This is a genomic window from Parvibaculum sp. (assembly GCF_045863935.1).
Classification (GTDB): Bacteria; Pseudomonadota; Alphaproteobacteria; order Parvibaculales; family Parvibaculaceae; genus Parvibaculum.
The window spans coordinates 188307-230335 of sequence record NZ_BTVP01000001.1; the positions used below are offsets into that span (position 1 = coordinate 188307).

General features: G+C 64.1%; 43 protein-coding genes and 1 pseudogene (1 of these 44 only partly in view). 33 read left to right on the forward strand and 11 right to left on the reverse strand.

Features of this window, described 5'->3' with window-relative positions; translation table 11 throughout:
- A protein-coding gene (locus ACKUUH_RS01005) for an ABC transporter permease (RefSeq protein ID WP_407947975.1) crosses the window boundary here: on the forward strand, window positions 1–1649 show its 3' portion. 937 nt of this gene lie to the left of the window's left edge; only the last 1649 of its 2586 coding nucleotides appear in the window; its start codon lies beyond the left edge, outside the window; the stop codon is at window positions 1647–1649.
- 167 nt (window positions 1650–1816) lie between these two features.
- Window positions 1817–2575 carry a Bax inhibitor-1/YccA family protein gene (locus ACKUUH_RS01010; protein ID WP_407947976.1) on the forward strand — a complete coding sequence of 253 codons (759 nt, stop codon included), beginning with the start codon at window positions 1817–1819 and terminating at the stop codon, window positions 2573–2575.
- A 70-nt stretch (window positions 2576–2645) separates the two neighbouring features.
- On the opposite strand, the gene ACKUUH_RS01015 is transcribed toward ACKUUH_RS01010, so the two are convergent.
- Window positions 2646–3056, reverse strand: coding sequence for a DUF2794 domain-containing protein (locus ACKUUH_RS01015; protein ID WP_407947977.1), 411 nt, complete (start codon window positions 3054–3056; stop codon window positions 2646–2648).
- A 573-nt stretch (window positions 3057–3629) separates the two neighbouring features.
- Here ACKUUH_RS01015 and ACKUUH_RS01020 point away from each other — a divergent pair.
- Genes ACKUUH_RS01020 through ACKUUH_RS01035 form a run of 4 tightly spaced genes read left to right on the forward strand, consistent with a single transcriptional unit; the run spans window position 3630 to window position 8457 of the window.
- The gene (locus ACKUUH_RS01020) at window positions 3630–4637 is read left to right on the forward strand and encodes an ABC transporter ATP-binding protein (protein ID WP_407947978.1); all 1008 of its coding nucleotides are present in this window, start codon (window positions 3630–3632) and stop codon (window positions 4635–4637) included.
- Window positions 4634–5368 (forward strand): ABC transporter permease subunit, encoded by a 735-nt coding sequence (locus tag ACKUUH_RS01025; RefSeq protein WP_407947979.1) that lies wholly within the window; start codon window positions 4634–4636, stop codon window positions 5366–5368. The genes ACKUUH_RS01020 and ACKUUH_RS01025 overlap by 4 nt, the downstream gene beginning before the upstream one ends.
- 3 nt (window positions 5369–5371) lie before the next feature.
- On the forward strand, window positions 5372–7321 hold the full coding sequence (locus ACKUUH_RS01030; RefSeq protein WP_407947980.1) for a GldG family protein: 1950 nt from the start codon (window positions 5372–5374) through the stop codon (window positions 7319–7321).
- A gap of 5 nt (window positions 7322–7326) precedes the next feature.
- Window positions 7327–8457: a DUF4340 domain-containing protein gene (locus tag ACKUUH_RS01035; RefSeq protein WP_407948020.1), complete on the forward strand. Its 1131-nt coding sequence runs from the start codon at window positions 7327–7329 to the stop codon at window positions 8455–8457.
- A 4-nt stretch (window positions 8458–8461) separates the two neighbouring features.
- On the opposite strand, the gene ACKUUH_RS01040 is transcribed toward ACKUUH_RS01035, so the two are convergent.
- Together ACKUUH_RS01040 and acnA are read right to left on the reverse strand one after the other, a co-directional pair.
- Entirely contained in the window at window positions 8462–9193 is a 732-nt protein-coding gene (locus ACKUUH_RS01040) for a DUF1223 domain-containing protein (RefSeq protein ID WP_407947981.1), read from the reverse strand.
- A 139-nt stretch (window positions 9194–9332) separates the two neighbouring features.
- The gene (gene acnA / locus ACKUUH_RS01045; RefSeq protein ID WP_407947982.1) at window positions 9333–12623 is read right to left on the reverse strand and encodes an aconitate hydratase AcnA; all 3291 of its coding nucleotides are present in this window, start codon (window positions 12621–12623) and stop codon (window positions 9333–9335) included.
- Between the two features lie 242 nt (window positions 12624–12865).
- On the opposite strand from acnA, the gene ACKUUH_RS01050 reads away from it, so the two are divergent.
- The 6 genes from ACKUUH_RS01050 to ACKUUH_RS01075 all read left to right on the forward strand — a co-directional run bounded on the left by ACKUUH_RS01050 (window position 12866) and on the right by ACKUUH_RS01075 (window position 16590).
- Window positions 12866–13669 carry a crotonase/enoyl-CoA hydratase family protein gene (locus ACKUUH_RS01050; RefSeq protein ID WP_407947983.1) on the forward strand — a complete coding sequence of 268 codons (804 nt, stop codon included), beginning with the start codon at window positions 12866–12868 and terminating at the stop codon, window positions 13667–13669.
- Window positions 13656–14282, forward strand: coding sequence for a heme ABC exporter ATP-binding protein CcmA (gene ccmA / locus ACKUUH_RS01055; RefSeq protein ID WP_407947984.1), 627 nt, complete (start codon window positions 13656–13658; stop codon window positions 14280–14282). Before ACKUUH_RS01050 ends, ccmA begins: the two co-directional genes overlap by 14 nt.
- Window positions 14279–14956, forward strand: coding sequence for a heme exporter protein CcmB (ccmB, locus tag ACKUUH_RS01060; protein WP_322312794.1), 678 nt, complete (start codon window positions 14279–14281; stop codon window positions 14954–14956). Before ccmA ends, ccmB begins: the two co-directional genes overlap by 4 nt.
- A gap of 100 nt (window positions 14957–15056) precedes the next feature.
- Window positions 15057–15827 (forward strand): heme ABC transporter permease, encoded by a 771-nt coding sequence (locus ACKUUH_RS01065; RefSeq protein ID WP_407947985.1) that lies wholly within the window; start codon window positions 15057–15059, stop codon window positions 15825–15827.
- A gap of 2 nt (window positions 15828–15829) precedes the next feature.
- Complete coding sequence (ccmD, locus tag ACKUUH_RS01070) at window positions 15830–16033, forward strand: heme exporter protein CcmD (RefSeq protein ID WP_407947986.1); 204 nt, start codon at window positions 15830–15832, stop codon at window positions 16031–16033.
- Entirely contained in the window at window positions 16030–16590 is a 561-nt protein-coding gene (locus ACKUUH_RS01075; protein WP_407947987.1) for a DsbE family thiol:disulfide interchange protein, read from the forward strand. The genes ccmD and ACKUUH_RS01075 overlap by 4 nt, the downstream gene beginning before the upstream one ends.
- 21 nt (window positions 16591–16611) lie before the next feature.
- Here the strand turns inward: ACKUUH_RS01075 and ACKUUH_RS01080 are convergent, their stop codons facing one another.
- Window positions 16612–17169: a MarR family transcriptional regulator gene (locus tag ACKUUH_RS01080; protein ID WP_407947988.1), complete on the reverse strand. Its 558-nt coding sequence runs from the start codon at window positions 17167–17169 to the stop codon at window positions 16612–16614.
- Between the two features lie 353 nt (window positions 17170–17522).
- On the opposite strand from ACKUUH_RS01080, the gene ACKUUH_RS01085 reads away from it, so the two are divergent.
- The gene (locus tag ACKUUH_RS01085) at window positions 17523–18131 is read left to right on the forward strand and encodes an NUDIX domain-containing protein (RefSeq protein WP_407947989.1); all 609 of its coding nucleotides are present in this window, start codon (window positions 17523–17525) and stop codon (window positions 18129–18131) included.
- Between the two features lie 73 nt (window positions 18132–18204).
- Window positions 18205–19860 (forward strand): MFS transporter, encoded by a 1656-nt coding sequence (locus ACKUUH_RS01090; RefSeq protein WP_407947990.1) that lies wholly within the window; start codon window positions 18205–18207, stop codon window positions 19858–19860.
- Window position 19861: 1 nt separating this feature from the next.
- Here ACKUUH_RS01090 and ACKUUH_RS01095 read toward each other — a convergent pair whose 3' ends face one another.
- From ACKUUH_RS01095 to dapF, 4 genes and pseudogenes are all read right to left on the reverse strand, one after another.
- Window positions 19862–20491 (reverse strand): septation protein A, encoded by a 630-nt coding sequence (locus ACKUUH_RS01095; protein ID WP_407947991.1) that lies wholly within the window; start codon window positions 20489–20491, stop codon window positions 19862–19864.
- Window positions 20492–20555: 64 nt separating this feature from the next.
- Window positions 20556–21485: pseudogene (gene ftsY / locus ACKUUH_RS01100) on the reverse strand (signal recognition particle-docking protein FtsY); the annotation flags it as partial.
- Between the two features lie 20 nt (window positions 21486–21505).
- Window positions 21506–22768 (reverse strand): tRNA (N(6)-L-threonylcarbamoyladenosine(37)-C(2))-methylthiotransferase MtaB, encoded by a 1263-nt coding sequence (gene mtaB / locus ACKUUH_RS01105; RefSeq protein WP_407947992.1) that lies wholly within the window; start codon window positions 22766–22768, stop codon window positions 21506–21508.
- Window positions 22765–23634 (reverse strand): diaminopimelate epimerase, encoded by an 870-nt coding sequence (gene dapF / locus ACKUUH_RS01110; protein WP_407947993.1) that lies wholly within the window; start codon window positions 23632–23634, stop codon window positions 22765–22767. The genes mtaB and dapF overlap by 4 nt, the downstream gene beginning before the upstream one ends.
- Window positions 23635–23719: 85 nt before the next feature.
- Between dapF and ACKUUH_RS01115 the strand changes: the two genes are divergently transcribed.
- Window positions 23720–24541: a PIG-L deacetylase family protein gene (locus tag ACKUUH_RS01115; protein ID WP_407947994.1), complete on the forward strand. Its 822-nt coding sequence runs from the start codon at window positions 23720–23722 to the stop codon at window positions 24539–24541.
- The gene (locus tag ACKUUH_RS01120) at window positions 24541–25029 is read left to right on the forward strand and encodes a CinA family protein (RefSeq protein ID WP_407947995.1); all 489 of its coding nucleotides are present in this window, start codon (window positions 24541–24543) and stop codon (window positions 25027–25029) included. Before ACKUUH_RS01115 ends, ACKUUH_RS01120 begins: the two co-directional genes overlap by 1 nt.
- Here ACKUUH_RS01120 and ACKUUH_RS01125 read toward each other — a convergent pair.
- Window positions 25013–25399, reverse strand: coding sequence for a type II toxin-antitoxin system VapC family toxin (locus ACKUUH_RS01125; RefSeq protein ID WP_407947996.1), 387 nt, complete (start codon window positions 25397–25399; stop codon window positions 25013–25015). The two genes, ACKUUH_RS01120 and ACKUUH_RS01125, sit on opposite strands and share 17 nt — an antisense overlap.
- Window positions 25400–25642, reverse strand: coding sequence for a type II toxin-antitoxin system Phd/YefM family antitoxin (locus ACKUUH_RS01130; RefSeq protein ID WP_407947997.1), 243 nt, complete (start codon window positions 25640–25642; stop codon window positions 25400–25402).
- A gap of 237 nt (window positions 25643–25879) precedes the next feature.
- On the opposite strand from ACKUUH_RS01130, the gene ffh reads away from it, so the two are divergent.
- The 6 genes from ffh to leuC all read left to right on the forward strand — a co-directional run bounded on the left by ffh (window position 25880) and on the right by leuC (window position 31271).
- Window positions 25880–27415 carry a signal recognition particle protein gene (ffh, locus tag ACKUUH_RS01135; RefSeq protein WP_407947998.1) on the forward strand — a complete coding sequence of 512 codons (1536 nt, stop codon included), beginning with the start codon at window positions 25880–25882 and terminating at the stop codon, window positions 27413–27415.
- A gap of 77 nt (window positions 27416–27492) precedes the next feature.
- Entirely contained in the window at window positions 27493–27918 is a 426-nt protein-coding gene (gene rpsP / locus ACKUUH_RS01140; RefSeq protein WP_322312808.1) for a 30S ribosomal protein S16, read from the forward strand.
- Between the two features lie 6 nt (window positions 27919–27924).
- Window positions 27925–28494, forward strand: a complete 570-nt coding sequence (gene rimM, locus ACKUUH_RS01145; protein ID WP_407947999.1) for a ribosome maturation factor RimM — start codon at window positions 27925–27927, stop codon at window positions 28492–28494.
- Window positions 28487–29194 carry a tRNA (guanosine(37)-N1)-methyltransferase TrmD gene (trmD, locus tag ACKUUH_RS01150; protein ID WP_407948000.1) on the forward strand — a complete coding sequence of 236 codons (708 nt, stop codon included), beginning with the start codon at window positions 28487–28489 and terminating at the stop codon, window positions 29192–29194. Before rimM ends, trmD begins: the two co-directional genes overlap by 8 nt.
- Window positions 29195–29292: 98 nt before the next feature.
- The gene (gene rplS, locus ACKUUH_RS01155; protein WP_322312811.1) at window positions 29293–29685 is read left to right on the forward strand and encodes a 50S ribosomal protein L19; all 393 of its coding nucleotides are present in this window, start codon (window positions 29293–29295) and stop codon (window positions 29683–29685) included.
- A gap of 167 nt (window positions 29686–29852) precedes the next feature.
- Window positions 29853–31271 (forward strand): 3-isopropylmalate dehydratase large subunit, encoded by a 1419-nt coding sequence (gene leuC / locus ACKUUH_RS01160; RefSeq protein WP_407948001.1) that lies wholly within the window; start codon window positions 29853–29855, stop codon window positions 31269–31271.
- Window positions 31272–31307: 36 nt separating this feature from the next.
- Here leuC and ACKUUH_RS01165 read toward each other — a convergent pair whose 3' ends face one another.
- Window positions 31308–31811, reverse strand: coding sequence for a hypothetical protein (locus ACKUUH_RS01165; protein WP_297772060.1), 504 nt, complete (start codon window positions 31809–31811; stop codon window positions 31308–31310).
- A 74-nt stretch (window positions 31812–31885) separates the two neighbouring features.
- On the opposite strand from ACKUUH_RS01165, the gene leuD reads away from it, so the two are divergent.
- The 11 genes from leuD to ACKUUH_RS01220 form a co-directional block, all read left to right on the forward strand.
- Complete coding sequence (gene leuD / locus ACKUUH_RS01170) at window positions 31886–32491, forward strand: 3-isopropylmalate dehydratase small subunit (RefSeq protein WP_407948002.1); 606 nt, start codon at window positions 31886–31888, stop codon at window positions 32489–32491.
- Between the two features lie 119 nt (window positions 32492–32610).
- Window positions 32611–33717, forward strand: a complete 1107-nt coding sequence (leuB, locus tag ACKUUH_RS01175; protein ID WP_407948003.1) for a 3-isopropylmalate dehydrogenase — start codon at window positions 32611–32613, stop codon at window positions 33715–33717.
- Between the two features lie 65 nt (window positions 33718–33782).
- Window positions 33783–34805, forward strand: coding sequence for an aspartate-semialdehyde dehydrogenase (locus ACKUUH_RS01180; RefSeq protein ID WP_407948004.1), 1023 nt, complete (start codon window positions 33783–33785; stop codon window positions 34803–34805).
- Between the two features lie 171 nt (window positions 34806–34976).
- A complete protein-coding gene (gene amt / locus ACKUUH_RS01185; protein ID WP_407948005.1) occupies window positions 34977–37127 on the forward strand; it encodes an ammonium transporter in 2151 nt (716 codons plus the stop codon).
- Between the two features lie 87 nt (window positions 37128–37214).
- A complete protein-coding gene (locus ACKUUH_RS01190) occupies window positions 37215–38108 on the forward strand; it encodes an HpcH/HpaI aldolase/citrate lyase family protein (RefSeq protein ID WP_407948006.1) in 894 nt (297 codons plus the stop codon).
- 13 nt (window positions 38109–38121) lie between these two features.
- The gene (locus ACKUUH_RS01195) at window positions 38122–38412 is read left to right on the forward strand and encodes a hypothetical protein (RefSeq protein WP_407948007.1); all 291 of its coding nucleotides are present in this window, start codon (window positions 38122–38124) and stop codon (window positions 38410–38412) included.
- Between the two features lie 36 nt (window positions 38413–38448).
- Window positions 38449–39498 (forward strand): MaoC family dehydratase, encoded by a 1050-nt coding sequence (locus tag ACKUUH_RS01200; RefSeq protein ID WP_407948008.1) that lies wholly within the window; start codon window positions 38449–38451, stop codon window positions 39496–39498.
- A 29-nt stretch (window positions 39499–39527) separates the two neighbouring features.
- On the forward strand, window positions 39528–40118 hold the full coding sequence (locus ACKUUH_RS01205; RefSeq protein WP_407948009.1) for a PAS domain-containing protein: 591 nt from the start codon (window positions 39528–39530) through the stop codon (window positions 40116–40118).
- Window positions 40119–40435: 317 nt separating this feature from the next.
- A complete protein-coding gene (gene sdhC, locus ACKUUH_RS01210; protein ID WP_407948010.1) occupies window positions 40436–40843 on the forward strand; it encodes a succinate dehydrogenase, cytochrome b556 subunit in 408 nt (135 codons plus the stop codon).
- Entirely contained in the window at window positions 40843–41238 is a 396-nt protein-coding gene (gene sdhD, locus ACKUUH_RS01215; protein ID WP_407948011.1) for a succinate dehydrogenase, hydrophobic membrane anchor protein, read from the forward strand. The genes sdhC and sdhD overlap by 1 nt, the downstream gene beginning before the upstream one ends.
- Window positions 41239–41271: 33 nt before the next feature.
- Window positions 41272–42029, forward strand: a 758-nt coding sequence (locus ACKUUH_RS01220; RefSeq protein ID WP_407948012.1) for an FAD-binding protein, incomplete at its 3' end; no start/stop codon positions are given.

Here is a 42029-nt window from a genome sequence, read left to right on the forward strand (position 1 = left end):
CCTTCAAATGCCTCGGAGCGCCGGGCACGCTCATCTTCCGTATCTACATGATCCAGGTGCTCGCGCTTGCCGTTGTCGGCATCGCGATCGGCCTTGCCGCCGGCATGGTGGCGCCTTTCATCGTCGATGCGGTCGCGGGCGACATGATCCCCATTCCCGCCGAGATGGGGCTTTATGGCGGGCCGCTGCTGCTAGCCGCTGCCTATGGCCTGCTGACGGCGCTTGCCTTCGCGATCTGGCCGCTGGCGCGTGCCCGCGAGGTGCCGGCGGCGGGGCTCTTCCGCGACATCGTGGCGCCGGTACGCCGCCTGCCGCGCCCGGTCTATGTCGCGGCGACGGCGGGTGCGCTCGCCGTGCTTGCCGCGCTTGCCGTTGCGGTCGCGGAGGAGCGCCTCTTCGCACTCTGGTTCGTGGCGGCGGCGGCCGGCGTCTTCGTCGTGCTCACGCTGGCGGCGCAGGGCATCATGGCGCTTTCGGCGCGCGCGCCGCGCGTCAACTCGCCGGAGCTTCGCCTTGCGCTTGCCAATATCCACCGGCCCGGCGCACCGACCCCGGCCGTCGTGCTTTCGCTCGGTCTCGGCCTTACGCTCCTCGTCACCGTGTCGCTCATCAACGGCAATCTGACCGGCGAGATCACGAGCGAGCTGCCGGAGCGGGCGCCCGCCTTTTTCTTCGTCGACATACAGCCGGACCAGACGGATGCACTCGAAAACCTGGTGACGGGGACACCGGGCGTCACCGCGTTCAACCGCGTGCCGATGCTGCGCGGCAAGATCGCGGCGGTGAACGGCGTGCCCTCGGACCAGGTGGAGGTAACGCCGGAGGCGCAATGGGCGCTCAGGGGCGACCGCGGCATTACCTATTCGCGAAGCCTGCCGGAAGGTTCGACGCTCGTCCGGGGCACCTGGTGGGCAGAGGATTACGAGGGGCCGCCGCTCGTCTCCTTCGGCGAGGATCTCGCCCAAGGCTTCGGCATCGATGTCGGCGACACGATCACCGTCAATGTGCTCGGCCGCGAAATCACGGCGGAGGTCGCCAATACGCGCGCCATCGACTGGACGAGCCTCGGCATCAATTTCGTGCTCGTGTTTTCACCGGGCATGTTGTCGGCCGCGCCGCATACGGTGCTGGCCACGGTCGAGATGGAGGGAAGTCCGCAAGCGGAGGAAGCGCTGGAGCGCGAGGTGACCTCGCGGTTTCCGAACATCACTTCCGTTCGCGTGCGCGAGGCGCTGCAGGCAGTGAACGGGCTCCTCGAGAATTTCGCCATGGCGGTCCGGGCGACGGGCGGGGTGACGCTTGCGGCCGGCGTGCTCGTGCTCGCGGGGGCGATGGCGGCGGGGTTCCGCTCACGCGTGCGCGATGCAGTCGTGCTCAAGGTGCTGGGCGCGACCCGGGGGCGGATTCTCGGCATCTATGTGCGGGAATATGCGGCGCTCGGCCTCGCGACGGCGCTTGTCGCGGCGCTGGCCGGAACCGCGGCGGCCTATGTCGTCATCACCATGGTCATGGAAATGCCGTGGCGCTTCCTGCCGGGCACGCTTGCGCTAACCATCGCAGCGGCCACGCTGGTCACGGTTGCGCTCGGGCTTCTCGGGACCTGGCGGGCGCTTTCCGTTCCCTCCGCTTCCGTGCTCCGGGCCGACTGAACGGCGAAGATTAAATTTCCGCCATCCCCCGGACGAGCGAAAGCCGTATTTTATGACATTTCAAAGACTTAACCGCCGGGTCCGCGGCGCAAACCTTCCGGTTTTTCTTGAATTCGTCTCTTCATCCGCCAATATACTGCTCAGCACACTCAGGAGGGTGCAGATACATGGCGAATTACGATCAGGAACGGCTCCATCAGACCCGTGTCGGCGCGCGCGCCGACATGTCGATCGATCAGGGCCTCCGGAGCTATATGCTCAGCGTCTACAATTACATGGCGGGCGCGCTCGCGCTGACCGGGCTCGTTGCCTATTTCGCTTTCGGTGCGGCGACGGTCGAAACGGCGCAGGGCCTCGGCCTCACGAGCTTTGGCGAGACGCTCTATACGAGCCCGTTGCGCTGGGTCGTCATGCTGGCGCCGCTCGGCTTCATCATGGTGCTCAGCTTCGGCATCCAGAAGCTCAGCCTCTCGGCGACGCAGCTGCTCTTCTGGGCCTTTGCCGGCGTGATGGGCCTGTCGCTGTCGTCGATCTTCCTCGTCTATACGGGGCAGAGCATCACGACGACCTTCTTCGTGACGGCGGCGGCCTTCGGCTCGCTCAGCCTTTACGGCTATACGACCAAGCGCGACCTGACCGGCATGGGCTCGTTCCTCATCATGGGCCTGTTCGGCATCATCATCGCGATGGTCGTGAACATCTTCCTGCAGAGCTCTGCGTTGCAGTTCGCGATCTCGGTGCTCGGCGTGCTGATCTTCGCCGGCCTCACCGCTTACGACACGCAGCGCATCAAGGGCATGTATTACGAAGCCGACAGCGCTGTCGTCGCCGGCAAGAAGGCCGTGATGGGCGCGCTCTCGCTCTATCTCGACTTCATCAACATGTTCCTGTTCCTGCTGCGCTTCATGGGCAACCAGCGCGGCTAAGCGCCCCGCATAACGGAACGACAAAGCCCCGGCAGCGATGCCGGGGCTTTTTGTTCGAGGAATGCTTCCCTCAGGCGTCGATGAGCCGGAGCGAGCGCTTTTCGAAGACCTTGAGCACCTGGGCGAGGTCGTGGCCGCGCTTGAGCACGAGGCCCGTCGCCGCGATGACGCTGTAGGCACCCTGCTTGCGGGCGAGCTTCGGACGCTTCTCGATGCGGTAGAGCGGTATTTCGCTGGCGCGACGGAAGACCGAGAAGATGGCCACATCGCGAAAGCCGCCCATCGCGTAGTCGCACCATTCGCCCTCGGCGACCTTCCGCCCATAGACGGAGAGGATCGCGTCGAGTTCCGCTCGGTTGAAGAAGACTTCCGCTTCCCGCGGCCGCGCGCCCGGCGTTTCCGGCGGCCTCGCGGTTCCGACAAGGCTGAGGCGGGTTTGCGCCGCTCCGCCGCGGGCGTCGTAGTCGGCACTATCGGACATGCGGCGCCTTTCGCTGGTTCGGGCCGGGACTGTGCACAAGCATGGCACGAGGAGCGCGCCGCCGTCACCCGATTGTTACAAAACCCGCGGAGAACAGCCCTTTTTCGGTGAAACGACAATAAGGGCGAAACCACAATATTGCCTTGTTTCAGCCCTTGGGCAGCCACACTGACCCTCCATCTTTGCATCGTTGCCTCACTGGCCCGGTTCCTTGCGACGTTCCGGTTTCATCAGCCCCCCAGCCCCACCGGGATAGATTGGGGGAGCCGGGCCACCCCTTCCCCCGGGGAGAGGCAGCATCTTCAAGAAAAGAGCGACAGCTCCGCCGCCCGGGATCCCCCCTCCCGGGCGGCTTCTTTTTGTGCGTCTTGCCGTGGGCTTCCGGGCGTGGTGGCGCGCTGCCGCCAGATGAAGCATCTTTCACTTGAAGGGCTCTGCGCCCTGTCCTACACAAGCCCGTCTTGCCGAGCTTTTCGGGGGAAGAGCGGGAGACGGCGCGCGATGCGGAACGGCCGGAAAGGCCGCTCCGGCGACGCTCGAGGGAGAGACGCGATCAACCGGTCTGACAGGGATATGGCGAGCGGAAACGCGGCGGGCGCAGCAGGTGGCGAGCCGATGATTGTCATCGACGGGCTCACCAAGCAGTTCGGTCCATTCACCGCCGTCGACGGGATCAGCTTTTCCGTCGGCAAGGGCGAAGTGCTCGGTTTCCTGGGACCGAACGGCGCCGGCAAATCCACGACAATGAAGATGGTGACGGGCTTTCTTGCGCCGAGCGCGGGAACGGCGCGCGTCTGCGGCCACGACATCGTCACCTCGACGCTCGATGCGCAGCGCATGATCGGCTATCTGCCGGAAGGCGCGCCGGCCTATGGCGACATGACGACGCGCGGTTTTCTCAAATTTATCGCACGGGTGCGCCGCCTTTCGGGCGCGGAGGCGGACAAGGCGATCGACAGCGCGGTGGAGGCGACGGAACTTGCCGGCGTTCTCGAGCAGCCGATCGACACGCTTTCCAAAGGCTTTCGCCGCCGCGTCGGCCTTGCGCAGGCGATCCTTCACAATCCGCCCGTGCTCATCATGGACGAGCCGACCGACGGTCTCGATCCGAACCAGAAATTCGAAGTGCGCAAGCTCATCGGGCGCATGGCCGCGGAAAAGGCCATCGTCATCTCGACGCATATCCTGGAAGAGGTGGATGCGATCTGCACGCGCGCGCTCATCATCGACCGTGGCCGCATCGTTGCCGACGGTACGCCCGCTGAACTCATGTCGCGCTCGCGCTACCACAATGCTGTGTCGCTGACGCTTGGCGGCCGCACGACGGTGGAGACGGCGGAGAAGCTGCGTTCGCTCGCGGGCATCGAGAGCATCGAGGTTTCCCCGCGCGGCGACGAGACGACCTTCACGCTCTTTCCCGCACGCTCGGGCGAAGGCGACACGATGCTTGTCGATGCCGTGGCGCGGATTGCACGCGAGGAGAACTGGCAGGTGCGCGCGCTTTACGGCGAGGCGGGCCGCCTCGACGAAGTGTTCCGCCGCCTGACGCGGCCCGATGCGGGCGGAAAGGAAGCGGCATGAACGAGCTTCTCGCCGTTTTCCGCCGCGAGCTCGGCGGCTATTTCGCGACACCGCTCGCCTTCATCTTCATTGTGATCTTCCTGTTCACGATGGGCGCCTTCACCTTCTATCTCGGCGCCTATTACGAGAGCGACCAGGCGGACCTCACGATCTTCTTCAACTTCCATCCCTGGCTCTACCTGTTCCTCATTCCCGCCATTTCCATGCGGCTATGGGCGGAAGAGCGGCGTTCGGGGTCGATCGAACTTCTCTTGTCGCTGCCCGTGCCGCTCTGGGCGGCGGTGCTCGGCAAGTTTCTCGCGGCATGGGCCTTTTCGGGCATCGCGCTCGCGCTCACCTTTCCGATGTGGCTCACCGTCAATTATCTCGGCGATCCGGACAATGGCGTGGTGCTTGCGGGCTATCTCGGCAGTTTCTTCATGGCGGGCGGTTATCTCGCCATCGGTTCGTGCCTGTCGGCCGTCACACGCAACCAGGTGATCGCCTTCGTCGTGAGCGTCGCCGTGTCGTTTCTCTTCACGGTGTCGGGTCTTCCCATCGTGATCGACTTCTTCGCGAGCTGGGCGCCGCAGCAGGTGCTGTCCACCATCGCGTCGTTCTCCTTCCTCACGCATTTCGAGGCGATCACGCGCGGCGTCATCGATCTTCGCGACATCGTCTACTTCACCACGCTGATCGGCGCCTGGCTCATCGCCTGCGGCATCGTGGTCGACATGAAGAAGGCGGGGTAGGCGATGTTCAACGGGCAGATCAGCCGTTCGGCCTATCGCATCATCATGCTGGTGCTGCTTGCCGTGCTCTTTCTTTCGGTGAACATGTTCTCGAACGTCGTGTTTCGCTCGGCGCGGATCGACCTCACCGAGAGCAGCCTCTACACGCTCTCGGACGGCACGCGGGAAGTCGCCGCGGCGATCGAGGAGCCGATCACGCTGCGCTTCTTCTACTCAGAAAAACTTGCGACAGACTACGGGCGCATCCGCACCTATGCGGGCCATGTGCGCGACCTGCTGGAGGAAATCCGCGCGGCATCGGGCGGCAAGGTGCGCCTCGAAGTGATCGAGCCCGCGCCCTTCTCCGAGGAAGAAGACCTTGCCATGTCGCTCGGCCTCAAGGGCGCGCCGACGCAATCGGGCGACATCATCTATTTCGGTCTCGTGGGCACCAATTCGGTGGACGGGCTCGAAGCCATTCCCTTCTTCAGCGACGAGCGCGAGCAGTATCTCGAATACGACATCGCGCGGATGATCCAGAACCTGAGCCGGCCCGAGCGCCCGGTGCTCGGCATCGTCACCAATCTCCCGCTCGACACGGGAACGGGTGGCCTGATGTCGGCGATGCGCGGCGATTCGCTGCCCTTCATGATCTATGAGGAATTGCGGAACCGCTTCGAGATCGAGTTCCTGGAACAGCAGTTCCAGAAGGTGCCGGACCGCGTCGACGTACTGATGATCGCGCATCCAAGGCCGCTCGACACGCCGACGCTCTATGCACTCGACCAGTTCGTGATGCGGGGCGGGCATGTGCTTGCCTTCGTCGATCCGCATTCGGAGGTGAGCCTCACGGCCGGGCCGAACGGCGATCCGATACGCGGCTACACCGAGCAGTCCGATCTCGGGCCGCTTCTGGAAAGCTGGGGGGTCCATTACGACCCCTCGAAGATCGCCGGCGACCGGAAGCTCGCGCAGCGCGTGCAGACGGGGCTCGATGCGCGCAGGCAGGAGAGCGACTATGTGCTCTGGCTCGCCGTGCCGCGCGAGAATGTGGATGCGAACGATCTCGTAACGGCGAATGTCTCGCGTCTCAATCTCGGCACGGTGGGCTATTTCACGCCGGTCGGGAACGCGACGACGGTGTTCTCGCCGCTCGTCACCACGTCGGAAGAATCGCAGCTCTACGACGTCGAAGAGGTGAAGAAGGGGCCGCGCCCGGACGATCTCATTCGCGCCTTCAAGCCGTCGGAGCAGCGCTACGCCATCGCGGCGCGGCTGTCTGGTCCGGTGAAGAGCGCCTTCTCCGGTCCGCCGGAGGAAGAGCTTGTGGCGCCGGAAGGCGCCGCCGCGCCCCGCCGCTCTCAGGAGAAGGCGGGACCCCATATCGCGCAATCGCAGCAGGACGCGAACATCATCGTCTTCGCGGACAGCGACATCTTCGACGACCGCTTCTGGGTCAGGACGGAATCCTATCTCGGCGAGCGCGTGGCGCAGCCGATTGCCGACAACGCCGTCTTCGTCCTGTCCGCCATCGACAATCTGATGGGTTCGAACGAACTCATCTCGCTTCGGGCGCGCAGCAAATCCGACCGGCCCTTCGCCGTGGTGGAAGAGCTTCGCCGCTCCGCCGAACGGCGCTTCCTCGCCGAGCAGGAAACGCTCGAGAAGAAGATCGAAACGGCCGAACGCAACCTCACCGCATTGCAGACGGGCGGCTCGGGCGCCGATGCCGCGAGCGGCGGCCCTGACGACGGGGAGGAGGCGGCGATCAAGCAATTCCGCAGCGAGCTTCTCGAAAGCCGCAAGGCGTTGCGCGACGTGCAGGGCGATCTTCGCCGCGATGTCGAGCGGCTGGGCGCGCAGCTTCGTTTCTTCAACATCGCCCTCGTGCCGCTGCTGCTCGCGGTCGTCGCGGGCGTGGCGGCCATCCTGCGATATCGCCGCCGCAAGGCGCGCGTGGAAAAGAGGGCGTGACAGTCATGTGGCAGACCCTCTGGAACAACAAGCCGCAGCGGAACCTTGCGGTCCTCGCCGCCGCCACATTCATCGCGGTGATCGCCGCGACCATTGCCGTCGTGAACGACCGGAGCAGCGTGCGCACGAGCTTCGTGCCCTATCCGCTCTTCGAGGAGCTCGATGCGAAACTCGATCGCGTCGACCGGATCGTCTATACGGCGAGCCGGGGCATGAACGGCGTTTCGCAGATCGAACTCAAGCGCAATGCGGATGGCGGCTGGGTCGCGCCCTCGCGCGGCGGCTATCCGGTGAGCGAAAGCCTCATCAAGAAGACATTGCTCGGCGTCGGCCAGATGGAAGCCTATGAGCCGCGCACGGCCAATCCCGAATGGCACCGCAATCTCGGCCTGCTGAAACCCGAGGATATCGGGTCGGCGGTGCGCGTCGAATTCTTCAAGGGCGAGGAGCGGCTTGCCGGTCTTCTCGTCGGCAAGGTGCCCGAGCGGGCGGTGGACGTGAAAGGCGAAGGCCTGATCTATGTGCGCCGCGACGGCGAGGACGAAACCTTTCTCGCGCGCGGGCGGCTGCCGCTTTACAAGAGCGTGAACGATTGGCTCGATACCGCCTTTATCGATATTCCGCGCGAGAAGCTCGCCCGCGTCACGCTCTGGGCGGGAACCGAAACTCCGGTCCTGCTTTCGCGCGGGCCGGGCGATGAAAACTTCGCTATCGAGAATGCGCCCGAAGGCCGCGTGTCGCGGGGAGCGGCCGTCGCGAACAAGGCGGCGACTGCAATCCTCGGATCGCCCTTCGACGATGTGGCGCCTGCCGAGACGCTCGAGTTTCCGGACGATGCGCCGCGCGCCGTGTTCGAGACATTCGACGGGCTGCGCCTCACCATGCTGATGGCGGGTGAGGGCGGCGCGCTCTGGGCGAAGTTCGCGGCCGAAGCCGATCCGGCGCTGGTGCCGGAGGGCGAGGATATCGCGCCTGCGGAAAAACGCGCCGAAGAACTCAATGCACGGCTTTCGGCCTGGACCTACAAGCTGCCGCAGGATCTCGGCAACCAGCTCACCCAGACGATGGACCTGCTGACGCGCGAGGCGGGGCCCGCCGATGCGATGAGCCCCATGCCGGAGCAAATGACGCCCTGAACCGTTAGTTCGCTGCCGTCTGTGCGGCGCCGAGGATCGGCCCGCCCTTGCCCGCCTGAAGAAGCGCCACGCACCCATCGATGCCACCCGCGAGGAGATCGCCTTTCGGCAGCGTCAGGCTGATCGCCTCGCCGCTCCAAATGCCGACGGGCATTAGTTCGCGCACGGCATGGGTATAGACCATGGTGCGGCCGCGGTTCTCGCCCTTGCCGATCTCGACCGTTTCCTCTTTCGTGAAGCGGATGAGCCAGAGCGTCACGGGTTGTCCCGGCGTCTTTCCAGCGCCGACATCGAGCGTCAGCGTGTCGCCCTTGTCGGTGAAAGAGACTTCGACCGGGAGCGGCCTTGTGCGCGCGGCGTCAATCTGCTCGTTGATCTTGCCGCGCTTGCTGCCGACGCCTTCGGTGGCGCCGTTCACCACGATCTGCGGCGTGTAGACGCCCGATAGCCCGAGGCGCCGCGCATAGGCACGCTGGCGCTCGGTGTGAGCCGGGCTCGCAAGCGTGTCCTCCCAGCCGAGGTAATTCCAGTAGTCCACATTGAAGGACAGCGCGATCACGCCGTCGCGGGTCGCGAGTTCGCGCATATAGGCGTCCGCCGGCGGGCAGGAGGAGCAGCCCTGGCTGGTGAAGAGTTCGACCACGACCGGGCTCTCCCCGGCGCGCGCGGGAAGGCATGCGAGCGCGAAGGTGGCGAGAAGTCCGCAGAGCCGGAGCGTCATGCGAATGGCGGGCATGATTGTCCTTTCCTTTCGCAGACAAGAATAGGAAGGGCGCCGCGCGGGGGCGAGTCACGTTGGAGTGATCCGGAGTGATCCCGACAAAGAAAAAGGGCGCCCCGAAGGGCGCCCTTTGTATCGGTCCGGCGTTTCCGCCTTATGCCGTGAGGTTCCGAAGCACGTAAGGCAGGATGCCGCCGTTCTCGTAGTAATCGACTTCATCCTGCGTATCGATGCGGCAGAGAAGTTCGATCGACTGTTTGCTGCCGTCGGCGAAGGTGATGACGGCGTTCACCTTGCTGCGCGGCTTCACAGTGGCGAGACCTTCGATCGTCACCGTTTCCGAACCGTCGAGGCCGAGCGACCGCCAACTCATGTCGTTCAGGAACTGGAGCGGCGCGATGCCCATGCCGACCAGGTTCGAGCGGTGAATGCGCTCGAAGCTCTGCGCGACCACGGCTTTCACACCGAGCAGCATGGTGCCCTTCGCCGCCCAGTCGCGGCTGGAGCCCGTGCCGTATTCCTTGCCCGCGAAGATGACGAGCGGGGTGCCGCGGCGCTTGTACTCCATCGCAGCGTCGTAGATCGGCATCTGCGTGCCTTCCGGCTGCAGCTTCGTCAGCCCGCCTTCGATCCCCTTCAGCATCTGGTTCTTGATGCGGATGTTGGCGAAGGTGCCGCGCATCATCACTTCGTGATTGCCGCGCCGTGCGCCATAGGAGTTGAAGTCCTGGGCGCCGACCTGCTTGGAGTTCAGGTAGGCACCGGCCGGGCTCTGCACCTTGATGTTGCCGGCGGGCGAGATGTGGTCGGTCGTGATCGAGTCCGCGAAGAGGCCGAGGATGCGCGCATCCCTGACGTCGCTGAGCGGCGCGGGCTCGGGCTTCATGCCCACGAAATAGGGCGGGTTCTGAACATAGGTCGAATCCCCGTCCCAGTCATAGGTGAGGCCGCCCGACACGGCGATGCTCTTCCAGGCGGCATCGCCATCGAAGACGTTCGCGTAGCGCTCGCGGAACATCTGCGGCGTCACGCAGGTGCGCACCGTTTCGGCGACGTCGCGCGAGCTCGGCCAGATGTCCTTCAGATAGACGGGCTGGCCGTTGCTGCCGGTGCCGAGGGGCTCGCTCGTGAGGTCGATCTGCGTCGAACCCGCCAGCGCATAGGCGACGACGAGCGGCGGCGAGGCGAGATAGTTCGCCCGCACGTCCGGCGAAACGCGGCCTTCGAAGTTGCGGTTGCCCGAGAGCACGGCGGAGGCCACGAGATCGTTCTTGTTGATCGCCTGGCTGATTTCCGCCGGGAGCGGACCCGAATTGCCGATGCAGGTCGTGCAGCCATAGCCGACGAGGTTGAAGCCGAGAGCGTCGAGATCGTCCTGGAGGCCCGCCTTTGCGAGATAGTCGGTCACCACCTGGGAGCCCGGCGCGAGCGAGGTCTTCACCCAGGGCTTCACCTTGAGGCCGAGCTTGCGGGCATTGCGCGCAACAAGACCGGCGGCCACCAGCACGTTCGGGTTCGAGGTGTTGGTGCAGGAGGTGATGGCGGCGATGACGACGTCGCCATGGCCGAGATCGTAATCCTTGCCTTCGACGGGCACGCGGGCCGCGGCCTGACCGGGCTTGCCGAACTCGCCTTCCAGCGACTTCAGGAAGCTCGCCTTCACGTCGGTCAGCGCGACGCGGTCCTGAGGACGCTTCGGGCCGGCGAGCGAGGGAACGACGGTGCCGAGGTCGAGTTCCAGCGTGTCGGTGAAGACGGGATCGGCCATGCCCTTCTCGCGGAACATGCCCTGCGCCTTCGCATAGGCCTCGACGAGCGCGACGCGTTCTTCCGAGCGGCCGGTCGCCTTGAGGTATTTCAGCGTCTCGTTGTCGACCGGGAAGAAGCCGCAGGTCGCGCCATATTCGGGCGCCATGTTGGCGATGGTCGCACGGTCCTCGAGCGCGAGATGGTCGAGGCCCGAGCCGTAATATTCGACGAACTTGCCGACCACGCCCTTCTTGCGGAGCATCTCGGTGACAGTGAGCACCATGTCGGTGGCGGTCACGCCGTCATTGAGCTTGCCGGTCAGCTTGAAGCCGATCACTTCCGGGATGAGCATGGAGACCGGCTGGCCGAGCATGGCCGCTTCCGCCTCGATGCCGCCCACGCCCCAGCCGAGCACGGCGAGGCCGTTCACCATCGTGGTGTGGCTGTCCGTGCCGACACAGGTGTCGGGATAGGCGATCTCTTCCTTGCCTTCCGTCTTCGTCCAGACGGTCTGGGCGAGATATTCGAGGTTCACCTGGTGGCAGATGCCGGTTCCCGGCGGCACCACGCGGAAATTGTTGAAAGCCTTGGAACCCCAGCGCAGGAACTCGTAGCGTTCGCGGTTGCGCTGATATTCGATTTCCGTGTTTTCCTTGAAGGCCGTCGGCGTGCCGAACTTGTCGACCATCACCGAGTGGTCGATGACGAGATCGACGGGCACCAGCGGATTGATCTTCTTCGGGTCGCTGCCGAGGTTCTTCACCGCGTCGCGCATCGCCGCGAGATCGACGACGGCGGGAACGCCCGTGAAGTCCTGCATCAGCACGCGCGCCGGACGATAGGCGATCTCGCGGTCGGAAGTGCGGGTCTTGAGCCAGGTCTTCACCGCTTCAATGTCTTCCTTCGTGACGGTGCGGCCGTCTTCGAAGCGCAGCAGGTTTTCAAGCAGCACCTTCAGCGAGAAGGGAAGGCGCGACACGCCGTCGAGGCCCTTCTTCTCGGCATCGGGAAGGCTGAAATAGGTGTAGCTGCGCTTGCCGACCTTGAGCGTCTTGCGGGCGCCGAAGCTGTTGCCGGGCTCTTTCCGCGCGGCAGGCTTTTTCGGTGCTGCCTTTTTCGCCGGGGCCTTCTTCGGCGCGGCAGAGGCTTTCTTCGGTGCAGCGGCCTTCTTCGCGGCAGGCTTCTTCGCCGCGGGCTTCCGGGTCACGGCAGCTTTTTTCGGTAAGGCTTTTTTCGCAGCAGGCTTCTTCGCGGCGACCGTCTTTTTCGGCGCGGCTTTCTTTGCAGCAGCCTTCTTCGGTGCGGCCTTCTTCGGAGCAGCCTTCTTCACCGCTGCCTTTTTCGGCGCAGCTTTTTTGGCGACGGCCTTCTTCGCGGCGGGCTTCTTCGTTGCCGTTTTCTTCGGCGCGGTTTTCTTTACTGCGGCCTTCTTCACTGCAGCCTTTTTCGGTCCGGATTTCTTCGGCGCGGTCTTTTTGGCGACTGCCTTCTTCGCGGCGGGCTTCTTCGCCGCCGTCTTCTTCGGCGCAGCCTTCTTCACTGCCTTCTTCGCAGCGGCGGCCTTCTTCGGAGCTGCCTTCTTTGCGGTAGCCTTCTTCGCCACCTTCTTCACGGCTTTCGCCGGGGCAGCCTTCTTTGCCTTCGCCGCTGGTTTCTTCTTCGCCTTGGTTGATTTGGCCGTCGCCTTCTTCGCCATCTCTCTATGATCCTCGATGATGCGCGGTCCGGAGCGGTGAGGGGGGAAGGCGGGAGCCTTGCGGGGAGCCGCCCGCGCCGAAAACAGCGCGTGCGTCAAAGCAGGATTTCGCCGCCGCTTCTCAGCCTGGGACCTATATGCTTGTCGCGCGGGACTATAATGTCTTTCGCATGGAATGACCATGCTTCGCCCGGAAAAGCGGGCGTGATAATCAGCGTCGCAAACGATGCGGGGAGATGCGGATGCCGGAAGTGCTCGTCGAGAAAAACGGACCAGTGACAAGCGTCATTCTGAACCGGCCGCACGCAAAGAATGCCGTCGACCGGAAGGCGGCCGAAGCGCTTGTCGAGGCGTTTCTCGCCTTCGAGCGCGACGAGGAAGCGCTCGTCGCGGTCTTCTGCGGCAGTGAAGGCGCGTTCTGCGCGGGCGCGGACCTCAAGGCGGTTGCGAAGGGCGAGGGCAATCGATCCGTGCCCCCCGCAACCGGCGCCGATTTCAACCGGCTCGCACAGGACGGTCCCATGGGTCCGTCGCGAATGATTCTCAACAAGCCGGTGATCGGCGCGATTTCCGGCCATGCTGTCGCGGGCGGTCTCGAACTTGCGCTCTGGTGCGACATGCGCGTGGTGGAAGAGGACGCGATCATGGGCGTCTTCTGCCGCCGCTGGGGCGTGCCGCTGATCGATGGCGGCACGGTGCGCCTGCCGCGCCTCATCGGGCACGCGCGCGCGATGGACCTCATTCTCACGGGCCGTCCCGTCAACGCGGAAGAGGCGCTGATGATGGGGCTTGCGAACCGCATCGCGCCGAAGGGCAAGGGACGCGAGGAGGCGGAGCGGCTCGCGCTCGAAATTTCGCGCTTTCCGCAACTCTGCCTGCGCCACGATCGCATGTCGGCCTATGAGCAATGGGATCTGCCTTACGACCGCGCGCTCGCCAATGAATTCGAGCATGGACGCAAGGTTCTCGCCTCGGGTGAAACGCTGAAAGGCGCGGCGCGCTTCGCGTCGGGCAAGGGCAGGGGCGGACGTTTTGACGATATCTGAGCTTTCGCTTTCGGTTCGCGATCTCGCCTGCGAGCGCGGCGGACGCCTCGTCTTCGAGGGTCTCTCCTTCTCGCTCAAGACCGGCGAGGCGCTGGTGCTGACGGGGCCGAACGGCGCGGGCAAATCGAGCTTGCTCAGGCAGCTCGCCGGTCTTCTCGACGTGGCGCAGGGCGAGATCGCCTTCACGGGCGGCGACCCGGAGCTCAGCCTCGGCGAGCAGGCGCATTATGTGGGCCATCTCGATGCGCTGAAGCCCTCCATGACGGTCATGGAGACGGTCTCCTTCTGGCGGACTTATCTCGGCAGCATTCCGGAGGGAGCCGATACGGCGCTTGAGGCGCTCGGCCTTGCCCATCTTGCCGATCTTCCCGCCGCCTATCTCTCCGCCGGTCAGCGAAGGCGGCTGTCTCTCGCCCGCCTCATCGCGGTGCCACGCCCCGTCTGGCTGCTCGACGAGCCGACCGTCGCGCTCGATGCCGCAAGCGTTGCGCGGCTTCTTGCGCTGATGACCTCGCATCTCGGCCAGGGCGGCATGATCGTGGCGGCGACGCATCTCGATCTCGGTCTCGGCGAGACAAAGCAGCTCCGGCTCGGCGTGGAGGCCATGATATGACGCGCGCCTTTTTCGCCCTTCTCGCCCGCGATCTTCGCCTTGCCGTGCGGCTTGGCGGCGGCGGCGGCATGGCCGTCTTCTTCTTCCTCGTCGTCATAACGCTGCTGCCGTTCGGCATCGGGCCGGATCGGGAATTGCTCGCGAAAGTCGCGCCGGGGATGCTGTGGGTGGCGCTGCTGCTCGCGGCACTGCTCACGCTCGACCGGCTTTTCCAGGCCGATTACGAGGACGGCTCGCTCGATCTCCTCACCATGGGCCTCCTGCCGCTCGAACTCATCGTGGTCGCCAAGGCGCTCGGTCACTGGCTCACGACCGGCCTGCCGCTCGTCGTTGCGGCGCCGCTGCTCGGCCTCATGCTCAACCTGCCGGGAGAGGCCTATCCGCCGCTCATCCTCGCCATGCTGGCCGGCACACCGGCTTTGAGCTTTCTCGGCGCGATCGGTGCGGCGCTGACGGTGGGCGTGCGGCGCGGCGGACTTCTCGCCTCGCTCCTCGTGATGCCCTTCTATGTGCCGGTACTGATTTTCGGCGTCGGCGCGGCCGATGCGGCGACGGGCGGATTTGCGGGCGAGGCGGGGCGGCAGAGCCTTCTTCTCCTCGGCGCGGTGGCGCTGGCAAGCCTCGTTCTCGGGCCGCTCGGCGGCGCGGCGGCGCTTCGCGCCAATCTCAGATGAGGGGCCGGGACGAGGCGCCATGTGTGAGCCGGTTTGCATCTCAAAGCCGTGGCAAAATGCCCTTGGGCGCGGCTTGCCCTCTTTGCGGGGCTTACGCTAAATGGCGGGCATGAACATGATTTCCGCCGCGCAGCGGTTCCATGCCTATGCCAATCCGGCGCGCTTCATGGCGCTGTCGGCGCGGCTTCTCATGCCGCTGGCGGCGCTGGCGGCGCTTGTCATCGGCGCGGGGCTCTGGTTCGCGCTTGCCGCCTCGCCGCCCGACTATCAGCAGGGCGAGACGGTGCGCATCATGTATGTGCATGTGCCGTCGGCCTGGCTTGCCATGATGGGTTATGGGGTGATGGCGGTCGCCTCCGCCGTCGCGCTCATCTTCCGGCACCCGCTGGCCGATGTCTGCGCGAAGTCGGCCGCGCCCATCGGCGCCGCCTTCACCTTCCTCGCGCTCCTCACGGGCTCGCTCTGGGGCGCGCCGATGTGGGGCACGTGGTGGGAATGGGGCGATGCGCGCCTCGTCTCGATGCTGGTGCTCTTCTTTCTCTATCTCGGTTACATGGCGCTCTGGGCGACCATCGAGGAGCCCGTTCGCGCCGCGCGGGCGGCGGCGGTTCTCGCGCTTGTCGGTTCGATCAACCTGCCGGTCATCCGCTACTCGGTGGTCTGGTGGAACACGCTGCACCAGCCGGCTTCCGTTTTCCGCATGGACGGGCCGGCCATCGCGCCGTCCATGCTGCTGCCGCTGGGGCTGATGGGTGCGGGTTTCACGATGCTGTTCGTGACGCTGCTGCTGGTGCGCATGCGGGCCGAGATCCTGCGCCGCCGTGTGCGCAATCTGCGTCTTGCCCAGGCGGGCGCGGCGCAGGAGGTGTGAACATGGACGAATTTTTCCATATGGGCGGATATGCCTTCTTCGTCTGGTCTGCCTATGGCGCGGCGGTTCTCGTCACGGTGGCGCTCATCTGGCAAAGCATTGCGGATTACCGGGCGCAGGCGCGGCTCGTCGAAACGCTTGAAAAGGCGGCTGGGGGACGTGTGCGCCGCGCGGCGCACCGCCAAAGCGGAGAGGATCCCTCGTGACTTTCAACGTCCGGCTCGCGGCGCTCATTCCCGTTGCGATCTTCCTGATCCTTGCGGGGCTCTTCTTCGCGGCGATCTATCGCGGCGATCCGTCGCGCGTGCCGTCCGCCTTGATCGGGCGCTATGTGCCCGATTTCGAGCTGCCGCCGGTCGAGGGGCTGGACAGGCCGGGGCTTGCGTCCGCCGATTTCGGCAAGGGCGAGCCCGTTATCGTCAATGTGTGGGCGTCCTGGTGCGTGCCCTGCCGGGACGAGATGCCGCTTCTGGTCGAGTTGGGCCGTGTTTCGCGAGCGCCGCTCTTCGGCCTCAACTACAAGGACGATCCGGCGGCGGCGCGGCGCTTCCTCGCGGAACTCGGCAATCCCTTCGCGCGCATCGGCAAGGATGCGACGGGGCGCGCCGCCATAGACTGGGGCGTCTATGGCGTGCCTGAAACCTATATTGTGGATGGAAAGGGGCGCATCGCCCTCAAGCATGTCGGGCCGCTGACGCCCGAGGCGATCGCAGACGAAATCCTGCCCGCGCTCAAGGAGGCGCGCCTTTCCACAAGGGGATAGGCGCGGCCTCCGGCTTGGGCGTCAGGCCTTCTTGCGGCTTGCAGCAGGCTTCTTCGCGGGTGCCTTGCGCGTCGGCTTCTTCCTGGCGGGCGCACGCTTTGCGGTCTTCGGCGCTTCTTCCTCGACCTTCATGCTTTCGATCGCGGAGTTGAGCTGACCGAGGCCCTTCAGAAGATCACCCTGCAGCGTCTTCGGCAGCACGTCGAGCAGCGCCTTTTCGGCGGTGATGGCCTTGGGCATCGCACTCTTGAGCGCGCGGCGGCCGGCAGCGGTGAGGCGAACCGAGTTCGCGCGCGCATCCTCGGCGGTCCGCTTGCGGGCGAGAAGGCCGTTCTTGATCATGCGGCTGATCATGTCGGCGAGCGTCGAGCGGTCGATGCCCGTCCGGTTCACGAGGTCGGTCTGGCTCAGGCCTTCTTCCTCGTCCACGGCGAAGAGCACGATGAACTGGCGCGGCGTGATCGAACTCGCACCCATCTGCTGCACGAACTGGTCGTAGGCGAATTGCTGAGCGCGGCGCAACAGATGGCTCAGCGAATTCTCAAGATCGAAACTTCCGGTTGGCTTCCTGGCTGCCATTCGTTCGGTCCTCTGGATTATCAGACACCATAAAGTGTCCGGCGCTGGGGGCGGTGTCCTTCTCGGACATGTCTCCCGGTTTGAAGGGAGGATGATCGTCGCGCACAGTCGCGGCGTTTGTGTGGCCGTTTTCTGTCTGGCGCTCTATCATCATCATATGCACCCGCATGCCCCACCTATGCAAGAGGCGGAATGCGGGAAAAGCAGAGTTAAAATTATGTGGATAGGTCTGTGCGCGGACATTCCGTTGCCAATGCACCGGGCGCGGTCATCCGGTTTCAGCTTCCACACACAGTGTTATTTCCGCACCGCAACGTAACTCCGTGGGCGGACCAACAGGTTGAAGCAAGACAATGCAGGACGACAGGAAGGAAGTTCCGGCCGAGCCGAAGCCGCAGGAAACTGGTGCGGCGGACGATGTGACATTTTCGCGCCGCGTGCCAACGGGAGACAGCCTTCCGCGCGATATCTGCGATCGCTGCGGCTTCATTCATTATGTAAACCCCAAAATCGTTGTGGGTTCCGTCGTTACCCATGAGGGAAAGTTCCTTCTATGCCGCCGCTCCATCGAGCCGCGCCGGGGCTACTGGACGCTGCCCGCGGGCTTCATGGAACAGGGAGAAACGACGGAAGAGGGCGCACGCCGGGAAGCGCGGGAAGAGGCCAATGCCGACATCGTGCTGCGCGATGTTCTGGCGATCTACAACATTCCCCGCATCGCCCAGGTCCAGATCATGTATCGGGCTTCGCTCCGGACACCGCATTTTTCACCGGGCGAGGAAAGCCTCGAAGTCGATCTTTTCGGCTGGGACGACATCCCGTGGAACGAACTTGCCTTTCCGAGTGTTTATTGGGCACTGACGCAATTCCGTTCGGTGATGGACAGGGACGCCATCGCGCCTTTCACGAATCCGGAAGGCGAAAACGGAAATCTTTTCCCGCGTCCACCTTCCGCAGGCTGAGCGCAATCCTTCACTGGAAAAACGAAGAGTTTCCCTCCATTGTTTCCCGATTGTCGATTCCGGGGAGGGGCAGATGGCAAATGCGGCGGGTGCGACGCACCGCATGACGGCGGAGGAGCGGCGGGTCATTTTTGCCTCGTCGCTTGGCACTGTTTTCGAGTGGTACGATTTCTACCTCTATGGATCGCTCGCTGCGATCATCTCGGTGCAGTTCTTCTCCGGTGTGAACCCGACCGCCGCCTTCATCTTCGCACTGCTTGCTTTTGCCGCCGGCTTTGCCGTGCGTCCCTTCGGCGCCATCGTCTTTGGACGGCTCGGCGATCTCGTCGGCCGCAAATACACCTTCCTCATCACCATCCTGATTATGGGTCTTTCGACCTTCATCGTCGGATTGCTGCCGAACTATGCCGCCATCGGCTTTGCGGCGCCTGCGATCCTCATCGTGCTGCGCCTCGCGCAAGGCCTTGCGCTTGGCGGCGAATATGGTGGCGCGGCGATCTATGTCGCCGAACATGCGCCGCATACGAAGCGCGGCGCCTATACGGCGTGGATCCAGACCACGGCGACGCTCGGGCTCTTTCTCTCGCTCCTCGTCATCCTTGGCTGCCGGCTGTCGATGGACAAGGAGAGCTTCGATGCCTGGGGCTGGCGCATCCCGTTTCTGCTTTCGATCTTCCTGCTCGGCATTTCCGTCTGGATCAGGCTGAAGCTCAACGAGTCGCCGCTGTTCCAGAAAATGAAAGAAGAGGGAACGCTGTCGAAGGCGCCGCTGACCGAGAGCTTCGCGCGGTGGGGCAACCTCAAGATCGTCATCATCGCGCTGATCGGTCTGACGGCGGGTCAGGCGGTCGTCTGGTACACGGGCCAATTCTACGCGCTCTTCTTCCTGACGCAGGTGCTGAAAGTGGAAGGGCAGACGGCGAACATCCTGATCGGCGCGGCGCTGCTTCTCGGCGTGCCCTTCTTCGTGATCTTCGGCGCGCTTTCGGACCGGATTGGCCGCAAGCCGATCATTCTCGCGGGCTGCCTGCTCGCGGTGCTCACCTATTTTCCGCTCTTCTCCGCGCTCACGCATTTCGCCAATCCGGCGCTTGAGCAGGCGCGCGAGCGTTCGCCCGTCATCGTCATTGCCGACAATGACAGCTGCTCCTTCCAGTTCAATCCGGTGGGCACCGCCGCCTTCACCACGCCCTGCGACGTTGCGAAAAGCGCGCTCGCAAAACGCGGCATTCCTTACGGCAATGCCGCGCTTCCAGACGGTGAAGAGGCGCGCGTCGCGGTCGGCGAAACGGCCATTCCCTCTTTCGATGCGGGCATGGATGCGGACGGGTCGCGGCGCGCGGCTTTCGAGGCGGCGCTGACGCAGGCACTCGCGGATGCGGGTTATCCCGCCGCCGCCGCTCCCGACGCCATCAATTATCCGATGGTCGTCGCGATCCTCTTCATCCTCGTGCTCTATGTGACGATGGTCTATGGGCCGATCGCGGCGATGCTTGTCGAACTCTTCCCGACGCGCATCCGCTACACCTCGATGTCGCTTCCCTATCACATCGGCAATGGCTGGTTCGGCGGCTTCCTGCCGACCGTCTCATTCGCCATTGTCGCGGCGACGGGCGACATCTATTCCGGGCTCTGGTACCCGGTCATCATCGCGGCCATGACCTTCGTCGTCGGGCTCATCTTCGTGCCCGAGACGAAAGACCGCGAGCTTCACCCGGAAGGAAGCTGACTTATTCGGCGGCTTCCGTTTCGTTCTTCGGTGCGTGTTTCGTGAGCACGGGGATCTGCGCGATGCCGAAGATCATGGTCAGCGGCATGATGCCGAAGAGCTTGAAGCTCACCCAGAAGTCGGTGGAGAAATTGCGCCATACGACTTCGTTGACGACGCCGAGAAAAACGAAGAACAGGCCCCAGCGCACCGTCAGCACCATCCAGCCCTTGTCGGTCAGGTTGAAGGCGCCGTCGAAGAGCTGCTTCATGACCGGCTTGCCCATCGCGGCCGCGCCGAGCAAGGCGGCGGCGAAAAGCGCGTTCACGATGGTCGGCTTCACCTTGATGAACTGGTCGTCCTGGAGCCAGATGGTGAGGGCGCCGAAGACCATCACGAAAATGCCGGTGACGAGCGGCATGGTCGGGATCTTCCGGAACTTCGCATAGGAGTAGGCGAGCGAGATCGCGGTCGCGGCCATGAAGCCGCCGGTTGCGTAGAAGATGTTCTGCGCCGGCTCGTTGCCGAAGAGGCTGTTGGCCTTCGAATTCAACAGGAAAAAGACGACGAGAGGCCCGAGTTCGATCGCCATGCGGACCCATTGCGAGTTCGTCATGCCGCCATGCGTCGTGTCGGCCTTGCTGTCGCTCATGATCTCTCCGGTTCCAAGTCTATTCAGTTACGCATGGGGCGGTGGCGTGGATCAACCCCCGGGTTTACTTCGCACCCGTGATCGCGCGCGCATAGGCGTCGGCGTTGAAAGTCTGCAAATCGTCGATCCCCTCGCCCACGCCGATCAGATGCACAGGCAGGCCGAATTTCTTCGCGATCGCGACCAGAATGCCCCCACGCGCCGTGCCGTCGAGCTTCGTCATCACGAGGCCGGTGATGCCCGCGACCTGCCCGAAAATCTCGACCTGGTTCACCGCGTTCTGGCCCGTCGTCGCATCGAGCACGAGCAGCGTCGCATGCGGCGTTTCGGGGTCGAGCTTGCGGATCACGCGGATCACCTTTTCGAGCTCGGCCATGAGGTCGGCCTTGTTCTGCAGGCGGCCAGCCGTGTCGATCATCAGCACGTCGGTGCCTTCTTCCCTCGCGCGGGCGAGCGCCTCATAGGCAAGACCCGCCGCGTCGCCGCCGATCTTCGTCGCGCAGACAGGCGCGCCGATCCGCTCGCCCCAGACTTTCAGCTGTTCGACGGCGGCAGCGCGGAACGTGTCGCCGGCGGCGAGCATGACGCTCTTTCCTTCCGCCTTCAGCTTCGCGCCGATCTTGCCGATGGTCGTCGTCTTGCCGGCGCCGTTGACGCCGGTCATCAGGATCACGAAGGGCTTCTTCGTCGCGTCGATGACGAGCGGCTTTTCGACGGGTTTCAGAACGGCCGCGATTTCCCCGGCGAGAATTTCGCGGATCTCTTCGGGGCTCACTTCCTTGTTGTAGCGATCCTTGCCCACAGCTTCGGTTACGGAAGCGGCCGCATCGAGCCCGAGGTCCGCTGAGATCAGCAGTTCCTCCAGTTCTTCCAGCGTCGCGGCATCGAGCTTCTTCTTCGTGAAGATGCCGGTGATGCCGTCCGACAGGGTCTTTGTCGAGCGGGTCAGCCCTTCCTTCATGCGGCGGAAGAGCGATTTCTTCTCAACCGTCTCGCCGTTCGTCTCGCTCTCGCTCACGCCGCCCTCAAACCTTCGAAACTCTGACCGTCATGCGCGGCAAGACGCAGCGCGAGGATGTCGCCTGCGCGCGCTTCCTCCGCCACGCGCACCGGCGTGAATTGATGCGTGCGCCCGAGCGTCGCCGTCTCCATGAGCACGGGCCGCGTCGCGCCGAGCCCTTCTTCGAGATGCGCGAGCACGCGCGAGCGGCCTTTCGCGCGTAGCCTTTCGGCGCGCGCCTTGCCCACGTCGCGGGCGACCTGCGGCATCTTCGCGGCGGGGGTGCCGGGGCGGGGCGAGAAGGGGAAGACATGCAGCCAGGTCAGCCCGCATTCGTCGACGAGGCGCATCGTGTTCTCGAACATCTCGTCCGTCTCGGTCGGGAAGCCCGCAATGAAATCCGCACCGAAAACGATGTCGGGGCGCAGTCGCCGCGCTTCCTCGCAGAAGCGGATCGAATCGTCACGCAGATGGCGGCGCTTCATCCGCTTCAGGATCATGTCGTCGCCCGATTGCAGCGAAAGATGGAGATGCGGCATCAGCCGCTCTTCATCGGCGATGAGGCGCATCAGGTCGCCGTCCGCTTCGATGCTGTCGATGGACGAAAGCCGCAGGCGTTCGAGTTCCGGCACGAGCTTCAAAATGCGCCGCGCGAGATTGCCGAGGCTCGGGCTTCCCGGCAGGTCGCTTCCATAGGAGGTCATGTCGACGCCCGTCAGCACCACTTCGCGGTAGCCGTTTTCGACGAGGGTGCGCACCTGCGCCACGACCTCGCCCGCGGGCACGCTGCGCGACGGCCCGCGGCCATAGGGAATGATGCAGAAGGTGCAGCGGTGGTCGCAGCCGTTCTGCACCTGCACGAAGGCGCGCGCGCGGCCCTCAAGTCCCTGCACCAGATGCCCCGCCGTTTCCGTGACCGACATGATGTCGTTCACGCGCACCTTCTCGTTCGCATGGAGGGCGAGGGCGGGCTGCCAGCTTGCGGCCTGCATCTTTTCGTCATTGCCGATCACGAGATCGACTTCGGGCATGGCGGCGAATTCGTCCGGGTTCACCTGCGCCGCGCAGCCCGTCACGATGATGCGCGCCTCTGGGTTCTCGCGGCGCGCCTTGCGGATCGCCTGCCGGGCCTGGCGTTCGGCTTCCGCCGTCACCGCGCAGGTATTGAAGACGATGGCGCCATCGAGGCCCGCCGCATCGGCATGGCCGCGCATGACCTCGGATTCATAGGCGTTGAGGCGGCAACCGAAAGTGACGATTTCGGTGCCCTTGTTCATGCCGCCGCTCCCGAAAGAAGCGCAGGGTCGAGCTCGCCCTCATAGTCGAGCATCACGGGACCGGTCATGTAGATGTGATTGTCCGCCTCGCGCCATTCGACGGTGAGGTCGCCGCCGGGCAGGCTCACCGTGATCTCGCGTTCCGTCTTGCGGCGGCGGATGGCGGCAACGGTCGCCGCGCAGGCCGCCGTGCCGCAGGCGCGCGTCAGCCCGACGCCGCGTTCCCATGTGCGCAGCTTCAGGTGTGTCGGCGAGAGCACTTGCGCGACCGAGATGTTCGCGCGCTCGGGAAAGAGCGGGTGATGTTCGAGCATGGGGCCCGAGCGTTCGAGGTCGATCGCGTCCGCGTCCTCGACGAAGAAGACCGCATGCGGATTGCCGACATTGACGACACCCGGCGAATGCATGATCGGGTTTCCGAGCGGCCCGATTTCGAGTTCGATGCCGCGCGTGTCCTGGAATTCTTCGGAGAGCGGGATCTCGTCCCATCTGAGGCGCGGGGCGCCCATGTCGACCGTGATGTTGCCGCCATCGGCGCGGGTCGCCACCGTGTCGCCGCCCAGCGTCTCGATGACGACGGCGTCCTTGCCCGTTTCGTCCAGGATGAGCTTGCCGATGCAGCGGGCCGCGTTGCCGCAGGCCTCAACCGTGCCGCCATCCTGGTTGCGGATGCCCATGAAGGCATCGCCGCCGTGACGCGGTTCCTCGATGGTGATGAGCTGGTCGCAGCCGATGCCTTTTTCCCGGTCGGCGATCGCGCGCGCGAGCGCATCCGTCAGCGCCAGCGGCTCGCGGCGCAGGTCCAGCACGACAAAATCGTTGCCGAGCCCGTTCATCTTCAGAAAATGGTGCGTCATGCCGGTCATGATGCGCTCCTATATGGCCCTTTTTGGCCGCTTGTGCCAGTAGTGGGCGAGCCAAATGGAAAGCCGGACCGGAAAGGGAGGTTCCATGCTCTGGATCATCGGGGCGCTCGCGCTGGCGGTGCTTGCCGTCCTCGCCGTCTGGTACCGCTTCCACCGCCTCTTCGAGGACAAGGTGGCGCGGCATGTCCGCTCGCTGGCGGGCGAGCTGGGCGCGCAGCGAATTCTAGCCGTTTTCGCCCATCCGGACGACGAGCAGCTCATCAACGGGCTCCTCACCTCGGCCAAGGCGGGTGGGGCCTGGCTCGGCATGGTGACGGCCACGAAGGGCGATGCGGGCAGGCAGTCCCCGGTCGTCTGCCGGCAGAGCGAGCTTGGCGTCATCCGTCATGCGGAAGTGCTGAAAAACGGCTTTGCGCTCGGCATCGACGAGCAGGAGGTCTGGGATTATCCCGATGGCGGCCTGCCCGAACAGCCGCTCGATGAACTCGTCGCCCGCGTAGTCAGCGCCATGACGCGCTACAAGCCCGATCTCGTCGTCGCCTTCTGGCCCGCGAGCGGCGCCACCGGCCACAAGGACCATATGCGCATCGGGCTCGCGGCCGAACAGGCGATCGCGCAGCTTCGTGCCGCGGCGGAGGGCTATCGCGGCCCTCGCTTTGTTGCCTATCCGCTGATCCCCCGGAACTCCCTGCTGACGCTTGGCGGGAAGACCGGGCGCTTCATCGCGGAGAACCAGCCGTTGCCCACCCATTCGACGCCGGGCAACGCGGCCTCCAAAGTGCGAGGCTGGAAAATTCACGCGGCGCAGGCGAATTTCGTCTCCCGCGCCTACAAGATGCCGACGCGCCTCCTCTATCTCATCTGGGACAAGGAGTTCTATGCGGTGCGGGAAATGGGAAAAGCCTGATGGAAAGTCTCCTGCCGCTCGCGGCTGAAGTCGCGGACCTGCTGAAGAAAAGGGGCGAGACGCTGGCCCTGTCGGAAAGCTCCATGGGCGGGCTCGTGTCCGCCGCACTGGTCGCCCAGCCTGGCGCCTCTGCCTTCTATCTCGGCAGCACCGTCATCTATACGCGGGGCGCCGCCAAGGCGCTCTACGATCTCCAGGGTCCGCCCGCGCCGGATGTGAAGCCGCTGACGGAACCTTACGTGGCGGCGATGGCCGAAGTGGTGCGGGAGAAGTTCGGGGCGACATGGGCGCTTGCCGAAATGGGCGCGTCCGGGCCTTCCGGTTCGCCTTACGGGCCGGGGCCCGGCACGGCGGTGGTCGGGCTTGCGGGGCCTCACCCGGCTTCGATCACGGTCAGCACGGGCTCGGCGGAACGCGCCGCCAATATGCGGGCCTTCGGGGTGGCGGCGCTCGAATTGCTGAAAGAGCGGCTTACCAGAGCCTTGTGACGCCATAGGTGTCGAACCGCGTTTCGTTCGAGACGAGCGTCAGCTCTTCGCAGAGCGCCTGCGCGATCAGCATGCGGTCGAAAGGATCCTTGTGGTGCCCGTCCAGCGCGCCTGCCATCTGGCCATGGACGACCGATACCGGAAGCTCGACAAATCCCTCGGCCTCCATGGCGCCCGGCACATCGGCGATGAAGCCGGCGACGACGGGAAGCTTGCCGATCTTGTGCTTGATCGCCATTTCCCACGCCGTGGCAGCGCTCAGGAAGACGTCGTTGTCTTCACGGCCGATTATCTCGCGCGCAGATGCGGGCAGCGCACGGTCATTTGTCATCCACCAGATGAAGGTGTGCGTATCGAGCAGAAGCCGCACCTATTTTTCGCCCCAGAGTTCGAGGTCCTCGTCGGACAAGGGCTCGAAAAATTCCGGTCCGATGCTCATCTTGCCGGCCCATCGGCCCGGTTTGCGTTTGGGCTTCGGCGTGGGATCGGCGGCCACGAGCTTCGCCACCGGCTTGTTGCCGCGCGCGATCACGATCTCCTCTCCCGCTTCCACGCGGGCGAGCAGCTTCGAGAGTTCGGTCTTCGCCTTGTGGATGGTGACGGTCTCGGTCATGGGCCTGTTTCCAAGGTTAGCTAAGTTAGCTTAGCTAAGTTAGCTAACTACATGCCCGAGTCAAGTCCATGCCCGCCGATATTGACTTCCCGGCGCCCGGCCCCTAGGTTCCGCCCACGTTTTCGGGACATTACCTGCGCCCGACCCGCCCGAGGCATCGCGCCCGGGTCAACTTCCGCCGGCGATATTCGCTCGCGGAAGCGTTTTTGCTTTGTGTGACAAGGATTTAGCGAACCCGTGTTCGAAAATCTCTCAGGCCGTCTCGGCGACGTTCTTTCCAGGCTCAAGGGGCGCGGCTCCCTGAGCGAGAAGGACGTAGACGAGGCCATGCGCGAAGTGCGGCGGGCCCTTCTCGAGGCCGACGTCGCGCTGCCGGTCGCCAAGTCCTTCATCGACAAGGTGCGCGAACGGGCCATCGGCCATGAAGTGCTGAAGTCCGTCACGCCGGGCCAGCAGGTCATCAAGATCGTTCACGACGAACTGGTCGAAATGCTGGGCGGGGCGGAGGCCGATACCTCGATCTCGCTGCGCGCCGCCGCGCCCGTCGTGCTGATGATGGTGGGCCTCCAGGGCTCGGGCAAGACGACCTCCACCGCCAAGATCGCCAAGCGGCTGACCACGCGCGAGAAGCGCAAGGTCATGATGGCCTCGCTCGACACGCGCCGTCCCGCCGCGCAGGAACAGTTGAAGGTGCTTGGCGAGCAGGTGGGCGTCGCCACGCTGCCGATCGTTGCGGGCCAGCAGCCGGTCCAGATCGCCCGGCGCGCCGTCGAGGCCGCGCGGCTCGGCGGTTTCGACGTGCTGATGCTCGACACGGCGGGCCGCATCCATATCGACGAAGAGCTGATGGCCGAAGTCGCCGAAGTGCGCGACATCGCCAGCCCTCACGAGACATTGCTTGTCGCCGACAGCCTGACCGGTCAGGACGCGGTCAATGTCGCCGAACAGTTCAATGCCCGCATCGGCGTCACCGGCATCGTGCTGACGCGCGCCGATGGCGACGGGCGCGGCGGCGCGGCGCTTTCCATGCGCGCCGTCACCGGTGTGCCGATCAAGCTTCTCGGCACCGGCGAAAAGATGGACGCGCTGGAGGATTTCCGCGCCGACCGCGTCGCTGGCCGCATCCTCGGCATGGGCGACGTCGTCAGCCTTGTCGAAAAGGCCGCCGAGAGCATCGACGCCGAAAAGGCGGAGAAGATGGCCGAGCGGCTCCGCAAGGGCCAGTTCGACCTCGACGATCTCGCCGAACAGCTTCGCCAGATGGGCCGCATGGGCGGCATGAAGGGGCTCCTCGGCATGTTGCCGGGCGTCGGCAAGGCGCAGATGCAGGCCGCGCAGGCGCATATGGGCGACGGCACGATCAAGCGCCAGATCGCCATTGTCTCCTCGATGACGAGGGCCGAACGCGAGAACCCGAAGCTCCTCAACGCGAGCCGCAAGAAGCGCGTCGCGAAAGGCTCGGGGACGGAAGTGCAGGAGATCAACCGGCTCCTCAAGATGCACCGCCAGATGGCGGACATGATGAAGACGATGAGCCGCCAGAAGGGCGGCATGTTGTCGAAACTCTTCGGTGGCGGTGGTGGTGGCAGCGCGATGCCCGACCTTCCGCCGGAACTCGCAAACGATCCGAAGGCGCTCCAGAAGGCGCTTTCCTCGGGCGGTATGGGCGGTATGGGCGGCCTGCCAAAGGGATTGCCCGGCCTCCCCGGTTCCGGCTTTGGCGGCATGCCTGCCGGTCTTCCGGGGCTGCCTTCCGGCAAGAAGAAAAAGTAACGCGCGCAAGATTCGTATACGGATGAATGAAATTCCGGCCCGACAGTTTGGCTGGACTGCATGAAAGGTAAGACAAGATGGCTCTGAAAATCCGGCTCGCCCGTGGCGGCGCAAAGAAGCGGCCCTTCTACCGTGTGGTGGTCGCCGATACGCGCGCGCCCCGCGACGGCCGCTTCATCGAGAAGATCGGCACCTTCAACCCGCTGCTCGCCAAGGACGATGCCGCGCGCGTCGTGCTCGATGTCGAGCGTGCGAAGCACTGGGTCGGTGTTGGCGCGCTGCCGACGGACCGCGTTGCCCGCTTCCTGAGCGATGCCGGCGTGCTGACGCGTGCGGCCCGCAGCAACCCGGAAAAGGCAAAGCCGAAGGCGAAGGCGCAGGAGCGTCTCGAAGCCGCGCGCATGGCGGCGGAAGAAGCCGCCGCGGCTGCGAAGGCTGCCGCCGAAGCGCCCGCCGAAGCCGCGCCCGCCGAGGAAGCCCCTGCCGAAGAGGCGCAGGCGTAATCGCGCTTGCGCATCGCGCCGATGGCTGACGAGCGGAACGGCAAGGTCTGTCTGGGCGTCGTCACCGGCGCGCATGGCGTGCGCGGGCTCGTGAAGGTAAAGCCCTTCACGGCGGAGCCCGAAAGTGTCGCCGCCTATGGGCCGGTCGAGACGAAGGACGGGGCGAGGCGGTTCGCCATCGAGACGAAGGGCATGGCGAAGGATCTCGTCATATGCCGTCTCGAAGGCGTGACCGACCGCGACGTGGCGGCCGCGCTCCGGGGCACCGAGCTTTACGTGCCGCGCGAGCGCCTGCCGCAGACGGATGAGGACGACGAAGGCTGGTATCACGCCGATCTCGTCGGGCTCCTTGCGGTCGGTATCGACGGCAAGGCCTATGGCCGGATCGTCGGGGTCGAGAATTTCGGGGCGGGCGACCTCCTCGAAATCGCGCCCGAAGATGGCGGCGAGGCGGTGCTGATGGGTTTCACGGACGAGAATGTCCCTGAAGTCGATATCGAGGGCGGGAAGGTCGTGATCGACCCGCCTGCCGGCACGTTCGGCGACGAGGCGGCTGCGGGAGCGCCCGATGCGTGAAAGCTGGCCGGCCACCGTGCTGACGCTCTTTCCGGAGATGTTTCCGGGGCCCCTGGGCCTTTCGCTCGCGGGCCGGGCGCTGGAAGCGGGGACATGGTCGCTGGACGCGGTCGATATCCGCTCCTTCGCGACTGACCGGCACCGTTCCGTGGACGATACGCCGGCAGGCGGCGGGCCCGGCATGGTGATGCGGGCGGACGTCGTGGCGGCGGCGGTCGATGCGGTCCACCCGCAGGGGGACCGGCGGCCGCTGATCTATCTGAGCCCGAGGGGGCGGCCTCTGACCCAGCAAAGGGTCAGGGAACTGGCCTCGGGCCCCGGCGCCGTCCTTCTCTGCGGGCGCTTCGAAGGGCTCGATCAGCGGGTCATCGAGGCCCGGGAGATGGAAGAGATCAGCCTCGGGGATTTCGTCCTTTCGGGCGGAGAACCGGCGGCTCTGGCGCTTCTCGATGCCGTGGTCCGGCTTCTGCCGGGCGTCATGGGCAAAGAGGCGTCCGGCGAGGACGAAAGTTTCGAAAGCGGGCTCCTTGAGTACCCGCACTACACGCGGCCCCCGCTCTTCGAGGGCCGTGAAATTCCGCCGGTCCTCGTTTCCGGCGACCATGCAAAGGTTAAGGCATGGCGCCGGGAGAGGGCCGAAGAGACCACCAGGCAGCGGCGGCCCGATCTCTGGGAGAAATTTCTCCGGAAAAGGCCCTAAGACAGTCGCCAATGCCTATTATTTATGTTAGGGAAGCGCGCTTCCGGGCGGGGATGTCCCGAAAACCCTGAGCGCCTTCATATCCGAGGTTGAGACCCATGAATATCATCGAGCAGCTCGATCAGGAGCAGATGGAAGCTCTTGCGAATGGCAAGACCCTTCCCGACTTCGCGCCCGGCGACACGCTGCAGGTCAATGTGAAGGTTATCGAAGGCACCCGCGAGCGCGTACAGGCCTATGAAGGCGTCTGCATCGCGCGCGCCGGCGGTGGCATCAACGAGAACTTCACCGTCCGCAAGATTTCCTATGGCGAGGGTGTGGAGCGCGTGTTCCCGCTTTACGGTCCGCTGATCGACTCGATCAAGGTCCTGCGCAAGGGCCGTGTGCGCCGTGCGAAGCTCTATTACCTTCGCGGGCTGCGCGGCAAGGCTGCCCGAATTACCGAGAAAAAGCAGGACAAGACCCGCAGCCAAGAGAACGGCGCCGCCTGATTTCGTCCGCATAAGCGGGAACTGTCTCTAGAAAAGCGGGCAGGGCGGTGAAGCGCCCAGGGCCCGCTTTTTTGTTATGCGGCTCCGAACAACGATCTGAAACGAAGAAGAAGTGCGGCGACGCGCGGAACCCCCGCGCAAGGCGCCGCCGGAAGAGAGAGAAGCAAATGGCACCTCGCACAATGTACGACAAGATCTGGGATGCGCACCTGGTCGAGATGGCCGAGGATGGCACGGGCCTCCTCTATATCGACCGCCATCTCGTGCATGAGGTCACGAGCCCGCAGGCCTTCGAGGGCCTGCGCATGGCGCATCGCAAGGTTCACGCGCCGCAGAAGACGCTCGCCGTCGCCGACCACAATGTGCCGACGACCGACCGCTCCAAGGGCATCGCCGACGAAGAGAGCCGCATCCAGGTCGAGACGCTCGAACACAACGCGGTGGATTTCGGCGTCGAATATCTCCAGATGTCCGACATCCGCCAGGGCATCGTGCATATCGTCGGACCCGAACAGGGCTTCACGCTGCCCGGCACCACCATCGTCTGCGGCGACAGCCACACCTCGACGCATGGCGCCTTCGGCGCGCTCGCGCATGGCATCGGCACGTCGGAAGTCGAGCATGTGCTCGCCACCCAGACGCTGATCCAGTCCAAGGCGAAGAACATGCGCATCAATGTGGTGGGCAAGGCGCCGGAAGGCTTCACCGCCAAGGACATCGTGCTCGCCATCATCGGCGAAATCGGCACGGCGGGCGGCACCGGCTATGTCATCGAATATGCGGGCGAGGCGATCCGCGACCTTTCCATGGAAGGCCGCATGACCGTCTGCAACATGACGATCGAAGGCGGCGCCCGCGCCGGCCTCATCGCGCCGGACGAAAAGACCTACGCCTATCTCGAAGCCCGCCCGCGTGCGCCGAAGGGCAAGGCGTGGGAGATGGCGGTCGAATACTGGAAGACGCTGCCGTCGGACGAAGGCGCGAAGTTCGACAAGGAAATCACCGTCGACATCGCCAACCTGCCGCCGCTCGTCACCTGGGGCACGAGCCCTGAGAACGTCATCAAGATCACGGACCGCGTGCCGGACCCGAAGGATGTGCATGACGAAGCGCATGCGAAGTCGATGAGCCGCGCGCTCGACTATATGGGCCTCAAGCCCGGCACGCCGATGACGGAAGTGAAGATCGACCGCGTCTTCATCGGTTCCTGCACCAATGGCCGCATCGAGGATCTGCGCGCCGCCGCCGTCATTGCGCAAAAGGCGATCAAGGCGGGCCGCAAGGTCGCGCCGACGGTCAACGCCATGGTCGTGCCCGGCTCCGGCCTTGTGAAGGAACAGGCGGAGAAGGAAGGCCTCGACAAGATCTTCCTCGAAGCGGGCTTCGAATGGCGCGAGCCCGGCTGCTCGATGTGCCTTGCCATGAATGCCGACAAGCTCGAGCCCGGCGAACGCTGCGCGTCCACGTCCAACCGCAACTTCGAAGGCCGTCAGGGCCGCGGCGGCCGCACGCATCTCGTCTCGCCCGCCATGGCGGCGGCGGCGGCCTTTGCGGGGCATTTCGTCGATGTGCGGGAGATGGAGTGATCGTTGCAGGTGGTAGACGTTGTTCGATGGGGTGATCTACAAGTCGGGATACTTCTTGTGAAGTTTCTCTAGCGTGCCACCCGGACCAATTGAGGTGTGATAATCATTGAGAATCTGCTTCATGAAAGTTTTCGGAGTGAACTTTGTATTTGGGTAGCCCATATCTTTGCGTATCGCGGTGATAAGTGCCCCAAATAGTTCCATCTGGTTGAACACAGTGTCCCCGGTATATACCGAGTCCATGTATCGTTGGTGTGCAGCAATGACGGAGTCTGAACCATAGAAGATTAGGCGTTTATTGAATTTCCTGAGCGTTTCAACAAATTCCGGGTCTGCTTCTTGGGTTGGTGACGAATTTTCTTCAGTCGTCGCGTGTTTGAAAAACATGTCGAAGAAAGCATCAACTAAGATCATATAGGTCTCGTATTTCTCTTGGGATAATTGATCTTCGATGCGTCGTCTCTTCTCCATTTCTTGACGGATGACCCAGCCCAAACCTGCAATCACCAAAGCTAGCAATGAGAATAGAGTTCCAGACATGATTATATCCCTTATATCTGTATGCAGATTAGTGCAGGGGAACGCTTTTTCCTAAACAAAAGACGGGCAACGTGATGGATAAGTTCAACAAGCTGACTGGCGTCGCGGCGCCGCTGCCGATCATCAATGTCGATACCGACATGATCATTCCGAAGCAGTTCCTGAAGACGATCAAGCGCACGGGTCTCGGCAAGAATCTCTTCGACGAGATGCGTTATGACGACGAGGGCAAGGAGATTCCGGATTTCGTGCTGAACAAGCCGGCCTATCGCAATGCGCAGATCCTCGTCACGGGCGAGAATTTCGGCTGCGGCTCGTCGCGCGAACATGCGCCATGGGCGCTGCTCGATTTCGGCATCCGCTGCGTGATCGCGCCCTCCTTCGCCGATATCTTCTACAATAACTGTTTCCAGAACGGCATCCTGCCCATCGTGCTGCCGCAGGAAGAGGTCGACAAGCTGATGGACGATGCGGAACGCGGGAGCAATGCCGTCGTCACCATCGATCTCGAGCGCCAAGAAATCCGCGGGCCGGATGGCGGCGTCATCAATTTCGACATCGACCCCTTCCGCAAGCATTGCCTCATCGAAGGCCTCGACGGCGTCGGTCTCACGCTCAAGAAGGAAGCCGAGATCGCAACCTTCGAGAAGAAACTCGAAGAGACGCAGCCCTGGCTCTGAGTGTAAATAAATACGTCATTGCCGGGCTTGACCCGGCAATCCAGAGCCGCGCGCACTGAGCAGGCGGCTCCTGGATGCCCGGATCAAGTCCGGGCATGACATGATGTGAAAGAACGGAAATGACAAGAAACATCCTCATCGTCGCCGGCGACGGCATCGGCCCGGAAGTCATGGGCGAAGTCGAGCGCGTGATCCAATGGTTCAACGGCAATCGCAAGTTCGGCGCGAAGGTCGAGAACGAACTCGTCGGCGGCTGCTGCTACGACGCGCATGGCGTCGCGGTGACGGACGAGACGGTCGAGAAGGCGAAGCGCGCCGATGCCGTCATGCTCGGCGCGGTCGGCGGGCCGAAATGGGATAATGTGCCTTACGAGGGCCGCCCCGAAGCGGGGCTGCTCAGGCTGCGCAAGGATCTCGAACTCTTTGCAAACCTCCGCCCCGCGCTCTGCTTCGCGGCGCTGGCCGATGCTTCCTCGCTCAAGCGCGAGATCGTCGAGGGTCTCGACATCATGATCGTGCGCGAGCTCACCGGCGGCGTCTATTTCGGCGAGCCGAAGGAGATCACCGATCTCGGCAATGGCGAGCGGCGCGGTGTCGACACGCAGGTCTACACGACGAGCGAAATCCGGCGCATCGCCGAGGTCGCTTTCGATCTCGCGAAGAAGCGCGGCAACCGCGTCATGTCGGTCGAGAAGCGCAATGTGATGAAGTCGGGCGTGCTCTGGTACGAGGAAGTCTCTAAACTCCACAAGGAGAAGTTCGCCGATGTGAAGCTCGAACACATGCTGGCCGACAATTGCGCCATGCAGCTCGTGCGCAATCCGAAGCAGTTCGACGTCATCGTCACCGACAATCTCTTCGGCGACGTGCTCTCCGACATCGCTTCCATGCTCACGGGCTCGCTCGGCATGCTGCCGTCGGCGTCGCTCGGCGCGAAGGACGCGTCCGGCAAGGCCTGCGCCATGTATGAGCCGGTGCATGGTTCCGCGCCCGATATCGCGGGCACGGGTGCGGCGAACCCCATCGCCTCGATCCTCTCTTTCGCCATGGCGCTGCGCTACACGTTCGAACTCGGGCCCGATGCCGACCTGCTCGAAAAAGCCGTCGACACGGTGCTCGCCGAGGGCTTGCGCACCGGCGACATCATGCAGCCGGGTATGAAAAAAGTCGGAACCAAAGAGATGGGCGACGCGATCCTCGCCGCGCTCACCAAACTGAACGGATAGATTTTTCGGCCGCCTGACCCGTTGGAGAACCGCTCCGGCAGGCGGTTCAAACAAGGAAGACGATCATGGGCTACAAGATTGCCGTTCTCGGCGCCACGGGCAATGTGGGCCGCGAAATGCTCAACATCCTCGCCGAGCGCGAGTTTCCGGCCGATGAGGTCGTGGCGCTGGCGTCCCGCCGCAGCCAGGGCACGGAAGTGTCGTTCGGCGAGCGCGACCTGAAGGTCAAGGCGCTCGAAACCTACGATTTCGCGGGCACCGATATCTGCCTCATGGCGACGTCGGGCGAGATGTCGGCCGAATGGGCGCCGAAGATCGCGGCCAAGGGCTGCGTCGTCATCGACAATTCGTCGAAGTGGCGCATGGACCCCGACGTGCCGCTGATCGTGCCGGAAGTGAATGCGTCGGCCATCGCGGGCTATGCCAAGAAGAACATCATCGCCAATCCGAACTGCTCGACGGCGCAGATGGTCGTCGCGCTGAAGCCGCTGCATGACGCGGCCGGCATCCGCCGTGTCGTCGTTGCGACCTATCAGTCGGTGTCGGGCGCGGGCAGGGAGGCGATGGACGAGCTTTTCAGCCAGACGCGCGCGATCTTCGTCAACGACAGCATCGACGAAGGCAAGTTCACCAAGCAGATCGCCTTCAACGTCATTCCCCATATCGACGTCTTCATGGAAGACGGGCAGACGAAGGAGGAATGGAAGATGATGGCGGAGACGAAGAAGATCCTCGATCCGAAGATCAAGCTGACCGCCACCTGCGTGCGCGTGCCGGTCTTTGTCGGTCATTCCGAAGCGATCAATATCGAGTTCGAGCGGCCGATCTCGGACGAGGAAGCGCGGGACATCCTGCGCGAGGCGCCGGGCTGCCTCGTCGTCGACAAGCATGAGGATGGCGGTTATGTGACGCCCATCGAATGCGTCGGTGAATATGCAACCTTCATCAGCCGCATCCGCGTCGACCCGACGGTCGAGAACGGCCTCAACATCTGGGTCGTCTCGGACAATTTGCGCAAGGGCGCGGCACTCAACGCCGTGCAGATCGCGGAAATTCTCGGCGCGCGCTATCTGAAAAAGGCGGCGTAAGGAGCAATCCTCCGTCTCCTGACAGTTCCGCGTTAACCTCCCGCTAAATCCTGCACAAAATATGTGCAGGATTTCCGCGCGTTTTTCGTTTTGCGCCGCAGCACGCCGAAAGAAAAATTTACCTTTTACCCGGATACTCACGCCGTCACATCGGACAGCCGGGGGCGAGTTGTGGGTAGCGTTGCGCAGTCGATCGATACGATCTGGGTCCTGATCTGCACGATCCTCGTGCTGTTGATGCAGGCGGGCTTCGCCTGTCTCGAGACCGGGCTCGTGCGCGCGAAGAACTCGATCAACGTCGCGATCAAGAACGTGCTCGACTTCTGCGTCGCGGGCATGGGCTTCTGGCTTGTCGGCTTCGGCCTCATGTTCGGCGCCAGCGTCTCCGGTTTCTTCGGCGCGTCGGACTTCGCCTTTCAAGGCGCGGCGGGCGGGCTGGGCGACAATGCCTGGATCATGGTCTTCTTCTTTTTCCAGCTCGCCTTCTGCTCCACCTCCACCACCATCGTCTCGGGCGCGGTCGCGGAGCGCATGAGCTTTCGCGGCTATGTCATCACGGCGGCGATCCTCTCCATGATGATCTATCCCGTCTTCGGCCACTGGGCCTGGGGCGGCATCCTCGATGGCGAGGCGGCGGGCTGGCTCGAAAGGCGCGGCTTCGTCGATTTCGCCGGCTCGACCGTCGTCCACAGCATTGGCGGCTGGATCGCGCTCGCCGCGATCCTCGTGCTTGGGCCCCGCATCGGCCGCTTCGGCCATAATGGCAAGCGCATCGAGCCCCACGACATGCCGATGGCGACGCTCGGCATGTTCCTGCTCTGGATCGGCTGGTTCGGCTTCAATGGCGGCTCCACGCTGGCGCTCAATTCGAGCGTGCCCTACATCCTCGTCCACACGATGCTTGCGGCGGCGGCGGGCGGCATCGCCGTCACGACCGTCAGCTGGCTGCGCAAGGGTCTTCCCGAAGTGCAGGCGGCGCTCAACGGCATTCTCGCGGGCCTCGTCGCCATCACCGCCAATTGCCACATCGTCACCACCAGCAATGCGGTCCTCATCGGCGCGGGCGGCGGTCTCGTCTGCTATGTTGCGAGCGAGCTTCTCGCCCGGCTCGAAATTGACGACGCGGTCGATGCCGTGCCGGTTCATCTCGCCGCCGGCGTCTGGGGCACGCTCGCCGTCGCGTTGTTCGGCGAAACGTCGCTCTTTCCCGGCGGGCATACGCGCCTCGAACAGCTTGGCGTGCAGGCGCTTGGCGTCGCGGCTGCCGGTGTCTTCGCCTTCGGCACCGCCTATATCGTGCTTCTCATCGTCGACCGGTTCCTGCCGCTGCGCGTCTCGTCGGATGCCGAGCGCACCGGCCTCAACATCGCCGAGCATGGCGCATCTTCCGCGCTTCTCGACGTGCTGGGCGCGATGGAAGGGCAGGCGGCGCGGGGCGACTTTTCGAAACCCCTCCATGTCGAACCCTTCACGGAAGCGGGCGAAATGGCGCGCCGCTACAATCTCGTGCTCGACAAGTTCAACAGCGAGGTGCGCATCCGCGAGCGCACCGCGAACGAATTGCGCGACGCGCGCGACGCGGCCGAACTCGCCAATGCCTCGAAATCGCAATTCCTCGCCAATATGAGCCACGAGCTCCGGACGCCCTTGAACGCCATCATCGGCTTTTCCGAAGTCATGAACGGCGAGCTTTTCGGGCCGGTGGAGAACGAGCGCTACAAGGAATATGTCGGCGACATCCACAAGTCGTCGAGCCATCTCCTCAGCCTCATCAACGACATTCTCGACCTCTCGAAGATCGAGGCCGACCGCTACGAGCTCTATGAGGAAGAACTCGACGTGCTCGATGTCGTCGCGAGCTGCGAGCGCATGATGCGTCATCGCTCCGACGAGGCGGGGGTCAATCTCACGGTCAAGGTCGAAGATGACCTGCCACTGCTCATGGGCGACAAGCGCGCGCTCCGGCAGATCCTGCTCAATCTCGTCTCGAACGCCGTCAAGTTCACGCCGAAGGGCGGCAATATCGGCCTCGCCGCCTTCATGGAGCCGGACGGGCGCATGGCTTTCCGCGTGTCAGACACGGGTATCGGCATGGCCAAGAAGGACATTCCGATCGCGCTGGAGCCCTTCCGCCAGATCGGCAAGGACAGCAATATCTACACGACCGAAGGCACGGGCCTCGGCCTGCCGCTGACAAGGGCGCTGGCCCGTCTGCATGGCGCGACGCTCGTCATCGAATCCGAGCCCGGCGAGGGCACGACCATCACCATCCGCATGCCCCATGCCCGCATCCTCGAGTTGCCCCAGCGGATCGCGAGCTAGCTCTCTTTCCCGTCACATTGCCGCTTCACAGGCGGCGCCGGGCTTTATAGTGTCCCCTCGCCATTCCTCGCGAACCGGAGACCCTTCATGGCCGAACTTGTCGCCCGCCCGCGCCGCAGTGTCCTCTACATGCCGGGATCGAACGCCCGCGCGCTTGAAAAGGCGAGGGACATCCCCGCGGATGCGCTGATCCTCGATCTCGAGGACGCGGTCGCACCCGACGCCAAGGAAGAGGCGCGCGCGCAGGTCTGCGCCGCCGCGAAACAGGGCGGTTATGGCAAGCGCGAAATCGCCATCCGCGTGAACGGGCTCGACACGCCCTGGGGCCTGGCCGACATCGAGGCCGCCGTCGCCGCTGGCCCTCACGCGATCCTCGTGCCGAAGATCAACTCCGCCGCCGATGTCGAGCGCGCCGAACATGCGCTCTCCGAAGCGGGCGCCCGGGGCGGCATCCAGCTCTGGTGCATGATCGAGACGCCGCTTGCCATGCTCAACATCCAGGCGATTGCCGCCAAGGCGCGCGAGCCGGGAAGCCGCATGTCGGTCTGGGTCATGGGCACCAACGACATTGCCAAGGAGCTTCGCGCCGCGCATACGCCGGACCGCGTGCCCATGCTCGCCTCGCTCGGCCTCGCGCTCATCGCGGCGCGCGCCTATGGGCTCGTCATCCTCGACGGCGTCTATAACGACATCAAGAACGAGGACGGCTTCGCCGCCATCTGCGAGCAGGGCCGCGACATGGGCTTCGACGGCAAGACGCTCATCCATCCGAGCCAGGTCGGCCCCTGCAACGGTATCTTTTCGCCGGACCCGGAGACCGTTGCTTTCGCGCGAAAGACCATCGAGGCCTTCGAGCTGCCTGAGAACAAGGGCAAGGGCGTGTTGAAGGTCGACGGCAAGATGGTCGAGATCCTTCACGCGGAAATCGCGAAGCGCACGGTTGCGATTGCCGATGCGATCGCGGAGCTAAACGCTTCATGAAGGAGCGACTAAGATGGCGAATGGTGCGAGCGAATTGAATTGGGACGATATAAGAGCAAAGGCGATTGCGGGCCAACGACCACCGGAATGGCCGACGGATGTCAGAGCCATTTCAATTGAAGGATTGTCGTTGTTCGGGCTCGATAGCCGCTATCAGCTACATTTCGACGGGAAGAGATTGCTTATCGAGAAGCGGTTGGACCTCACTTGGTGGCAAACATTGCTTGCAGCTATGGCTTCCGTTTCCGCATTAATTATTGCGGCTATCGAGGTGCTTAGATTCTGCGGATATGGGGCTAGCTAGGGCGATCTCGCGAGAGTTATTTTGGACGAATTTGACATGACCAAAACCAACGCCGGAAACTTCTTCGAGGACTTCAAGGTCGGGCAGGTGCTGCATCACGCGACGCCGCGCACGGTCACGGAAGGCGACGTCGCGCTCTACCAGGCGTTGTTCGGTTCGCGCTTCTCGCTGCAATCCTCGGCGGAAGTCGCGCGCAAGGCCGGTTACGCAACTGCGCCCGTTGACGACATGCTCGCTTTCCACATCGTCTTCGGCAAGACGGTGCCGGACGTCTCGCTCAATGCGGTGGCCAATCTCGGCTATGCCGATTGCCGCTTCCTCAAGCCCGTTTTTCCCGGCGATACGCTGTCGAGCGAATCGAAGGTCATCGGGCTGAAGGAAAATTCGAACGGCGAGACGGGCGTCGTCTATGTCCGCTCGACGGGCCGCAACCAGAAGGGCGATATCGTTCTCGATTATGTGCGCTGGGTGATGGTCCGGAAGCGCCATGCCGCCTCGCCCGCGCCGGAAGAGGATGTGCCGCATCTGCCCGCCGCCGTCGGTGCGGCGCATCTCGCCGCGCCCGCAGGCACCTCCTTCAAGGGCTTCGACACGGCGGCCTCCGGCAGCCCCCATCTCTGGGACGACTACGAAGTGGCCGAAAAGATCGACCATGTGGACGGCATCACCATCGAGGAAGCCGAACACATGATGGCGACGCGGCTCTATCAAAATACCGCGAAGGTCCATTTCAATCAGTATACGGAAGGCAAAGGCCGCTTCGGCCGCCGCCTCATCTATGGCGGCCATGTCATCTCGCTTGCCCGCGCGCTCTCCTTCAACGGGCTCGGCAATGCCGTTCTCGTCGCCGCCATCAATGGCGGGCGCCATGTCGCGCCCTGCTTTGCCGGCGACACGGTGTTCGCCTGGTCGGAGGTGCTCGACAAGGCGGAGATGAAGGGGCGGGCGGATCTCGGCGCGCTCAGGATACGCACCTTCGCCACGAAAGACCGGCCCTGCGGCGATTTCCCGGGGCCGAAGGAAAAAGGCTACGAGGACGGCGTCATCCTCGACCTCGACTATTGGGTGTTGATGCCGCGCCGGTGAGAAATTTGGCGCACAAGGAGTTGGGCAATATGCTTTCCCTCGAGACGGGCGGTCATCCGCAATCCACGGGCGTCACGAACATGCGTTCACCCGAGAGCATCGCCTTCGAGGAAGCCTGGGAAGCCGCGCGGGCGGGCCTCGACGTGCCGCCCCGCAGCGCGATCGACCTGCGGCGCTTTGCGCCTTTCGCGACCCGGTTCGCGATCATCGAGCCGGACCCGCACGCGGTCGCGCTTCCCTTCCGGCTCACCGGCTCGGGCTTTCGCGACTTCTTCGGCTACGATCTGACCGGGACCGACTACCTGACGCTCGCCGATCCGGCGATCCGCGAATACGCCCATGATTGCGTGATGGCCTGTCTCCGGCAGCCCTGCGGCCTCTGGCAGGCGACGCCCGCGACCACGGCGGAGGGCCAGTCGATCCTCTACGAATATACGATCCTGCCGATCTCGAAATCGGGCGGGCCGGCGGACCACATCGTCATCTTCGTCAATTTCGATGCGAAGCCCCATGACGACCTGCCGGGCCTGGCCCGGATCGAGCGCTCGACCGTCTGGCACTGGATCGATATTGGCCTCGGCGTGCCGCCCGCGACTGTCGGGCGCGCGCCGCTCGGCTGATCCTCAAAGGCGGGCGGGAATCGCTTCTGCATTCATGCGCTTCGTCCTCGTTGCGAATATTGTCAGCGCATCATGCGTCCGCTTAGTTGCGAAAGCTTCGCAGTTTTGCGCAGGCGGCCTTTGCCCCAGCGTTTCCGGGCACTTGCCGCATCCCGTTTTCCTGCAAACCGCTTTGCGCGGGGTCCGGAGGCAAACGGTTCCCATGACGGCGTCAGGGGATTTGCCATGTGCGCCGCCGCGCGATAAACAACGAGACAACACATGCGGGCCCGTCCGGGTCCGCCGATCTCCTTGTTGCCCGAAACGGGGTTCTTCGGATGGCTGAACAGCGACAAGCCGTAGAGAGGCCGCTCTCTCCGCATCTCCAGATCTATCGCCTCACGATCACCATGGCGATGTCGATCCTGCATCGCATCGTCGGCGTCGCCCTTTATGCGGGCACGGCGCTCGTCGCCTGGTGGCTGATCGCGACGGCCACCGGCCCGGAGGCCTATGCGGCGTTCCGTTCGGTCGCCGATCATGTGCTCGGCCAGCTCGTTCTTTTCGGTTTCACCTGGGCGCTGCTGCATCATCTCTTCAGTGGCATCCGCTATCTCGTCTGGGACGAGATCGTCGCGACCTCGCCCAAGGCGGCGGATCGCATGAGCTGGGCGGCGGCCATTGCCGCGCTTGCTGCCACGGTCCTTGTCTGGGCCGTCATCTGCACCATGCGGGGGGCGATCTGATGTCCGCTTCGAAAAAGGATATGCGCACGCCGCTCGGCCGCGTTCTCGCTCACGGTTCGGCGAAGTCCGGCACCGGCGACCACATCCGTCAGCGCATTACCGCCATCGCGATGGTGCCGCTCGGGCTTTTCTTCACTGGCTTCGCCGTCTCGCTTGTCGGCGCCGATTACGAGACGGCGCGCGCCGCGCTCGGCAATCCGTTCATTGCCGTTGCGGCACTTCTTTTCGTCGTTGCGGCGATCATGCATATGCGCATCGGCATGCAGATCGTCATCGAGGACTATGTGACGGGCGCGCGGCTGCGCAGCCTCGCCCTCATCGGTAATTTCTTCTTCTCCTACGCCGTCGGTCTCGCCTGCCTCTATGCGGTCGCGAAGATCGGCTTCGGCGGCTGAGTTCCTTTCCTTCAAGCGTCGAGACATAAGCTCATGACGACTGCTTACGAGTTCCACGATCACACTTTCGACGTCGTCGTCGTCGGTGCCGGCGGCGCCGGCCTTCGCGCCACGCTCGGCTGCGTCGAAAAGGGGCTTCGCACGGCCAACATCACCAAGGTCTTCCCGACCCGCAGCCACACCGTCGCGGCGCAGGGCGGCGTTGCCGCCTCGCTCGGCAATATGGGCCCGGACGACTGGCGCTGGCACATGTACGACACGGTGAAGGGTTCCGACTGGCTCGGCGACCAGGACGCCATCGAATATCTCTGCCGCCAGGCGCCGGAAGCCGTCTACGAGCTCGAGCATTTCGGCGTGCCCTTCTCGCGCACCGAGGACGGACGCATCTACCAGCGGCCCTTCGGCGGCATGACCACGAATTTCGGCGAAGGCATCGCGCAGCGCACCTGCGCGGCGGCCGACCGCACCGGCCATGCGATGCTGCACACGCTCTACGGCCAGTCGGTCCGGCATAACGCCGAGTTCTACATCGAATATTTCGCCATCGACCTCATCATGGACGCCGAGGGCCAGTGCCGCGGCGTCGTCGCGCTCGACATGGCGACCGGCGAGGTTCATCGCTTCCGCGCCTCGCTCGTCATTCTGGCGACGGGCGGCTATGGCCGTACCTATTTCTCCTGCACGTCGGCGCATACCTGCACGGGCGACGGCAATGCCATGGTGCTGCGCGCGGGCTTGCCGCTGCAGGACATGGAGTTCATCCAGTTCCACCCGACCGGCATCTACGGCGC

Bases quoted from the DNA above. Each gene is read 5' to 3' on its own strand.
- ACKUUH_RS01130 (WP_407947997.1), bottom strand. From the start codon at position 25,642: ATGACCGAGACCGTCACCATCCACAAGGCGAAGACCGAACTCTCGAAG.
- rplS (WP_322312811.1), top strand. From the start codon at position 29,293: ATGAATATCATCGAGCAGCTCGATCAGGAGCAGATGGAAGCTCTTGCG.
- trmD (WP_407948000.1), top strand. From the start codon at position 28,487: ATGCGTGAAAGCTGGCCGGCCACCGTGCTGACGCTCTTTCCGGAGATG.
- ACKUUH_RS01190 (WP_407948006.1), top strand. From the start codon at position 37,215: ATGGCCGAACTTGTCGCCCGCCCGCGCCGCAGTGTCCTCTACATGCCG.
- acnA (WP_407947982.1), bottom strand. From the start codon at position 12,623: ATGGCGAAGAAGGCGACGGCCAAATCAACCAAGGCGAAGAAGAAACCA.
- ACKUUH_RS01120 (WP_407947995.1), top strand. From the start codon at position 24,541: ATGGAAAGTCTCCTGCCGCTCGCGGCTGAAGTCGCGGACCTGCTGAAG.
- ACKUUH_RS01050 (WP_407947983.1), top strand. From the start codon at position 12,866: ATGCCGGAAGTGCTCGTCGAGAAAAACGGACCAGTGACAAGCGTCATT.
- ACKUUH_RS01200 (WP_407948008.1), top strand. From the start codon at position 38,449: ATGACCAAAACCAACGCCGGAAACTTCTTCGAGGACTTCAAGGTCGGG.
- ACKUUH_RS01115 (WP_407947994.1), top strand. From the start codon at position 23,720: ATGCTCTGGATCATCGGGGCGCTCGCGCTGGCGGTGCTTGCCGTCCTC.
- ACKUUH_RS01025 (WP_407947979.1), top strand. From the start codon at position 4,634: ATGAACGAGCTTCTCGCCGTTTTCCGCCGCGAGCTCGGCGGCTATTTC.
- dapF (WP_407947993.1), bottom strand. From the start codon at position 23,634: ATGACCGGCATGACGCACCATTTTCTGAAGATGAACGGGCTCGGCAAC.
- ACKUUH_RS01085 (WP_407947989.1), top strand. From the start codon at position 17,523: ATGCAGGACGACAGGAAGGAAGTTCCGGCCGAGCCGAAGCCGCAGGAA.
- ACKUUH_RS01195 (WP_407948007.1), top strand. From the start codon at position 38,122: ATGGCGAATGGTGCGAGCGAATTGAATTGGGACGATATAAGAGCAAAG.
- ccmD (WP_407947986.1), top strand. From the start codon at position 15,830: ATGGACGAATTTTTCCATATGGGCGGATATGCCTTCTTCGTCTGGTCT.
- ACKUUH_RS01040 (WP_407947981.1), bottom strand. From the start codon at position 9,193: ATGCCCGCCATTCGCATGACGCTCCGGCTCTGCGGACTTCTCGCCACC.
- sdhD (WP_407948011.1), top strand. From the start codon at position 40,843: ATGTCCGCTTCGAAAAAGGATATGCGCACGCCGCTCGGCCGCGTTCTC.
- ACKUUH_RS01180 (WP_407948004.1), top strand. From the start codon at position 33,783: ATGGGCTACAAGATTGCCGTTCTCGGCGCCACGGGCAATGTGGGCCGC.
- ACKUUH_RS01165 (WP_297772060.1), bottom strand. From the start codon at position 31,811: ATGTCTGGAACTCTATTCTCATTGCTAGCTTTGGTGATTGCAGGTTTG.
- leuC (WP_407948001.1), top strand. From the start codon at position 29,853: ATGGCACCTCGCACAATGTACGACAAGATCTGGGATGCGCACCTGGTC.
- ACKUUH_RS01030 (WP_407947980.1), top strand. From the start codon at position 5,372: ATGTTCAACGGGCAGATCAGCCGTTCGGCCTATCGCATCATCATGCTG.
- ccmB (WP_322312794.1), top strand. From the start codon at position 14,279: ATGACGCGCGCCTTTTTCGCCCTTCTCGCCCGCGATCTTCGCCTTGCC.
- ACKUUH_RS01010 (WP_407947976.1), top strand. From the start codon at position 1,817: ATGGCGAATTACGATCAGGAACGGCTCCATCAGACCCGTGTCGGCGCG.
- ACKUUH_RS01020 (WP_407947978.1), top strand. From the start codon at position 3,630: ATGGCGAGCGGAAACGCGGCGGGCGCAGCAGGTGGCGAGCCGATGATT.
- leuD (WP_407948002.1), top strand. From the start codon at position 31,886: ATGGATAAGTTCAACAAGCTGACTGGCGTCGCGGCGCCGCTGCCGATC.
- rpsP (WP_322312808.1), top strand. From the start codon at position 27,493: ATGGCTCTGAAAATCCGGCTCGCCCGTGGCGGCGCAAAGAAGCGGCCC.
- leuB (WP_407948003.1), top strand. From the start codon at position 32,611: ATGACAAGAAACATCCTCATCGTCGCCGGCGACGGCATCGGCCCGGAA.
- sdhC (WP_407948010.1), top strand. From the start codon at position 40,436: ATGGCTGAACAGCGACAAGCCGTAGAGAGGCCGCTCTCTCCGCATCTC.
- ACKUUH_RS01065 (WP_407947985.1), top strand. From the start codon at position 15,057: ATGGCGGGCATGAACATGATTTCCGCCGCGCAGCGGTTCCATGCCTAT.
- ACKUUH_RS01095 (WP_407947991.1), bottom strand. From the start codon at position 20,491: ATGAGCGACAGCAAGGCCGACACGACGCATGGCGGCATGACGAACTCG.
- ACKUUH_RS01205 (WP_407948009.1), top strand. From the start codon at position 39,528: ATGCTTTCCCTCGAGACGGGCGGTCATCCGCAATCCACGGGCGTCACG.
- mtaB (WP_407947992.1), bottom strand. From the start codon at position 22,768: ATGAACAAGGGCACCGAAATCGTCACTTTCGGTTGCCGCCTCAACGCC.
- ACKUUH_RS01080 (WP_407947988.1), bottom strand. From the start codon at position 17,169: ATGGCAGCCAGGAAGCCAACCGGAAGTTTCGATCTTGAGAATTCGCTG.
- ACKUUH_RS01035 (WP_407948020.1), top strand. From the start codon at position 7,327: ATGTGGCAGACCCTCTGGAACAACAAGCCGCAGCGGAACCTTGCGGTC.
- ACKUUH_RS01090 (WP_407947990.1), top strand. From the start codon at position 18,205: ATGGCAAATGCGGCGGGTGCGACGCACCGCATGACGGCGGAGGAGCGG.
- ACKUUH_RS01015 (WP_407947977.1), bottom strand. From the start codon at position 3,056: ATGTCCGATAGTGCCGACTACGACGCCCGCGGCGGAGCGGCGCAAACC.